Here is a 57,671-nt window from a genome sequence, read left to right on the forward strand (position 1 = left end):
AATAATTTACACCTACCGTATAATGGTTTGTAGTGGATATGTAAATATAAATAACAAGTTCTTTCCATATTCATAATAAGTTAATAGCCAGCAATATACACACCTTACAGTTCTGCGAAGACTTTGCGTGTTTCGTATGTTGGTATGCAGACACTGGAAGTAGCGATAAAGCCTCATTTAAAGATCACAATGAAGGCTGACAACGAGGTTTTAGAAGAAGTTGTTGTTACAGGTATGCAACGTATGGACAAACGCCTATTTACAGGAGCAGCGACAAAACTGTCAGCTGATAATGTAAAGTTGGACGGTATTGCAGAAATCAGTCGTGCATTGGAAGGACGTGCTGCCGGTGTATCAGTTCAGAATGTGTCCGGAACATTTGGTACAGCTCCCAAAATCCGTGTACGTGGTGCTACTTCAATTTATGGTAGTTCAAAACCACTATGGGTAGTTGATGGTGTTATCATGGAGGATGTCACAGAAGTTGGTGCAGACGATTTATCCTCGGGTGATGCAGTAACATTGATCAGTTCAGCCATCGCAGGACTAAATGCCGATGATATTGAAAGTTTTCAAATTCTGAAAGATGGTTCTGCGACCTCTATCTATGGTGCGCGTGCAATGGCTGGTGTAATTGTAGTAACAACCAAAAAAGGTAAGGCAGGTAGTAACAAGATTAACTATACGGGTGAATTTTCAATGCGTTTAAAACCTAGTTATAGAAATTTTAACATTATGAATTCTCAAGAACAAATGGATGTATACAAAACCATGGCTAGTAATGGATACCTGAATTTTTCGGATGTCTATCGCGCTTCCAATAGTGGAGTCTACGGTAAACTGTATCATTTGACCAACGACTACTCTAATGGTGGATTTGCCTTAGCTAATACCATTGAAGCAAGAAATGCATACTTGCAACAAGCCGAATATAGAAACACTGATTGGTTTGATATTTTGTTCAATAATAGTATTTCACAGAATCATGCCATCAGTATGTCCAGTGGTACAGATAAAGCCTCTTATTATACATCCCTCAGTGCAATGTCCGATCCGGGATGGACCAAACAAAGTTCCGTACAACGCTATACAGCTAATATTAATGCACTATATAACATCTCCCGACAACTTTCTTTGAACTTAATAGGCAATACCTCCTATCGTAAGCAAAAAGCTCCCGGAACATTAAGTTCCAGTATAGATGTAGTTAGTGGTGAAGTCAGACGTGACTTTGATATCAATCCATACTCATACGCCTTAAACACATCACGTGCCCTTGATCCCAATGAATATTATGTTCGCAATTATGCTCCGTTCAATATTCTCCATGAATTAGAAAATAACAATATGGAATTAAGCGTCATTGACCTGAAGTTCCAAGGTGAATTGAAATGGAAACCATTTAAGAAAGTAGAATTATCGGCATTAGGGGCTTATAAGCACTCTTCTACCACTCAATCTCATAGTATCACTGATTATTCCAATCAAGCATGGGCTTATCGTGCAATGGATGATGCGACTATGAGAGATGCTAACCCATGGTTATATACAGACCCGGATGTTGTGAACTCACTACCTCTATCAGTATTACCGGTAGGAGGTTTTTATAGAGAAACCAAGTATGGCATGAATAGTTACGATTTCCGTGGTACAATCAGTTACAACGATGTTTTCGCTGATGACCACGTTATCAACCTCTTTGGTGGCATGCAAGTGACCGCTACGGACAGAACAAAAACTTGGTTTAACGGCGTAGGTATGCAGTATGACATGGGTATGTTACCTTCTTATGAATATTTGTATTTTAAACAAGGAAAAGAAGAAAACACTCAATATTATACAGTTGAAGAGACCCATTCTCGCGAAGCCGCCTTCTTTGCAACAGGTACTTATTCATATAAAGGAAGATACACGGTAAATGGAACGGTACGTTATGAAGGATCCAATAAATTAGGTAAAAGCCGTTCTTCTCGTTGGTTACCGACATGGAATGTTTCAGGTGCATGGAATATGCACGAAGAGAACTTCTTTGAAGAACTAAAACCCGCTTTATCTAATTTGACACTTAGAGCATCTTACTCTCTTACAGCTGACCGTGGACCGGCCAACGTTACAAATTCACATGTAGTAATAGAGTCTTATAATCCTTATAGACCATTTGCCAGTGTTGGTGAATCCGGGTTAAGAATATCAGATTTAGAGAATAGCGAATTGACTTATGAAAAGAAACATGAATTAAATCTTGGTATCGACCTTGGTTTTCTGGATAATCGAATAAACCTAGTAGTTGACTGGTATAAACGAAACAATTACGATTTGATAGGCAAAATCAACACAATGGGTGTAGGAGGGCAAATATCCAAATATGCAAATGTTGCAAGTATGCGTTCACATGGTATTGAATTCACCCTTTCTACTCGTAATATTGTCACCAAAGATTTCAAATGGAATACTGATTTCATTTTCTCTCATGCGAAAAATACAGTTACAGAACTGGATTCACAGTCACGTGTAATTGATATGATTTCCGGTGCAGGATTTGCTCTGCAAGGATATCCGGTACGTTCTTTGTTCTCTATGGACTTCAAAGGCCTTAACGAAAATGGTGTACCTACTTTTATCAATGAAAAAGGCGAACTGACTACAAGTGATATTAATTTTCAGGATCGTATTAATAAAGATCATCTGATTTATGAAGGTCCCACTGATCCTACTATCACTGGAAGTTTTGGTAATATGTTTACTTACAAAGGTTTTAAGCTGAATGCTTTTATCACTTACTCGTTTGGTAATGTCGTTCGCCTGGACCCGGTATTCAGCAGTAAATATTCCGACTTGGATGCTATGCCTAAAGAATTCAAGAATCGTTGGACTGTTACCGGTGATGAGAACAGAACCAATGTTCCCGTTATTGCAGACCGACGTATGAATCAACAGGATACCAATCTAAAACGCGCCTATAACGCTTACAATTATTCTACTGTACGTACAGCAAAAGGAGATTTCATCAGAATGAAAGAGATTTCATTATCTTATGATTTCCCGAAAACATGGATTAGCCATTTAAAGTTGAATACACTCTCCTTAAAACTGCAAGCTACTAATTTATTCCTGATCTATTCTGATGACAAGCTAAACGGACAAGACCCCGAGTTTTTTAACACAGGTGGTGTCGCAGCTCCGGTACCTAAACAATTCACTTTAACAGTAAGAATTGGAATTTAATATTAAAAATCTTAGAAATATGAAAAAGATAAATATACTATATTCAGCAGCAGTAGCTGTCTTATTATTTTCATCATGCAGCGATTTTCTGGATACGATGCCGGATAATAGAGCAGAAATAAATACAGAATCTAAAATTACCTCCTTATTGGTTTCAGCCTATCCTAAAGCTTTTCCTGTCATGATGAACGAAATGGCATCGGACAATGCTATGGATAATGGTTCGCTGTACTCTGTAGAGTCTCAGTCTCAAGAAGATGCATACTTGTGGCAAGATATACTTACCGATACCGATGAAGATACTCCGCAAGGTCTTTGGGATGAATGCTATCTTGCCATAGCCTCGGCTAATCATGCTTTACAGGCAATTGAAGATATGGGAAATCCGACGAGCCTGGCCCCTCAAAGAGGAGAGGCTTTAATGTGCCGCGCTTATGCCCATTTTATTTTGGCAAATACATTTTGTGAAGCCTACAATTATGAAACAGCCGGGAAAAAACCAGGTATTCCGTATGCAACTACCCCTGAGAAAGAAGTCGCTCCTAATTATACCAGAGGTACGTTGGAAGAAACATACTCCAAAATAGCAGCTGACATTGAAGAAGGACTTCCATTAATTAACGACAACCTATATTCCGTACCTAAATATCATTTCAATAAGAAAGCCGCTAATGCCTTTGCCGCCCGGTTTTATCTGTTCTATTTGCAAGCTGACAAATCCAATTATGATAAGGTGATTAGTTATGCAAATGCTGCACTGGGAACAACTCCTAGCAAAGTATTGCGAACTTATGAAGCAGACTTTGGAACTTTGTCCTCTCCTACTAATGTTGCTGACGCTTTTATCTCTGCCAAATCAACGGCCAATTTACTTATTACTACGATTAATAGTTCATGGCCTTATATTTATGGTCCTTATTCAATGTCACAGCGTTACGGGCAAGCCAAGGAAATTTGTGAGAATGAAAATCTCCGTGCTAAAGGTATTTGGGGGACAGGAAAAAACTTGGTGGCTGCCAATACCATTTGGAACCCGCAAGAGAAAATGCCTTTCCCGAAATTGGGTATGTATTTTGAATACACCGATAAGGTTAATGGTATAGGATATCGACATGCAGTGATAGTACCTTTCACTACCAATGAGACTTTACTCTGCCGGGCAGAAGCATACATAATGAAAACGCAGCCTGACTATGCAAAAGCTGTAACTGATATAAATGATTGGTTGGTTTCCGTTTGCTATGCAGATGGTGTACCTACCGTTACGGAAGAGTTTATTAATGATTTCTACAAAGATATAGAATATATGCCTACTATCGTAGAAAGTGCAACACAGCGTACAGTCAAGAAACACTTGAACCCGATTATTCCTTTTGTTGACGGTAAACAAGAGAATTTCATTCATTGCATACTCCAACTGCGTAGAGTGGAAACCATTCACGAAGGCCTGCGCTGGCTGGATATTAAGCGCTATGGCATTGAAATCTCTCATAACAGAGAAGGGCAAAGTCCTGATATATTAACCAAAGACGATCCTAGACGTGCATTCCAATTACCACAAGACGTAATTGATGCAGGTATGGATGCTAATCCCAGAAACTAAAAAATAAAGAATATGAAGAAGTTGAAATCATTTATATTACTCGTATTAGCTTTAACTGCTATCTCATGCAGTGAAGATAATTTGGACTCCAAAAGCATTTTTAACCCTAGCACTCCGGAACGTAATGCTTTTGAAACGTGGATATTAGAGAACTATACTAAGTTATATAATATTGATCTAAAATATAAGTTTGAAGACGTAGAGTCAGACTTAAAGTATAATGTCACACCGGCAGATTACGATAAATCCGTAGCACTGGCTAAGTTAGTAAAGTATTTATGGATCGACGTATATGAAGAGTTGGTTGGCAGGGAGTTTATTGCCACTTATTGTCCTAAGATAATGCATCTTATCGGTTCTCCAGAATATGAAAAGTCAGGTGGTTCCATGGTATTAGGAACCGCTGAAGGCGGATTAAAAATTACCCTTTTCAATGTGAATGGTTTAGATCCCAAGAAGCCAGATGTTGAATCTTTAAACTATTGGTACTTCAAAACCATGCACCATGAGTTTGCGCATATCCTGCATCAGACTAAAAATTATTCAACTGATTTCAATACAATATCCGCAGGCAAATACACTGGTCCCGGCTGGATGAATATCACCAATCTGGAAGCCCAGAAAATGGGATTTGTATCCAATTATGCCAGTACTGAAACGCAAGAAGACTTTGTTGAGACGTTAGCTTTATATGTTACATATACTGATAAGCAATGGAATGATATTTTAAAAGCAGCCGGTACCAACGGTGCTGCCATTATTCTTCAGAAACTAGAAATGGTAAAAGAGTATTTAGCAGAATCATGGAGCATAGATATTGATAAATTACATGAGCTTGTCCAAGAACGGGAACAAAATATTGATAAGTTAGATTTAGGAACTCTTTAAACAGAAGACAATATGAAAAAATATATTTATCTTTTCTTTTTTACATTCTCTCTTCTTTTTGTAGCATGTTCACCAGAAGCAGAAGATATTTTTGGTGAAAATGCGGCAAATAGAATAGAAGAAAGGTTGGCAGCAGACAAAGCCGTATTAGTTGGAGCCCAGAATGGTTGGCTAATGGAATATTATCCGGCCAGCGGACAGATTTACGGAGGTTATAATGTATTAGCCCTTTTCAATGAAGATGGCAAGGTAACCGTATCTGCCGATATTACAGGAGATGCTACTGCCCAAGCTACCAGTACTTATAGAATGAAGGAACAGGCAGGTCCCGTATTGACCTTCGATACATATAATAGTATTTTTCATATATTCTCCGATCCGAAAAATGACCTAGGAATAGGTACAGACGGAAAAGGTATGGAAGGCGACTATGAATTTACAATTATGGAAGCAACAGCCGAAAAGGTTGTATTGAAAGGGAAAAAAACCGGGAATAAAATTATTATGACTCCGTTTACCGGTGATTGGGATGAATATTTAACGAATATCGTTGATATGGAACAAAAGATATCCGTACTTCCCAAATTTGATTATACAGATGGAGATTTTAATGCTTCAGTTACGCAGTCATATCATACTTTTGCCATTACCTATCAGGAAGATGGAAATACAAAAGATATTACGGTTCCGTATATATTGACTGCCACGGGATTGAAATTTATGGAGCCATTGGAAATAAATGGTAAAAATGTAGAAACCTTAGAATTTCAAGATGTAGGTGACAACGGACAACTAGCATCAGGAAGTATAGTTTTAACTCCTAAGTTCCCATTAAATTATTATTTATTGAATGGTGACTGGTATTTTTCATATAAGAATTTGGGAGCATTTGGGCAGACTTATTGGAATTACGTTAAGAAGAATGATTTAGAGCCTAATAACATGCACTTAGAGACAGCTCTGTTTACACCTTTCTCCGACACTGAAATAGCTTTTTATTGGATATGTGATGGTGCCCCTGGATATCTATTCTTTAAAACAGCAGCCATAGGTGACAATCAAGTTAAAATAACTTTTGCTTTAAGTGGAGGTGGAACAGGTGTAACATTCTACAATAATTATGATTGGGATTATATGATTTATCCATTCTCTAAAGGTACAACCGGACTGACATTTACTTTGACTGCCGATGATGAAAAAAATCCTTCTATCATAACAATGACAGACAATTCTAATAATAAGAATGTAATCAAAGTATTCAAAGATGAGATTTTAGATCCATTCAACAATTAAGATACTTTTTCTGTTTTAATTCTAACATTTACTTAAAAGGATATGCTCACATGCAGGCATATCCTTTTTTTGTACAACTATCCCAAAGCTCCCTCCTTTATAATATCTATCAATATCGGCTTCATCCCACTTACAAAACATTCCACAGCAATCACCATCAGGATAAGTCCCATCAGACGCATCATTACATTATTGCCGGTTTCACCCAATAAGTTAACTAAGCGGGTGGATGCCCTTAATATCAGGAACGTAAGAAAATAGATAAGTGCTATCGTCCCTATCAATACCCCCTTCATTTCATAAGAATGTGCATCTTGCATCAGTACGATAGCATTGGCGATGGCTCCCGGACCACATAGCATGGGAATTCCTAATGGAGTAATTGATATATCATCTGCATAAGTCTTTATTTCTTCATCCTTCAACTTCATCGGAGTATAACGGGCTTGCAACATATCGAAGCCAATCTTAAAGATAATAACTCCACCAGCTATACGAAAGCCATTCGTTGATATACCAAAAAACTTAAACAAAAACTGACCTGCAAAGGTAAAAACCATAATTGTGATAAAAGATACCAACGTAGCGCGACTAACGATAGAACGACGTTCTTTTTCTGTCATCCCTTGTGTCATTGTCAAAAATACAGGCATTGTACCTAATGGATTAGTCAACGTGAAAAAAGAAGTGAAACATAGCAATGCAAAAGGGAAGATAGTTTCCATAGTAGTAATTTTATATGTTCATCATTGGAGACAAAAATACTACTAATCTACCAAATGTCACAATAAATTCATTAATTCTTTCAGATCGGCAATTTGATAAGTAGGAGTAAATGGGAGTTTCGTTATACCTGCTATATTATAAAAGACTTGATGCATACCTACTCTTGCCGCCCCAGTTATATCATTTTCCCAACTATCACCAATCATCAAAGAATCTCGCAATTCAGACTGAGTAGCTGAAAGGGCGAAATGGAATATCTCCGGCCAGGGTTTTAAAATACCAATATCATCAGAAAGAACTATTTTTTTGAAATACCGATCAATATTTGATGAACGCATTTTATGAAACTGCATTTCCTGAAAGCCATTAGAAAGGATATATAAGTTGTATTTGGGAGCAAGATATTCCAGCACTTCACGAGCGTGTGGCATCAGTTTACTTTTAGTTGGAATTGTAGAAAGCGCGTCTTTTTCATACGCTTTCGCTAAAATAGCATTTCCCGCTCCCACTCTTTCCAAAGGATAAAGATAGCGCTGACGATTTAATTCCTGTTTAGTAACTTGTCCATTGGCATACTCCTTCCAGAGTTCCAGGTTACGACGATTATATAATTCGTAATAGTGTTCAAACGAGTCGAAAAAACGATCATACCCATACTTCTGATACATTTCCTCGTATGTATCACGAGCATTCAGAGAAAAGGCCCAAAGAGTGTCATCTAAATCAAAAAAAAGATTTTTATAAGGCATAAGGATAAAACTAAAAAACTGTTTCAAAAGCAGCTTGACCGACAAGTCCACTTTTGAAACAGTCTCCACATATTATATTACCATTTTCAAATTACTTCACCTGAATAACCAAATACTTGGATACGCTCCAGAATTCTTTAGGATTGGTAATCTTTAAAATAAGCTGGCTTTTATCATCTTTTTCCAAAGCATAGGAGCCTGCCGGATGGGTTGTCAGGATATCAGCATCTTTGGAATACAATTTGATTTCTTTTGTCGTACGAATATCTACCTGCGTAAAATAGTCCTTATTGACATCACCATCCTTCAGTACCTCACCCTTCTTGAAGAGACCTGAACCACTCAAAATCTTCTGATCTTTCAATTCCTTTTTTGTCCCAAATACAAACCAGGCTGTATTAAGCGCTTTATCCTGCTCTGCAACAGTCTTAGACTTTGCTTCATTCTCGGCAGTCAGCTCATCCTTAGTAGCTGTCAAACCGGTAACAGCAGCATCCAATTCCTGGATGCGGATGTTCTTGGAAGCCAATTCTGCTTGTAGTTCCTCAATGCGTTGAGTCTTTGCCGTCAACTCTTGAGTCAAAGCTTCTACCGCCTTTTTCAATTGCGCAGAATTTGTTTTACTATTCTTCAACATAGATTGTAATTTAGCAATCTGCTCCTTATTTTCTTCCATCTGTTTACGGATAAATTCAATATCAGAAGCAATCTGTTGTTTTGCATTCAAAGAACCTTCTGCCACAGCACCACGTTGCAAATCCACACGGCTTTCTGCAGCATTGATTTGACGGAAACCTTCAGAAATATCATTGAATGTACCCATCATTTCATCCAATTCAGCATTACGCTGAGTCAGTTCCATCAAAAGAGAATCATTTTCAGCTTTCAACTGGTCTTTACTTCCACCAGAGAAACTGTCACACGATGCCATTACGGCTGCGCATACAATTAAAACAGCTAACTTTTTCATACGTTTTTGTTTTACGTTTTGTTAATGAAGTTATTTAATCGTCTATTCCTTCTATTACAATCACTATTTCGCCACGCGGTTCATTGACAGTGAAATGCTCAATCAGTTCCGTAAGAGCACCTCGTACCGTTTCTTCATGTACCTTAGATATTTCACGAGAAACTGTTGCCTGACGTTCCGCACCAAAATACTCGGCAAACTGTGTTAATGTCTTAACCAGCCGATGAGGAGATTCATAAAATACCATAGTCCGGTGTTCTTCCGCTAATATTTTTAGCCGTGTCATACGACCTTTCTTCTGCGGTAGAAAACCCTCAAAACAAAATTTCTCATTCGGCAAACCTGATGCGACCAAAGCCGGAACAAAAGCCGTAGCACCTGGTAAACATTGCACTTCAATACCGTTACGAACACATTCGCGAACCACTAAAAAACCCGGATCTGAAATTCCCGGTGTGCCGGCATCGGAAATCAGTGCAACAGTTGCACCACCCTTTATTTTATTAACAACACTTTCCACCATTTTATGTTCATTAAATTTATGGTGAGATTGCATTGCATTCTTTATTTCAAAATGTTTCAATAGTATTCCTGAAGTACGTGTGTCTTCAGCCAAAATCAAATCTACTTCTTTCAAAATACGGATAGCACGAAATGTCATATCCTCCAGATTTCCTACCGGAGTAGGCACTACATAAAGTTTTCCCATACCTACTATCTATTTTAATTGAAATATTTCTTGAGAAGTTCTATAAAATCAGTCGTAGCTTCGTTCTCTTCATCCGGATGAACGGTTGAAATAAATATATCCAAAGCTTTCTCCAAAGAAGCAGCTTCACCTAATTGTTGCATCACTTCATTCATTCGTACGGCATCTCCATTAAAAAGTTCACGGGCAAAACGAAAAGAATCGTTCAAACTAATGGCATGACGTAAATCTGTAGCAGGTTTGATACGTTCTGCCAAAATCGGTGCAGCAGCAGTTACGACATTAGGGACAGGATCAGGAGAAACTTCAACTTTTGCCTGTTCTTCAGCAACAACTTTTTGCTCGGAAGCTGATACCGTTTCGGTGACAGAAACATCTGGCATTGCAAGAGTATCCGGAACTGCAGGAGTAATAACAAAAGTCTCATCAAGTTGCTTAACCAAAGCTTCCAACTTCTCCTGCATCTGATGGATATTTCGCTTGGCCACTATCCGCAATACAGGATTGGTATCAGTAGAAATAGCTTGCATCAAGCATTTCAACTCCTGAATGTCCAACTCAATATCATTCAATAACGTTTGCATATCCTTTACTCCGTCTGTGTTAACGGTACAAATGTAGAAATAAATATCGGGAAGTAAACAAAAGTATCAGATTTCTTTAACCGTTATACTACAAGAAAGAACAATTACAGATTACACAGGAGACAAACTGTTAAATATCATCAAAAGCCCAATTAAACACATCTGACATAGAATTAATTATTTATATTTATCAAAGATTATATCTCAATGCCTACACCGAATTCTCCAAGTTCGCTTTGGAATTTTACCGGTAATCCCAATCCTTTTCTCATAAGCAAGAATACCCCTCGAGAAACGGTATATTTCACTAATAATTTAAATGAATATTTACTATATCAAGACAGTGTGCAAATAACGACAGCTATAAAAGACAGCCTCAGTCCTATTTTGATTCTTCAATTCCTGAAAGAAGAATTGGCGATGCACGGTATCATAGCACAGTATCCTGTAAAGAACAAACAACCGGCTACTTATATCATAGAAATCAGCTCTTGCGAATGTCGTTATAAAATAAATTCACGTCTGATTCCCAAGGGCAAAAAAAAGCCCAGATATACCGGTAATTATCAAGTAGAATATGCCATAACGTGGAAAGAACGTAAAAATAACAAGGTAATACCTGTGGAAGACGAAACGAAAGATCGCATTGCATACGAGTGGGAGTATAAACCTAAAACCGACATGAAAGAACTACCCAATCTTTCTACTTCCATGACAAAACTCTGCTGGAGAATAGCCAAAACTAAAGCCGTACAAATAGTCAATGCCTTAAAGGAGAACAATGACAGTCTACAATGATAGTCTATAAAAAAACATTGTTTTCAAACAAAATGATTACTTTTGCGGTTAAATATAACATTTAAAAACATGGTATTATTTTCGGAAGATCACATACAAGAAACCAAACGTAGAGGAAGAATTGAAGTTATTTGTGGTTCTATGTTTTCAGGAAAAACTGAGGAACTGATACGTCGCCTGAAACGTGCAAAATTTGCCAAACAACGTGTAGAGATATATAAACCTGCCATAGATACTCGCTACTCAGATGCTGATGTAGTGTCTCATGACAGTCATTCCATAGCTTCTACTCCTATAGATTCATCAGCAAGTATTTTGTTATTTACTTCAGAGATAGATGTAGTAGGTATTGATGAAGCACAATTTTTTGACAATGGATTGATTGATGTATGTAACCAACTAGCCAATAACGGTATACGTGTTATCATAGCAGGCTTAGACATGGACTTCCGTGGTATGCCTTTCGGTCCAATGCCAGGATTGTGTGCTATTGCCGACGAAGTATCCAAGGTACATGCTATCTGTGTGAAATGTGGACAATTGGCCTCTTTCTCTCACCGTACTGTAAAAAATGACAAACAGGTATTACTGGGAGAGACTGCAGAATACGAACCACTGTGCAGGACATGTTATCAACAAGCAATTAAAGAAGACCGGAAAATGGTCAACAATTAGTAACAAATATCAAAGAAGGATGGAGCGAAAAAAGATTACATTCGACAGTTTTATCCGTGGTATCATCCTCGGTGTTATCATTATTGCTATATTGATGCTCCTGAAACGATTGAGCAGCGTCTTGTTACCTTTCTTCATAGCTTGGTTGATCGCTTATCTGATATATCCATTGGTCACTTTCTTCCAACATAAATTGCGATTAAAAAATAGAGCTATCTCTATATTTTGTGCTCTAGTCAGTCTTTTATCAGTAGGCACGGCTGTTTTTTATCTTTTAGTTCCTCCGATGATACAAGAGTTTGGTAAAGTAAAAGATTTATTAATACAATATTTTTCAAGTGGAACATATAACAGTAATGTGCCTCAAACCCTATCAGAGTTCTTACGGGAAAACATTGACGTACAATTCATTACTAATCTATTTAATAAAGAGAATTTATTAGATGCAATGAAAGAAGCCGTTCCTCGGTTATGGTCATTAATCTCTGATTCTATTGATTTAATGTTTAGTTTCTTCACCATATTCCTTATTTTATTATATATCATATTCATTTTGTTGGACTACGAAAGTATCTCCGAAGGTTGGACGCATCTTGTTCCATTGAAATACCGTTCTTTTGTTACAAATATTCTCAATGATATAAAAGTCGGTATGAACCGATATTTCCGTGGACAAGCTTTCGTGGCTCTATGCGTCGGCATTTTATTCAGTATCGGATTTTTAATTATAGATTTTCCCTTAGCAATAGGTTTAGGTTTGTTCATTGGCGCTTTAAACATGGTACCTTACCTACAAGTCATCGGACTTATTCCTACCGTTATGCTTGCTATCCTGAAAGCCGCTGATACAGGAGAAAACTTTTGGATAATCTTAGCCTCCGCTGCCGCCGTGTTTATCATCGTACAAATTATTCAGGATGGTTTCATTGTACCACGTGTCATGGGTAAGATTACAGGGTTAAATCCGGCCATTATTTTATTATCTCTGTCTATTTGGGGATCCCTTATGGGAATGTTAGGAATGATTATTGCATTACCACTGACTACCCTAATGCTCTCCTACTATCAACGCTTCATCATCAACCGAGAAAACATTCATAAAGTAGAATATACTGATAATCAATTAAAAACAAAAAACAAGGAAGAATAATATAAACTTTTTTACCCTTATCCCTTGCATTTTCAATAAAAGTATCTATCTTTGCACCCGCTTAACAGCAATAAGGTTTGATTCGCTAGCTCAGCAGGTAGAGCACAACACTTTTAATGTTGGGGTCTTGGGTTCGAGCCCCAAGCGGATCACTGAAAAATCAGAGAGTTACATAAAAGTAACTCTTTTTTTTATACCTAAATTACGCTGGTATACACAGTTCAATTAAACCGAGAGTTAAACCAAGAAGCCATACATATAGTTTCCCTCCAAAAAGAAGACTAAACACCTTTTGCAAATACAAATGTAAAATCTACCTTTGCAATTCGAAAAATCAACTACGAAAATAAAGTGTAAGTTTATGAATGTAAAAGTAAAAGGATATATATTGGGAGCCGTTGCAGCAGCTACTTACGGCATGAATCCGCTCTTCACATTACCGTTATATAAAGAAGGAATGGATCCGGACTCTGTTCTTTTTTTCAGATACCTGTTTGCCATACCTATTTTAGGCATCATGTTGAAAGTAAGAGGTAGAAATTTCAAATTAAAACAGAAGGAAGTATTACCGCTAATCATTCTGGGATGGTTGGTTGCTATATCATCTCTTACTTTATTTCAAAGTTATAATTATATGGAAGCAGGTATCGCGTCAACCATACTTTTTGTTTATCCTATTTTGGTAGCGTTAATTATGGCTGTGATTTTCAAAGAAAAGATCACACTACAAACGATATTATGCATCCTGCTGGCGCTAAGTGGCATCGGTCTGCTTTATAAAGGTGGGGATGGTGCAACGCTTAGTTTGATCGGTGTTGGATTGGTCATGGGCTCCGCACTCTCCTATGCCATTTATATTGTAGGGGTAAATCGACCGGTATTAAAAGATGTAGCAACCTTAAAAGTTACTTTCTATGTACTACTTTTCGGTCTGTCACTCTTTCTAGTCCGAGTAGATTTCGGACAAAGTCTGCATATTGTTGATAAGTGGTATCTGTGGGGTAACCTGCTTGCACTAGCGCTTTTTCCCACTGCAATATCTTTTCTCTGTACCACCCAAGCCATTCAAGACATAGGCTCTACTCCAACAGCTATTCTTGGAGCTCTAGAACCTGTAACAGCTGTTTTCTTCGGAGTAACCATCTTCGGTGAAAGTTTGACATTACGGCTGACTTGTGGAATAATATTAATTATTCTAGCAGTAACACTCATCATAGCTGGAGGTAATATTACGACCCATTTAGTGCGTTTCAGAAAGTTATTTCCACGATTACCATTAAAACATACTAGAAATAAATAACCCCATTTATAAGCCTTTCATCTTCCCCAGTATTTTAGGAAACTGCCAGAAGAACAGCAGTGTACAACAGATTGCCGCTGTAGCGTCTGATATCGTTTCTGCCGCATAGACTCCGGTTACTCCCATAAAATGGGGAAGTATCAAAGCCAACGGTATCAACAAGATAACCTTGCGAAGTAAAGCTATGAAAATGGATATCTTCGCCTGCCCCAATGCGACAAACATATTTTGACAGGCACGTTGCAAACCAAAAATAGTCATACCTCCCAAGAAAACCGGCATCGCCCAATGAACAGTCCCTATCAGATACTCATCACTCGTAAAGGCTGATGCAACCGTCGACGGAAATAGGATCATAAATAACATCAGGAACAGATTGAAAGAAAACATAGTAATCAATGCTATCCGGAAACACTCCTTTACGCGCCGCTTATCACCATGTCCGTAATTATAACTCGCAATTGGTACAAACCCCTGCGCAAATCCCGTTAATGGTACACTCACAAACTGCATCGAAGTCTGTAAAACCGTTAATGCACTAACGTAAATATCTCCAAATTCTTTCAAACTGCTATTCAGAACAAAACCGACCAAACTCTCAGTACTAGCCATAATAAATGGGGATATCCCCAACGCCAACATCGAAAGTAGAATTCCCTTGTCCAACCTCATATAACGCCTTTCCAACGGTAAAGAAGCATGCTTTGAAAAGAGAAAGCGTAATACCCACACAGCACTGCAAGCCTGAGATATCACCGTAGCTAAAGCAGCACCTTTTACTCCCATATCAAACCAGAAAATAAAAATAGGATCGAGAATAATATTCAAAAACGCCCCTATTAAAACCGAGCACATAGCAATAGTAGGTCGCCCCTGTGCATTGATGAAGGAATTTAGTCCTGTAGAAATTTCTACAAAAATAGTCCCCAATAAATAAATAGAAAGATAGTCAACCGCATATCCCAGTGTATTCTCCGAAGCACCTACAAGCAGTAGGATAGGTTCCATAAAGATATATGCAATACAAGAGGTCAATAAAGTGAAAATAATCAACAGACTGAAACCATTTCCTAATATTTTTCCAGCTCGCTGACGATCATCTTGCCCAAGTGCAATGGCTGCCAATGGAGCACCACCTCCTCCCACAATTGCAGAAAAAGAAGAAATCAACACCACGAGAGAGATAGTTACACCCACACCCGCCAACGCATCCGTCCCGATTCCCGGTATATGTCCGATATAAATGCGGTCCACAATGCCATACAACAAATTAACAAATTGTGCCGCTACCGCCGGAAGTGCCATCTTGAAAACCAATGGCAACATACGTTCGGTTCCTAGACGTTCTTCATATTTATTTATCATTTCTTTTGAGTTTACTCACCAACTATCTCCAGTGTGCCCGCTATTAAGCAAACTCTCTATTTTCTGTCTATATAGATTAGAAGCTTCAGCCGCATTTTTAGCAATATCTCCCGTACCCGTTCCATACACCACAATAGGAGTCTGCCATACCATGCCCGAATGAATGGCACTACTTTGATATGGACGTAACAACTCATCCACTGTGAAACAGTTCTTGCCACCACTGCGATAGGCTTCCGCGTTTGAACCCGTAGTTGTAACTACCAATAAAGGTTTACCAGCAACGGCAGGTGTCTGAGACAAATAGGTAAAAACCTCATCTTGCCATTTTTTCAATAGAGAAGGTGCCGATAACCAATAAAAAGGGAACTGATAAACAACCGCAGACGCATCCGAAATAGCCCGAGTCCATTCATCCACATTAAAAGGTAATTCCTCTTCATATAAATTGAACACAGACACTCCGTCTATATCCTTCACCGTATCTATCAACATTCTGTTGGCTCGCGAATCCTTCATTTTAGGATGCGCTAAAATAATTACTACTTTTCTCAAATCTTTATTCATGAGTACTAATCTATTGATGACAAAACAATATCTTCGTAAAGATATGAAATTTCAAGATTTGCGCCATATCCTATTTGTTAATTTTAAGTCATCAGGAAGTATACTTTAAATGATTATTAAAAACATCATTGACCTGTTAAAACGATTTTTTTTAGAAGAAGGACTCAAGAAACATTTTGCTATTTCCCAGAGAAAGTAGAAAAAGGCTATTACCGATATAAGGCTACAATCCCTTCGTGATTATAGGTAAGCCAAAAAATCCTTTTTGCAAAACCAAGTTTTTGGGCTTATCTTTACGCGCTTTATTATAAGTAGCAAGAGAAACTCTGCATGTTTCTCTTGCTCCATTCTCAAATGTTACCTCCAAATAATACTCCTTATGTATACTATCCGATACATAACGATGTTTTCCTATTTTACGTCTCTTTTCGTGTTGTTCCGTATACTTTCTAAGTACAGTCACTGTAATTTCCTTGGTCGAATTGGTATCCGCCATATAAAAATTACCTATAAGAAAAAGCCCATAGACAATAGAACTTACGCAAGCAAAATGACAAAACATATTAATCATCTTACTATCCATTTCTGTCATCCATATCCATTTTTTATAGAAAGGAGAAGTAATTACAACAAATACAACACATTACGTTCCACTATACCCCTTCATCTCCCTATGAACTAACTTACCCGACAGAATGTTATACCTAATAATAACTAAAAACGAAAGTATCATGGATAAAAGCTTAATTCATAGCAATGAATTACATTTCATCAATAAGAAACGTATTCACGAAGCAGTAGAGAAAATGGTAGATTCACTGGATATGGCGGCAGGTTCCACCATGGGATTTAACCTGTATGCAGTAGTAGAAACTTATTTTACAGATTTGGAAAAGCGAGAAGAAATTAACCGCTTATTGAATTTGGAGAAAAATACTTGTGAGAAGATAGAAGAAGAACTCCATATCTTCGAGATATAATATAAATAAAAAACACCACTGATTACACAGATAGAAACTTAATTAAATTTTTATCTGTGTAATCAGTGATGAAAAAATCTTTTCACATATCGATTTATTAATCTTTTGCCTGATGTACTGTCAACTGCGGGAACGGGAAACCAATACCTTCTTCATTGAATACAGCATAAATAGTCTTATTCATGTCGAAATAAACGCCCCAGTAATCAGCGCTGTTCACCCACACGCGGATAACAACATTCACACTGCTGGCATCCAAAGCATGAAGTGCTATAAAAGGCTCAGGAGTATTCAGTATACGCTTATCAGCAGCTAGAATACGGCGTACCGTACTTTCTACTTTATCATAATTCTCTCCATACTCCACACCGATTATCCAATCCACACGGCGGGTATTTTCGCGGCTGTAATTAGTCACCGTCCCACTACTCAAAGCACCGTTAGGGATATAAATCACTTTATTATCGGCTGTAGTCAGAATAGTATGAAAAATCTGGATCTCGCGTACCGTACCAGATACCCCCTGGCTCTCAATCCAATCACCTACTTTAAAAGGGCGGAACAGTAAAACGATGAGTCCACCGGCAAAATTCTGCAAGTTTCCTGACAATGCCATACCAATAGCCACACCGGCAGAAGCCAGTAAAGCGGCAAATGAAGTAGTTTCTACCCCCAACTTACCGATAACGGCAATAATCAATAAGATCGTCAGCAGAATATTGACCAAACTTTTCACGAAACTCTGAATACTCGGCTCAATTTGTCTTTTTGACAATATTTTGGCTAAAAGCTTCTTGATAAAAGAAATCAAGAACCTACCTACTACGAAAATAATGATAGCGCCAATGATGCGACCACCAGCACCAACGCCCCAGTCTATCAACTGTTGAATAAGAATTTGTACCTTGCTGAAACCTTCTTCAGCAGCTTGAACGGCAACCGCCGCCATTAACAAAGGTGATAACATAATGATTTTGTTTTAATAAATTAATGTGGCAAAATTAACAAATTAATTCAGTTTTCGTTCACAGAACTTGTAGATTTCGTCAGAAAGTAATACTTTTGCAACCGATTTCAACTAAGGGGTGCCCTAATATGACGGGCTGAGAACATACCCATTGACCTGATCCGGGTAGTGCCGGCGGAGGGAAAAGAAGAAAAATTCCCCTTTTCTGGTTTCATCACTGATTATACAGACTAACACAGCTTGTTCACCACAGAGAACAACAGAAGTCATAAAAGGATAAAAGCTTGTGTTAGTCCGCATGATTTGCGGTTAAAAAATCTTTGTGAACCCAGTATTCTCTGTGATGAAAGTAAAAACATCAAATAAAAGTATTGCAAATGAAAAGACGTGTAATGGCGACATGCCTTCTAATGGTAGCGTTGAGTGTCTGTGCGCAGCCCAAAGAAAAGGATAGCTTGCAAGTAGTGGATCTACAGGAAGTAGAAATTATTTCCACACGTGCCACAGGAACCACTCCGGTGGCATTTACCAATGTAAGTAAAGAACAACTGAAAAAACAGAATTTCGGAGTGGATATTCCATATTTACTGACATTTACCCCTTCTGTACTGACAACAAGCGATGCAGGAACCGGCATCGGCTATACCAGTATTCGTGTGCGCGGAACGGATGCTACGCGCATCAACGTCACTACCAACGGTATACCGATGAACGATGCCGAGAGCCATTCCATCTTCTGGGTAAACACGCCCGATTTTGCTTCATCCCTGCAAGATATGCAAATCCAACGTGGCGCGGGAACTTCAACAAACGGTGCAGGTGCTTTCGGCGCCAGTATCAACATGCAGACACAAGGTATTTCACCGAAACCATACGCTGAAATCTCCGGTTCTTACGGCTCGTTCAACACGCATAAAGAAACCGTAAAAGTGGGAACAGGTATCATCAATGAGCATTGGGGGTTTGACGCTCGTCTGTCTAATATCCAAAGTGACGGTTACAGAGACCGTGCCGACGCCGACCTGAAATCTTATTTTGTCCAGGGTGGTTATTACAATGAAAATACCACTATCAAGTTCATCACCTTTGGTGGAAAAGAAGAGACTTACCATGCTTGGGACGGGCTGGACAAAGAGATGCTACAAGCACATCGTAAATACAATCCAAACGGAGAAATAAAGGATGATGAAGGAAACGTGACAGGTTTCTATGACAACCAGATAGACTATTATCGCCAAACACATTACCAACTGTTACTGAACCAGATCCTATCGCCGTTTTGGGATCTAAACGTAGCCCTGCACTATACCGACGGAGATGGCTATTACGAAGAATATAAAAACGCACGTACCTTGATGGAATATGGTCTGCAGCCTTTCGAGGTGAATGGTCAGACTATCAAAAAGTCCAATCTCGTACGACGTAAATTAGTGAACAGCGGTTTTGGTGGTGGAGTGTTCTCCGTAAACTATAACAGTGATAAAATCGATGCATCCATAGGCGGAGGATTGAACTATTATAAGAATACGCACAACGGTAAGGTGATATGGGTAAAGGACTATATCGGTAACCTAAGCCCCGACCATGAATACTACCGTAACATCAGTCGCAAAACAGATGGTAATATCTATGCGAAAGCCAACTGGAAAGTAGGTGGTGGCGTTAATCTCTATGCCGACCTGCAATATCGTTACACCCGTTACAAGATAAATGGCAACAACGATAAATGGGACTGGACTGCTGATCCCGGTCATCTGCAACCGCTCAACATCGACGAAGAATTTAATTTCTTCAACCCGAAAACCGGTGTTTTCTGGAGTATCAACCCATATAATAAAGTATACGGTTCCTTCAGCGTTGCCCATAAAGAACCTACCCGTAATAATTATACCGATAATCTCTTCGCTGCTCGTCCCAAGGCAGAACGTCTTTTCGACTATGAACTGGGATACACTTTCCATAAAAACTGGTTCAACGCAGGAGTCAATCTTTACTATATGGACTATAAAGACCAATTGGTGCTGAATGGGCAGTTGAACGAAATCGGTGAAGCCGTAGCAGAAAACGTAAAAGACAGTTATCGCATGGGTATTGAACTGATGGCAGGTGTACAGATTGCCCAATGGGTGCGTTGGGACATCAACGCCACCTTGAGCCGTAACCGTATCAAAAATTATACGGAATACCTGAGTGACGTCAATGAAGACTGGAACGACATGTATAGTGAAAGTTGGGGTATCTCACAAACCACCCGTTATATAGGAACAACCCCTATATCATTTTCCCCGGATTTTATGGCAAACAGTTTGATTTCGTTCGACTATAAAGGTATCAATGCTTCTTTACAGACGCAATACGTCAGCAAACAGTACCTCAACAATGCCCATCAGGAAGATTGTACACTGAATGCATACTGGGTAAGTAACCTCAATGTAGGTTATACTTTCAAACTACACGGTATAAAGTCTGTCAATGTAGGAGTTACAGTGTATAACCTCTTTAATGAGCTCTACGAAAGCAATGGATATGCATCAGGAAGTGCCGTCTATGAAGGCCACGGCAAAGACCAGATAAAGACATCGGACAGTAAACTGCTTTATACCTCAAATTATGCAGCCTATTATCCGAATGCCGGTATCAATGCTTTGGCGCACATCACACTAAGTTTCTAACGTATGGAACAAATTCTTGAAATCATAGGTACACTTGTCGGACTTCTCTACCTTTGGTTAGAATACCGTGCCAGTATCTATCTTTGGATAGCGGGTATCGTTATGCCCGCCATCTACATTTTTGTTTACTACGATGCCGGTTTGTATGCCGATTTCGGTATCAATATCTATTATCTGGGGGCTGCCATTTATGGCTGGACGATGTGGAAATACGGAAGTTTCCTACGTCGTAAGTTTCTGCGTAAACAAATTTCAGGCAAGGAAAAACGACAAGTAGAGTTACCCATCACCCGCATGCCGTTACAGTATCTATTACCGCTTACCGCCGTATTCGTCCTTACCCTCGTGCCCATCGCCTGGATATTGATAAACTTCACAGATAGTAACGTACCTTGGTTGGATTCTTTCACTACTGCACTAAGTATCATCGGTATGTGGATGTTGGCTCGTAAATATGTGGAACAGTGGTGGGCATGGATTGCGGTGGATGCCGTTAGTTGCGGTTTGTATATCTACAAAGGGCTCGATTATACAGCCGCCTTATACGGTCTTTACACAATAATCGCTATTTTTGGTTACTTTAAATGGAAGAAAATGATGATTTAAATGAAAGAACTAAGAATGAAGAATTACCTTGCGGTATGTTTGCATAACACAGCCAAGTTCTACATTCTTCATTTTCCCAACGTAAAATCAGACAGAAAGATGGTAGAAGCAGTAATTTTAGCAAACGGGGAATACCCGACGCATCCCCAGCCTTTGAATATCCTAAAAAAAGCACCTTACGTAGTTTGCTGCGATGGTGGAGCCGATGAATATATCCGGCAGGGACATGTACCAGATATGATTATCGGTGACGGAGATTCTCTCAGTGAAAAGAACCGTACAAAATACGGACATGTTCTCCATCGTATCAACGATCAGGAAACAAACGACCAAACCAAAGCCGTTGACTATCTCCTTTCACAGGGCAAACACCGGATTGCCATCGTTGGAGCTACCGGGAAACGAGAAGACCATACTTTAGGAAATATCAGCTTACTTATGGATTATATGCATGCAGGTGCCGATGTACGTATGTTCACGAACTACGGTGTATTTATTCCCTGCCGGAATACACAGAGCTTCCCTTGTTCTCCCGGTCAACAGATATCCATCATCAACTTCACAGCCTGCGGACTATGCGGAAAAGGGTTGGTTTATCCACTCAGAAACTTCACCAATTGGTGGCAAGGTACACTCAATGAATGTACGGGAGAGGAATTCACAATTGAAGCAGAAGGGGAATATCTGATATTTATCAATTATACCAATCAATAATCACGTTTTCTTTCTCTCCGCCACTTCTACAAAGTATACACTGATACAAATCATGACAATCGCAACGGCTTGTGTCCAGCTAAAGCGATCTTGCCCCAATAAAAGGGAAGTAACGGTAGTGACCACCAAAATCAGATAGCTGTAAATGGAAACAACTGTTGTCTTTAGATATTTCAGTCCGATAGGAACAAGAAAATAACTTATGTAGGTAGGGAAAATGAGAACAAACGCCAAAACAGCCCATACCATCCAATGCCACCTTCCGTGCCAGGCGTCTACAAATAAAGGAGCATCCCAACCCACAATCGACGAAACAACCAGCCCCATTACCGCCGCACTGCCAAAGATATATTTCATCATCGTCACCACTCCCACTTTTTCCAATAATTTCTTGCTCACAATCAGATAGACGGCAAACACCAGCGAACTAATCATACAAAGTATATTTCCCGTAAAAGCATCATGGGCCAAATCATCACTACCTTGCGTAATGATACATAATAACGCACCTCCAAACCCCAAAGCAATGCCGATAATCTTCATCAATGTAGCCTTCTCTTGAAGAAAAAAGACAGAAATAAGAAATACCCAAATGGGCTGCATAGAGTTAAATATAGCACTGGAAACCGGAGTAGTCTTACTGATACCCAACAGATAGCAAAACATAAACCCATACAATCCAAAAGCTCCAAGGCAAAACAGTTTCATCTGCTGCCGCTTTGTAACAGGTGCTTCCTTTACAAACCAGCCTGTTATCCAAAACATCACTGCCGCAAATATACATCGCATAGTGACACCCGTCAACGCACCCAGCCACAAGGGGAGCAGAAATTTCAACGCATTCATATTCAATCCGGCCATGACGCGCGACGCAATCATGCTGAGATTGGCTTCCAGCTTCTTATCCTTCATAAGATTATATTTTGAGGGTACAACAATTTATTACTTTATTATGTTTTAAAGAAAAGATAGGAGATTATATTATGACAGAAAAAGAAGAAAATAACAAGACAAAGCCATCATCCAAACAACCTAAGTCCGTCCTTGCTTTCTATATCCGACTGCGGCTGGACATTAAAACCGCCTGCCAACAAATTGAAAACGGATTGGGACAAGAAGATATAACCATCAATGAGGAGGTAGAAAAATGGCTAAACAAGTAATCTGGTCTCCCCTTGCCAAAGAGGAACTAAAAAAAATCCTGTTATCCACTATAGACAAACAAGGAGATAAGCGAAGTTGTAAAACGCTATATGGTCTGTTTCAAAATGTTCTTCACCGTATCACCCTGAACCCCTTCATCGGAAAAGTCACCGAAATGGAGAATATACGTTACGTCACCCCACATCCCAACTATACTGTTTTCTATCGACATAGCTTGTTGAAAATAGAGATCCTTGTTATTTGGGATAATCATCACAAAGCAGGAAGAATGAAAATGATAACGGAGAAGTAAAATCCGTCAAGAGCAGATTTATATATCATTAACTGTAAGACAGAGGTTCTGTCTGCTTCAAATATATCATCTGTTCGAATGAGACGCATAGTCTGTTTGCTCACAACAGACTATACACTTTGCAAAGACACATCATGGGAATGACGCGATTCAATAACCAGGTTACCACACTTCAGCTCTTTAAATGCCACATGTTAACCCCGTAAATACCCGTCATTTCACCTGCTGAGGTGTGGCATTTAGGTTAACTAAGGTTGACATCCTCAAAACTGAAGTGTAGCATTTGCAATGAAGTTATGTAAGGACAAAATAAAAACGGAAGAGCAATGCCCTTCCGTTTCCCCAACTTAATATTAATAAATATCTATCATTGAACTTTACAAAGTTAAAACATAAAAAAGACAATATCAAGTATTTCCAGACTTTTTATAGCTTCATCAGATAATTCTTGAAGTCCACAAAATCTTTCGACATCAGCAAACTTTTCTTCTCTCCACGCATAAAGGTTTGAAGTTTCTCCGGTATCTGCACGGACTCACCGATAATACGTTCTACCGTATCCTTGAATTTTGCCGGATGGGCAGTTTCCAGGAACACACCTGTTTCACCAGACTGTAAACCCTCGACCAAGGCGCGATATCCGCAAGCACCGTGCGGGTCAAGAAGATAACGATCTTTCTTCCACACGTTTTTCATGGTCTCGGCAATCTGCTCGTCGGTATAAGTCGCCCCACTTATCTCGGCAGAGATAGCGGCATGGCTACCGCCGTAAAGGTCTAGTACGCGGGCAAAGTTACTAGGATCACCCACATCCATGGCATTGGCGATGGTGGCTATACTTGGACGCGGTGTATAAACACCTGTATTCAGGTATTGGAAGAAAATGTCGTTACGGTTGTTGGATGCGATGAAGCGTTTCACGGGAAGTCCCATACGTTTACCGAAGAGTCCGGCGGTGATATTACCGAAGTTGCCGCTGGGCACGCAAATAACGACATTATCACTCTTGCCGATACGCTTCAGTTGAGCGTAGGCATAGAAATAGTAGAATGCCTGTGGCAGGAAACGCGCCACGTTAATGGAATTGGCACTGGTGAGTTGCAAGTGCTCGTTGAGTTCCCGATCCATAAAAGCAGATTTAACCAAAGCCTGGCAGTCGTCGAACGTACCATCCACCTCGATAGCCGTGATATTCTGTCCCAAAGTAGTAAACTGTTTTTCCTGGATCTCACTGACTTTCCCTTTCGGATAGAGCACATACACATGAATACCCTCCACACCGAGAAAGCCATTGGCAACAGCACTACCCGTGTCACCGGAAGTGGCTACAAGAACATTAACCTGTTTTTTACCCTCTTTTTTGATAAAATAACCCAGTAAACGTGCCATGAAACGACCGCCTACATCCTTAAAGGCAAGCGTCGGTCCATGAAAAAGTTCGAGCGAATAAATATTCTCCGTAACCCCAACCAAAGGGACATCGAAACTGAGCGTATCATAAACAATCTGTTTCAAGATATCAGCAGGAACATCTTCGCCAAAGAATGCATCTGCCACACGATAAGCTATTTCCTGGAAACTCAGTGTATCAATGCTGTCATAAAACTCTTGCGGTAAGGATTTGATTACAAAGGGCATGAAAAGTCCTTTGTCTGCGGCAAGCCCCTTTACTACGGTTTCTTCAAGCGTAGCTTCGGGAGCTTGTTTGTTAGTGCTGTAATATTTCATAATATTTCTTTCATAAATTCATTAATAAACTCATCTTCTCTCATCAAACCGTAACTGCCGTTACAGGCCGCCACTTCGTCGAATGTCTGTACCTCGTCCGGCTCGATACCCGGATACCAGATAAAGAAAGGAACAGGCTCATTAGTATGGGTACGAAGCTCGCAAGGTGTAGGATGATCGGGCAATACGGCTATAGAGACGGGTTCGTCCCAGTTCTTCACAGCTTCGTAAACAGGACCTACTGCACGACTATCCAGGTTCTCGATCGTCAAAGTCTTCAAAGAAATGTCACCTTCATGACCCGCCTCATCACTGGCTTCGATATGCAAGTAAACAAAATCATCCGTTTTCAGCGCATCAAGGGCGGCAGCTACCTTGTTTTCGTAATTCGTATCATACAGCCCCGTTGCTCCTTCAACAATCAGGCGACGCAATCCGGCATAATAACCGATGCCGTTAATCAAATCAACAGCCGAAATCACAGCACCACACTTCACTTGCGGAAACTTGTCAGAAAGGCGTTCCATCTGCGGACGATACCCCGGGCTCCACGGCCAGATACTGTTTGCAGGGTCTTTCCCCCCGGCCATACGTTTTTGGTTGATAGGATGATTTTGCAAAAGTTCCCAAGAACGCATGATCAGGTCGTTTATCAGGTCGGCAGTTTGCTGAGGTGTCAAGTCTGCCTGCCCTTCAGGAGTAGTAATATTCTCCGTACCCGGCATCGGCTTCACCAGTAGAGGACGAAAAGGTTTTAAAGGAACATCATGCGGTGGGGTACAGTCAATACGCTTGTCGCCCCCTTTGATTACCAGCAGATGGCGATATTGAACACCTGTATAAAAGCGTACCCGTTCGTCACCCAGTTGTTCTTGCAAATATTTCACCAACACATCGGCTTCTTCAGTCGTGATGTGTCCGGCTGAATGGTTCTTTATATTATCACCTTCGATACAGATGATATTACAGCGCATCGCCATCTCACCGGGTTTCAACTCCACACCGATACTTGCAGCTTCCAAAGGTCCGCGACCTTCGTACACTTTCGGAAGATTATAACCCAAAACGGACATATTCGCCACTTCGCTGCCTGGATGGAAACCGTCGGCAACAGTCTTTAACCGCCCCACACGTCCCATTTGCGCCAGCTTATCCATATAAGGGATCTTGGCGCTTTGCAACAGCGTCTTGCCACCTAATGACTTCACAGGCCAGTCAGCCATTCCGTCACCTAATATGATAATATGTTTCATTTCCTTTATTGATTATACGTTTGCAATACTCATAATATCCGCAAATACTCCCGCAGCCGTCACACCTGCGCCAGCTCCATAACCTTGTATCATCATCGGATATTCTTTATAGCGTTCCGTAGTCAGCAAAATGATATTGTTACTGCCTTCCAAGCCATAGAACGGATGGTTGGCACCTACTTCCTGTAAGCCTACAGATGCTTTTCCGTTTTCCAACTTGGCAACGAAACGCCAATGTTTGTTTTCGGCCTCTAAAACCTTGCGACGTGCTTCAAAGTCAGCATCAAGACTCGGCACTTTCTTCCAGAAATCATCCAGAGAACCTTCAAAGAAGTCATCGGGTACAAAAAGATTTTTTTCAACATCACTTTGTTCCAAGCGATAACCGGCTTCACGCGCCAAAATCACCAGTTTACGAATAACGTCCTTACCACTCAGATCAATACGCGGATCAGGTTCGGAATAGCGTTCTTCCTGTGCCATCTTGATGGTCTTACTGAAAGGAATATCCGCACTGATCTTATTGAAGATATAATTCAGCGTACCACTCAGCACGGCTTCAATCTTTAATATCTTGTCGCCGCTATGGATGAGGTCGTTAATCGTATTGATAATTGGCAACCCCGCACCGACGTTAGTTTCAAACAAGTACTTCACACCGCGTTGACGAGCTATCTGCTTCAACTCACGGTAGTTCTCATATTCCGAAGAAGCGGCAATCTTATTGGCAGCCACCACGGAAACGTTGTGTTGCAGCAAATCTTTATAGAGTGACGCCACACCTGCACTGGCGGTACAGTCAACAAACACGGAATTGAAAATATTCATGCCGATAATCTCGTTACGCAACGTTTCGAGCGAACTTTCTTTACCTTTCACTTGCAATTCTTCACGAAAACGTCCCAGATCGAAGCCTTCGCGACTGAACATCGCTTTGTTGGCATCGGCGATACCCACTACATTCAGTTGTAAACCATTCTCCTGCATCAGCTTCTGACGTTGACTGTGGATTTGTTCTATCAGGCTGCCTCCCACCGTACCAATACCACAAATAAAGAGGTTGAGCACTTGATACTCCGAAAGGAAGAAAGAATCATGGATTACGTTCAAAGATTTACGCAACGACCTGTTGTCAACAACAAATGAAATATTCGTCTCCGAAGCCCCCTGCGCGCAAGCTATCACATTAATGCCATTACGTCCCAACGTACCAAATAATTTACCGGCTATACCCGGCGTATGCTTCATGTTTTCTCCGACAATGGCCACTGTAGCCAAGTTCTTTTCTGCCAAGATGGGTGAAATCTCTCCCATTTCAATCTCTTTGGCAAATTCTTCGGTCAGTACTTCGCAAGCGAGGTCGGCATCGGCATTGCGCACTCCGATAGATGTGGAATTCTCTGATGAAGCCTGTGAAACCAAGAACACACTGATACCGTTTTTTGCCAACGCTTTAAAAATACGGTAGTTTACACCAATTACACCTACCATACCCAAACCTTGCACGGTAATCAGGCTGGTGTCATTGATAGAAGAAATACCTTTAATGGCTTTACTCTGTGGATTGGAAACCTCTTGCTTGATAACCGTACCTATCCCTTCGGGGTTGAAGGTATTCTTCACCAAGATGGGTATATTCTTGTGGCAAACCGGATAAATCGTCGGTGGATATATCACTTTCGCACCAAAGTTACAAAGTTCCGTAGCCTCCACATAGCTGAGTTCGCTGATAGTATAAGCAGTAGAAATTACACGCGGGTCTGCTGTCATAAATCCGTCTACATCTGTCCATATCTCAAGGCTGTCCGCATTCAGTGCAGCAGCAATGATGGCAGCTGTATAATCAGAACCACCACGACCGAGGTTGGTTACATCTCCGGTAATTTTGTCGGTAGAGATAAATCCCGGAACCAATACACGCCGTGGAGCATCTTTGAATGTTTCACGCACCAGCGAATTGGTCAGTTCCGTATCAAGCACATGCTTGGAGTGTTTCTTTTCTGTTTTGATAAATTTACGGGAATCAAACCATTCCGCGCCTGTCAGTTGTGCGGTAATGATAGAAGAAAGACGTTCACCATAGCTGACAATCGTATCGGAAGTCTTTTGTGAAAGGTCTTTGATTAAATAAATACCCTGAAAAATATCTTTCAGTTCATTGAGCAGTTCACCTACCTGACGTTGCAAGGCAACTTGTGCTTCACCGGCAGGAATTACCTCCTTAATCATTTCTACATGGCGATAAACAATCTCACGAAATTCATTCTCATAAGAAGCATCACCCACAGAGGCCATCTTTGATGTATTTATCAGTTGGTCCGTAATGCCACCCAATGCAGAAACTACCACAATCACCGGTTCATTCACTGCTTCTACAATTCTCTTGACACTTAAAATACTATTTGCGGTTCCTACGGATGAACCGCCGAATTTCAATACTTTCATTATGTTGTTGTTTTCTGATTATCGATTTTTATACTTACATTACAATCGGTATCTATCGTACCAAAAACAATGAAAGTATATCTTTTTTCTGTTTTCATCATACTATTACTTCTAAGGGAAGAAATCCTTCGACAAGCTCAAGATTACAGATACCTCCGCCTGCAAAGCATGAATGAAAAATGATATTAAATAAAATAACTGCTGAAAAATGGTGTAACACGTAGAAACACAAATACTATCCCTTAACCCCTAAGGGTCATGGTGCACATGGATGTGACTGTATACTGATAGTACTTATTCATAGTCTCTTGTTTCTATCTTTTCTGATAAGTGTTGCAAAAGTAACAATAAAAACATTCAATCTATCACTTTTTACGACTTTTTTACGATAAAAATACAGGAAGCATATAAAAAGGCAAGAAATCTGCACATTTACTGACTAACATTTTCACACACCGTAGGTTATACCCTCATTATACAACCGGTTATTTTATATCATTTTGTCATAATTCTAAAGATATATCATTATCTTTGCATACAAACCTTGTTAGAATAGCGTATATGACCCCTGAAAATACTTCCGTTTTGTTAATATACACCGGCGGAACCATCGGAATGATAGAAAATACCGAGACCGGTGCTTTGGAGAACTTCAACTTTGAACAGTTACAGAAGCATGTGCCCGAACTACAGAAATTTACATTCAGCATCGATACTTATCAATTCGATCCTCCAATAGATTCTTCAGATATGGATCCTGATGCCTGGCGTAAACTTGTACATATCATAAGTGACAACTATGAGCAATATACCGGTTTTGTCATTCTTCACGGGACAGATACAATGGCCTATACGGCTTCCGCACTCAGCTTTATGCTCGAAGGTTTGGGTAAACCGGTTATCCTTACCGGATCACAGCTACCCATCAGTGTACTCCGTACAGACGGCAAGGAAAATCTGCTGACGAGTATAGAAATAGCCACCGCCTGCCATCCCAATGGACGTCCCGTCGTACCGGAAGTATGTATTTTCTTTGAGAACCACCTGATGCGCGGCAATCGTACAACCAAAATGAATGCCGAGAACTTCAATGCGTTCCGTTCGTTCAATTATCCGGTACTTGCTTCAGCGGGGATACATATAAAATATAATAATGTGCAAATTCATACAGATAATATCCAGCAAAAGTTAGTACCACATTATCTGCTTGACACGAATATTGCCGTTCTGAAACTCTTTCCGGGAATTCAGGAAAATATCGTAGCGGCTGTTCTTGCTGCCAAAGGTTTAAGGGCATTGGTACTTGAAACGTATGGTTCTGGAAACGCTCCCCGCAAGGAATGGTTCCTCCGCCAATTGAAAGATGCATGCGAACGGGGGATTATCATTGTAAATGTCACCCAATGCAGTGCGGGCACAGTAGAAATGGAACGTTACGAAACCGGTTACCGCCTGATGCAGGCCGGTGTGGTTTGCGGATACGACAGTACAACAGAATCTGCCGTCACCAAACTAATGTTCCTTTTAGGGCATAATTATTCGCTTGCCGAAGTGCGTAATCGAATGAGCCACCCCATTGCAGGCGAGATTACGGTGAGTTGATATAGGAAAGCCCTATATCAGTTTACTTGACAGCTGTCAAAGCTCCTGTAACGGAATCGATGATAAAACCGTGTACAGCAATATCCGAAGGTATCAACGGATGGTTAAGGATTGACTCTACCGTACTCCTCACCGACTTCTCCGTATCTTCAAATCCATATAACCAAGACTCAAAATCAACTCCGCAAAAACGAATCATATCGATGGTTTCCTGCTTGATTCCTCTGGCCTTCATATTCTCTATCATCTTGGCGCTGCTCATGTGGCAAGCACCGCAATCGGAATGTGCTATCACCATGACTTCCGTCACTCCCAATTCATAGATAGCGACCATCAAACTGCGGATAACGCTACCAAAAGGATGTGAAATAATGCCACCTGCATTTTTTATCATCTTTACATCACCATTCTTGATACCCAAAGCCGCCGGTAACAGTTCCGTCAAGCGGGTATCCATACAAGAAAGAATAGCTATTTTCTTATCGGGATATTTATTGGTTATGTACTTTTCATATCCCTTGTTTGTAACGAATTGCTTATTGTATTCAAGAATATCTTCTATCATAACTTCCTGAGGAATTAAAGTTCTATACTTACAAAAATAGAAAATCTCTGCGAGACTCTATCATCTTTACAATGAAAAGTCGGAAAAAAACAATGCGCTTCCTATGAAGTGAGCGCATTGTTCTTTTAAACCTTTTATTTAATTTCTATCCGGGTTCCATCCGCTTGTACAGCATAAAAACCTGCACCTTCCAAATCAATGCCATCAGGAACGGCAAAATTGAAGAAGTTAGAGAAATAAAGTATCTTGCCATTCTTGCGTAATTCAAAAGCTACTGCCTCATCTCCATTAGCCACCGTGAAAGCACGACCGGAACGGCTACAGGTAATAGTTTTCGTTATCTTCACATTATTCTGGAACTGTGTATAATAGCCAACATCCCCCACCCGATAATTATCAATTCCCACATCTCCATTCTTTCGGTCTTCCAAGTAATAGAAAGCATGTTTAGGAGCAGGGAACTTCGCCATGTAATTCTTGGCAGTTTCTATCATAGGCTCTGATACACGGTAAGTCCACGTACCATATTGTTCTATCGTTTCATCCACCGGCTCGAAGAAACCCCACATTTCAAAAAATTCCGTCAGGTTTTCGTTGGCAGCCTTACTTGCCATCATGGCAAACTTCAATTGCCCTTCACCCGGATCACTCTCTGAAATACGGTTTTCTCGCAACAGTTTGAATAAGGTCTGCCAGAAGTTTTTCTTATAACCACAACGATGATAGTAGTTCCACAACTGCCAGTTCATACGCATATGTACTTCCGTATCCTCATTTTGGTGAGTAGCCGAACCCATGTTCCACCACGCCTGCTTATTGACGAAACGTGCGGTTGCCAGTGCACTCAATTCACTACCACGAGAACAATACTTACCTAACTTATAAAGAATATAGTTGGAGAACAGGTTGTTTGATGATTCGGTAGAACCCGGCCAGTTGATGGCACGCTGATGAATATGCCCTATTTCGTGTGCAGGTCCCCATGCATTGTCTTTTGCTGCCATCACATTATCCTTCTGTAAAATATTATTCAAATAGGTATATACGAAAGCAATACGATAGCTCGATGCCCACATATAACTTCCCTCTGGAGAAATGGCAAACAAATGGTTATTCACCTGCGAAGGACGTACATCTTCAATTCCCATCAGTTCCTGTTGCCACCCCACAATATCATCCCACAGGTTGATGGCAGACAGCATATCATAAGGTACGGCTTGCTTCATCTGTTCGCGGTGGAAAAAGAATATAATCCGTTCACCCCTCACGCAAAAATATTTATAAGTAGCTTTATCTATTAATTCCTTATATTTATCATTAGTCTTGTGACGTGCCAGATCAAAATATCCGCTCACCTGTCCGCTACCAAGCGGAATATGTATCTTAATGGGTTCCGCAACCGGATTTGCCGTATACATCATAAACAACATGCCTTTCTGAGAAAAGCCCACCTTGTTCACACCTTCTGTGAGGAAGCGCGTTTCTCCGCTGGCAGCAGTCTGCACATAGTTCTTCTGGCCGTCACTGGTATTTTCTTCACCGATACATTGGATAGAAATAGTCTGTCCATGCGTGTCGCCCACCAGTACTATTACCGAGTCTCCCGCATTCACATAAATGCCTGTAGGGTTATCCAGATTACTATATTGCTTAGTCATAAGTGTTTCCGCCCATTCTTCGACATTACTATAAGGTTTATAGCTTTGTAAACGGAATTCTTTCTCCCATTCGTCATAAGTATTGTTCTTCAACTGTACGGCAATGTTGGCGAAATATCCCGGCAAGGCATTAATGGCATTGTCGGTAACATCGGTTCTCAGTTCACTGCAGGTAAGGTCAGTGAAGACCGTCAATAACTGTTTATCCAGCTTCTTATCGGTATTCTTTTGGTAAAATTCCATTTCACTGCAACTCACATAGTCGCCCAAACCGGATTTCACAGTAAACTTAATCTTGGTCACCTTCTGTAAAGTCTGCCCGAAATCCACACGGCTGGGCGCGTTCTGCATCTTGAAGTCAAATGAACCGAGAAGTTTGTAATCCGGTGCATCAGCTGTAGCAGTATAAATATCCAACTCTCCGAAATTACCGTTTCCGCTACGCGAATAATAAACAATATAATCTAAATCGGGGTTCTGATCGAAGAAATATTCCAATGTAACCGGGAAATTAGCACTAGTTCCCCAAGGAGAGTGATACATTATATGGTCCTCATTACCAATCTTTCCGTCAAAAGTATTCTCAATACCCTGTCCGTTCTGATGCTCACTGTCTTTGCCACCGGTAGGTACTATCTTCAAATCCCCCTCCAGTACCACATCATCCAAGCTCGAAGCCTTGGCATCCTGAGTCACCACACAAGTAGCCTTTATATTTTCGTCCTCGGAATAAGTATAGGTGAAAGTAGCTGTACGAGTAGTATAATCCGGATTGGCTTCTACCTGGTAAGTGTAATTTTTATCCGTCAAAGCACGTGTTATAGGCACTTCCTTTATCCATTCACTATTATCAGACTTATGTACAGTGTATTCTATGTTAGAAGTAATCGTGATAGAGAATGTACCACCTATAGCCGGTAGCTCGGCAGTCGGTGCGGTTTTGACCAATATAGCTGGTCCATAACCCAATTGACGTACCTTGATGGCATAGTTTCCCTCTACCGATGTCACGGTAACAGTAGCATTCCTTATATCCGGTTCCTCGCTTGCCTTCACAGCCAGCAAAATTTCCATATCACCCATATCAGAGGTACTTTTGGTCACAGGGCACCAGTCGGCATCGGACTTCACATCCCATAAACCACTTCCCAAATTGGTCTTTATGGGAATAACTACAGAAGAAGATTTCGCATCAAAATCCTGTTGGAGATACTCCTCGGCAATGGTAAAAAAAGGCTCTTCCCATTTTTCCGAATCACTGTTACTACACGCTGTAAGGGCAAATAGTACCCCGCAAAAGCAGAATATTGTTGAATAAAACAGCTTTATCATTATCAGGTATTAATTTAAAGTTAAAAAAAGAAAGAGAGAGGAATTATTTTCAAAATACTCCACTCTCCTCCACATGATTAATTTACTCCGGAATGCCTGTTTGAGGGGGACGGTACGTTACCTCCGTCCCCCGAAATAAAGGTTAGAAGATTTGTTTCAGTTATTAAGAGAGAGATAACATTCCGGTAAAGTTAGAGAACTCATCATTTTCCATAGATTTTCATTTCACCGCAGTTCCAGTAAGAACCAGTAAGGCAATTACCGGCTTTACTCTTCGTAACCGCAACACGAACATAAGTGAAAGATGTTCCTGAAGAGAATACTCCGGAAGCATACTCTTCGTCACCTTTCGTCAACGTTGAGGTCGCAGTACCTAATTTGGTCCATGTACTACCATCATTTCCTACATAAATATCGGTAGATACAGGTGCACCATTCGCATTTTCAAAGCGTGTCCAAAGGTTATAAGCAAAGTGATTGATGGCACTGTTCAGATGGAAGTCGATGTATTGTCCATAAACAGGATCAAAAACAGAACCAGAATAATTACCATGCCAATGTTTATTGGAAGCCCTACCATCGAACAAACCGGTCAAACCTGTACCGTCACCCTCGACTGTTGCATTAGAAGACAACATATCCAACGACAAGTTTATTTCATTCAATGAACTTCTCAGTACCGTATAATTTACACCTACAATGCATGTGGCACTTACGGCATCTATCTCAAAGTTTTCATTGGAAATACTCTTGATACGTAATGGTAACGCCTGACGTCCCCAGGACAATTTAGATTTATCAATAGAGATATTGACTGTTGCCGAATTTGTACCGGCGGTAAATGCAGCCGCTTCTATTTTATAAGCTCCTTGTGTCAACATATTCAGACTCTCGGCATTATCTGTATTATATTGCGTCAATACATCTTCGTCTACTTCAACTACAAAATCAAAGTTCCACTGATTATTTATTGGCATTACAACTTTCTGTTGAATCGTAACAGTACCACTATTATCGGTGATATCCTCAGTCGCAATATACCCAGTATTTTCAAAACCGATAGTCGGTGTCAAAACCTTCACAACATGGAGAAAAGCATATTTCTTTTCCGCATTTATCGAATCGGGACTATTCACCAGTTCAAAAGGGATTACAAAGGTACTATTTTCATCCAGATAGTTTTCTACACTTTCCGGTGAAATAGACACATCTACCGTCTTATACAAGTCGGATGTACCAAAGTTCAAATCGGATGTATCAATTGTATAACAATCTGCCGGAATCATCTTATAGTTAGTGCCTTCCGCAGCATTATAAGCGACCAATTCTGCATCGTCCATTACTTTGGCACTCACACTGGTAGTAGCTCCCAATTCGGAACCCGCTTTAACGACTGCCAACCGGTAATTTGTTTCTTCCCCTGTCTTATATAGAGTCATACTTATGGCACCACTATCCCTAAAGTAAAGAATTGTACTGAAATCACTCAGAAATTCATCTTTTCCATCCTCGCAGGCACTCTGTGTAAACAATAAAGACACAGCCAAGAGGAGATAATAACATATATATTTTTTCATATAAACTATTCGTTTATCGTTTGATTTAAATTCTTAAAATACCACTCCTATTACCATCCATAGTTTTGCGTAAGCAACTTATTACGGTCCAACTCTCTTTGTGAGAACGGATAGAGGTAATGATTCTTCTTGAACACACGGGTTTCAAAAACAGTACGTTCCCAGTAACCGTCCGGAGTTACAGAAGTATCACCTGCCGGCTGAGGAAAACTTGTATTCATGCCATACATAGGACCACCATCTGTTTCCTCGGCAATCATCCACGTACGAGTATCAAAGTAGCGATGGCTTTCAAAAGCAAGTTCCACACGGCGTTCCTTACGGCAAAGCTCTATCAATTCGTCAGCAGTGGCGTTGGGATAAATATCGGTAATAGGATCCAATCCGACACGGTCACGTAAGTCGGCCCATACTTCCAGTGCTTTGGCGCGATATCCATCGGGTAAGGCAACTCCTCTCTTCTCGCATTCAAACACGGCTTCTATGAAATTCAGATACATTTCCGCCAAACGGAATACAGGGAAAGTAACATTACCCCAAGTTCCGGAAGTAGAATTCAGTTTATGATCATAGAAACGGTTAATCAAATATCCACTCTTTGTAAAGTCGTGGCTCTTGTTTCCATTTCCACCTTTAGCAAAAGAAGTAACTGCCCAACCATCGGGATATGCCCATCCGGTACCACCAAAAAATACTGATACATAAAAGCGCGGCTCACGATCTTTATACATATTAGGCGCATTGATAGCAAAATCACCGTAAGCACTCCATCCATGCAAAGGATATGTCCAATCGCTTTTTTGTAATTCCGTTTCCGCATTGTACCCCGATTGCGGATCAACGATAGGAGTACCGTCCGCCTCATACCCTGTGATGGGATAACGTCCGTTACTCATGGCGTAAGCATCCACTTGTTGTTGCGTAGGTCCAACTGCACCATAAGCGGTTCCCGGTACACTGGTCGGTGTTACATTTACCGCCAGATAGAAACGATTTTTATATCCATCCGTCCAAATCAGTTCATCATTCCAAAGCTCACCCAGTATACCGTTATAATTTTCATAAGGATCATTGTTTTTAGACCGGTACAGTTTATAGTTAGGCATATCTATCACCTTTTTAGCAGCTTTAGCCGCTTCGAGCCACTTGTTGGCATCATAAGTTTGCGGGAAAAGGTTGACACCTGACAATTCCGGAAAATCGGCAGTCACCGGATTTTTCACACCGCTGTAAAGTGTGTTACCATTGAACAAATCACGGGCAGAATAAAGTAACAGACGGGAAATCACCGCATAACAAGTTCCTTTCGTAGCCAATCCATATTCAGCAGCTTCAAACTGTGTTTTCACAGCATCGCTCTCGGCACAAGCCGTCATTTCGCTTACTACATAATCCACACATTCATCCCAAGTGTTACGCGGGCGATATAAATCTTCCGTACTAGCCGTAAAGTCAAGCAATTCATCACCCAGCAAGAATACAGGTCCATAATCACGCATCATACAGAAATAATAGAAAGCGCGGGCAAATTTCGCCTGATAATAATACATGTCCAAATCCGCCTTGTTTGCCAAAGGATCGGAACAAGAATATACATTCTGCATGAAGATATTACATTCACGAATACCTTTATAATAACTGGCCATTTTATAATAAGGAACATTAGAAGCATTCCATGATCCAAAATTAATGTAACGATACTGGCGGTCATAAGCGATGGTACACTCATCCGAAGCTCCTAAATAAGGATCGTAGTCACCACAATACGTACTACGGGGTTGAGGTAAGAACGACATAGCGTTCAACCAATATTGCTTAACCGTATTTCTTGACTGCCATATCTTCTCAAAAGTCATTTTCTCATCTTCCTGCCTATCCAGAAAATCATCGCAAGAAGAAAGTATGAAGCTTCCGGCAGCGAAACATAAAAGCAAAAGGGATTTTATTTGAGTTTTCATAAAATTCTTATTTAATTAAAGTTTAGAAATTAGCATTGAACCCTACGGAGAATACACGATTGAGCGGATATCCCGAACCATCGGCATAATTTTTATTCTTTTCAGGATCCCACAGTTTGAACGGGCTGAATTCCAACAGATTGTTACCTGCCACATAAAAACGGAGTGCCTTAATGAAAGACTTTCCAAGTATACTCTTGGGCAAAGAATAACCTATTTCCAGACTCTTCAGACGCATGAACGAGCCGTCGCGTAACCACCAAGAAGAATCCTGGGAGTTATTGGAAGCACCCGGACCGCCACTACCGCCGCTAAGCCGTGGATAAATGGCATTGGCATTCTGTTCCGCCGTATTGGTAGACATCCATACTTTACCATATATATCTGAGTTCAAAGCCCCACGTTCAGCATTACCTGACGAGAACGGACTACGGATAGACGAACCGTTCAAATAGAAGCTGGTACGAGCCACTCCCTGGAAGAACACATTAAAGTCCCAGCCTTTCCACTGGGCTGTTGCACCAAAGCCATAAGTAATTTCCGGTAAATTAGTATACCCCAAAGCTACTTTATCCAAATCATCGATTTTACCGTCACCATTTGTATCCTGATACTTAATATCACCCACGCGATATTCACCGTAATTCTGAACAGGGCTGTTGGCAATTTCTTCTTCACTTTCAAATAATCCAAGAGCTACCAAACCGAAAGGTTGAAGATAACCGTCTGAACCGAAAGGCTTACCTATTTTATTTTGGTATTTATATTCCCAATCGGGCTCGTCATTATTCTTTAATTTGTTACGATTGTAGGTAAAGTTTCCGCGGGCGGTAACCAATACGTCCTTAATCTGATGGGTATACTCAATGCTGGCATCAAATCCTTGATTTAATGTCTCTCCCACATTAACGTAAGGAACAGTAGATATACCTACAATGGCAGGTAATCCGGCACGTTGCAAGAAGATACCGACACGTTCTTCACGGAAATAATCGGCCTGTACTTTCACCTTGTTAAATAAGGAAAATTCAACACCGGCATTCAGTTTCTTGGCTTCTTCCCAAGAGACTGTCAGATTTTCCACCTCACCGGTAATAAGGCTGCTACCACCATTACCACCGGTATTACCATAGTTCCAACTACCTCCGGCCACAATACTCGACTCATAAGCCCATCTTCTGTTACCCCCGATATTATCGTTACCTACCTTTCCGTAAGAACCTTTCAGCTTCAACATATCCACTACCTTAGTGACGGGTTCAAACCATTTTTCATTGGAAACCATCCACCCCAAAGCAAATGCCGGGAAAAAGCCGAAACGATGACCACGGGCAAAGTTTTCAGAACCATTGTAACCCATATTCACTTCTGCAAAATAAGTATCGCGGAAGGCATAAGTAAGACGGCCAGCTATACCTTGGTTCTTATAAGGTAATGCGGCATCGCTACTACCGGCCTGAGTTTTTGTATGGATTTTATGATTGTAAAGAAACAAAGCTCCCACACGGTGCACGTCATTGAACAGACGGTTATAGTTCAACGAACCCTCTACGTAACGTGTCATGGTTCCATCACGTCCTATACCGAAAGCCAGATTTTCGCTACCGGTGTGTACAGGCACCTTAATACCATCCAGTTCATCATACCTCAAGGTACCGTCTTCATTACGTCCACGGGCATGATAGTAAGAGGAAGTCTTTGAGCGACGTTGTATTGTTGTATTCCAAGCATCCCAAGAAAACTTGATATTGGCGGTCAATCCCTCCAACGGTTTCCACAACGCACCCAGATCCTGGGTAACACCGATAAGAGACTGTGCAGAGTTCCAGAACTGTTCGCGATATCCGGAATGCACCAACAGATTCCAAGGATTAAAACCGGAGTCGGTAGAAGGTCCCGAAAGCGTACCGTCAGAATATTCCACCGGATAAGCATTGGGTGAAGTCAGGAATGTGTATGACCAAATATCATTGTCATTGTCGCCGGCACCGGGGCCGAATGACTTCTCGTAAATATTCGCCAGATTGAAGTTCACCACCGTACTCTTAGTCAGGTTCAAGTCCACATTCGCACGGAAGTTGAATTTATTATAACGGATAGAAGAATCGTAACCATAAATATTTCCGGCATTCTTGAAAATAGAACTTTCGTTGTAGAACGAACCGGAGATATAATACTTCACAATGTCGCTACCACCTGTAATATTCAATTTTACATTCTGATTGGCAGCCGTATTCTTGAACAAAGCATCAAACCAGTCTACATTAGGATAGAGATCCGGATCACTTCCATCACGATATTTCTGTATTTCAGCCTGGGTATAATACTCTTTTCCGTAAGCCTCGTTATAAAGTTCAGCCCATTCTGCGGAACCCATCATTTGAGGTTTCTTGGTAGGCTGGGTAAAGCCGAATTCAGTACGCACATTAATCTGCGGTTTACCTACGGTACCTTTTTTGGTAGTAATCAATATAACGCCATTAGCACCGCGTACACCATATACAGCCGAAGCCGAAGCATCTTTCAGAATGGAGAAAGCAGCGATATCATCGGTATCCACCAAGTCAAGGTCACGTTCAATACCGTCTACCAGAACCAGAGGAGTGGTGGTTCCCGTGAAGGAAGATACACCTCGGATATAGAAATCGGCAGCACTGTTCTTGCCCGGTTCTCCCGAACGGCTCATAGAAACAATACCCGAAAGCTGTCCCGCCAGCGCATTTGAAATAGACGACCCCGGCACAGTCAACTTACTAACATCCAAAGTAGAGATAGCACCTACCACACTCTCTTTCTTTTGGCTACCATAACCAACGACCACAACTTCATCCAGCACTTCCGTATCAGGCATCAGCGTAATGTTTATTTGCTTTTGATTATTAACAGCCACTTCTTGCTTCTTATATCCGATATAAGAAAACTCCAATACGCCTCCTATACCTTCTATAGTAATACTATACTTACCGTTTATATCCGTAATAGCACCTGTAGTACTATTTTTCAGATAAACAGTTGCTCCAATAGCCGGTTCATTAGTGTCACCAGTAATTACCGTACCGGTAATGGTCTGTTTCTTTTGCTGTTGCACTACTTCCACAGCATCCTTATCTGTCACATTAGCAAGGACAGTGACAGGCGTAAAGAAAGAAAGGAGTAAAAATGTCATCAAAGCCTTTGGCCTTGAGCATCGTTGTCCACAAACAATTCGTAAATTCATTTTAGGTCTGTTACATTAAATTAAACACATGTTTTAAGAAAAGATTTATTTTTCACAGTAAGAAAGCTCTTCATTCCATAAAATAATCATCTCAAGGAAAGAGAAGACATTTAAGTTCTCTTGGAACTTATAAACTTATTTTATCTTTTCTATCAGATATTCATGCATTCTTCCTCTTACATACGATGATACATTGAATATAGTTACTTCACAAGAATACTTTATTTATGATATTACATTCGGGTATAAATCGAGTATCCGATTGGACTTTATAAAGGAGAACGGTAATTCAGTCAATATAGGTTCGTAGTGAAGAAATACAGGCTATAATGTATCAACTATATAATTATCATCTCAATGAAAATATATGCTAAAATAATTAATATTCTATAAGACTGATACTACTGTCCATCGGCATATGTATTTCTATAACAAAGAATATATCTACGGACTATTTATTAAATATTTCATATATAAAAGATATATTTATCGACAAACAAGAGATATATACCGATATTTTTGTATATTTCATAGATATATTACAAGAAAAATAAAGTATATATATTTATATCCAAATCTTTTTAAATAGTTAAATAATATAAATACAGTAAGAATATGTTTATTTTCCTTTCATTATTTAACTGATCTTAATATATTTGTACCGCCTTAAAGTTCTAAATGCATTAGATATTTGAATAAATCAAAAGCCTATGAAGAATAATCTTAAAGAAAAACATTATCGGCATATTCCTTATGCCAAGTTTCCAACCCTTAAGCTCATAAGTTCCAAGAGAACTTTGTTACATTTCCCCGCATGAGCTTCTTTTCAAAAAGTTTCTTTCCATTCTTCGTACCCTCTGCTATGAAAAATCGTACCTTTGGCAATCATTATTCAATGGATACTCAACTATGGCTAAAGAAAAGACGGTTTATGTGTGCAGTAATTGCGGACAAGAATCTCCCAAATGGATAGGCAAATGCCCGTCATGTGGAGAGTGGAACACATATGTAGAAGAGATTGTACGAAAAGAGATAGTAACCAAACGCCCCATATCGGGTATAGAAACAGTTAAACCAAAGCCTGTAACATTCAATGAAATCATAGCTGATGAAGAACCGCGTATCAATCTGCATGACGCTGAACTGAACCGCGTACTGGGTGGCGGATTGGTACAAGGTTCTTTGGTACTGATTGGTGGTGAACCGGGTATTGGAAAGTCGACTTTAGTACTACAAACCGTACTTCATATTCCTGAAAAACGTATTCTCTATATATCCGGTGAAGAAAGTGCCCGCCAGCTTAAATTGCGCGCCGATCGCCTGACAAACACCTCCAGTGACTGTCTCATTGTCTGTGAAACATCCCTCGAACAGATTTATGTGCATATCAAAAATACACATCCAGACTTGGTTATCATTGACTCCATCCAGACTATTTCCACTGAAACGCTCGAATCTTCTCCGGGCAGTATTGCCCAGGTCAGGGAATGCTCCGCCTCTATTCTCCGTTTTGCCAAAGAGACGCATATACCGGTCATTTTAATCGGACATATCAATAAAGAAGGTAGTATTGCCGGCCCTAAAGTACTGGAACATATTGTCGATACTGTTCTTCAGTTCGAAGGCGACCAACATTACATGTACCGCATTCTGCGCAGTATCAAGAACCGCTTTGGAAGTACTGCGGAACTGGGTATTTATGAAATGCGACAAGACGGATTGCGACAAGTAAGTAATCCATCCGAACTTCTATTAAGTCAAGACCATGAAGGTATGAGCGGCGTAGCTATAGCTTCCGCTATTGAAGGCATCCGCCCATTCCTCATCGAAACGCAGGCACTGGTCAGCAGTGCAGTATACGGCAACCCGCAACGTTCTGCCACCGGTTTCGATATCCGTCGAATGAACATGTTACTGGCTGTACTGGAAAAGCGTGTAGGTTTTAAGCTTGCACAAAAAGACGTATTTCTCAATATTGCCGGAGGATTGAAAGTAAATGATCCCGCCATCGACCTTGCCGTCATCAGTGCTATCTTATCGAGTAATATGGATGCGGCAATAGAACCGGAAATATGTATGGCAGGAGAAATCGGCCTTTCAGGAGAAATCCGTCCGGTAAACCGCATTGAACAACGTATCGGTGAAGCGGAAAAACTCGGCTTCAAGCGGTTTATATTACCGAAGTATAATTTACAAGGGCTGAATAGCGCAAAATTAAAAATAGAGTTAGTACCGGTGCGGAAAGTAGAAGAAGCATTCAGAACACTATTCGGATGATTTTTATCTCTAAAGACAAAGAACTATGATACAAGAATACCAACTCCGTGTATTGCCCGAAATAGCGGCAAACGAACAACGCCTGAAAGAATATCTCGTTTTGGAAAAAGGATTAAATTTACAGGCTATTACCGCAACACGTATACTGAAGCGGAGTATCGATGCACGCCAACGAACCATCTTCGTTAATCTTAGCGTACGTGCTTACATCAATGAACTGCCGAAAGAAAACGAATACCAACCTATTATATATAATAATGTGGAAAGAAAACCACAAGTCATAATAGTAGGTGCCGGTCCCGGAGGACTGTTTGCCGCATTGCGGCTTATCGAACTTGGCCTGCGTCCTGTCATCGTGGAGCGGGGTAAGAATGTGCGTGACCGTAAAAAAGACCTTGCCCTGATCGGACGAGAACAAACCGTGAACCCGGAATCCAACTACAGTTTCGGAGAAGGTGGCGCCGGAGCCTATTCAGACGGAAAGCTTTATACCCGCAGCAAAAAGCGCGGAAATGTGGACAAGATACTGAACGTATTCTGCCAACATGGCGCCTCAACTGCCATACTCGTAGACGCCCATCCACATATAGGTACAGATAAATTGCCGCGTGTCATTGAAAACATGCGGAATACAATCATCGAATGTGGCGGAGAGGTACACTTCGAGACCCGTATGGATGCTTTGATCATTGAAGGCGACGAAGTGAAAGGCATCGAAACCAATACCGGAAAAACCATCCTTGGCCCCGTTGTCCTGGCAACCGGCCATTCTGCCAGAGACGTTTATCGCTGGTTGGCCACCAACCAAGTAGAGATTGAAGCCAAAGGGATTGCCGTGGGGGTCCGTTTGGAACATCCCGCCGATCTGATAGACCGGATACAATATCACAATCGCAACGGACGGGGCAAATACCTGCCTGCCGCTGAATACAGTTTCGTAAACCAAGTAGACGGACGAGGTGTATACAGCTTCTGTATGTGTCCGGGTGGTTTCGTAGTTCCTGCCGCCAGCGGTCCACAGCAAATTGTAGTCAACGGCATGAGTCCCAGTAGCCGCGGTTCCCGTTGGAGTAACTCAGGAATGGTAGTGGAACTCCGTCCGGAGGACTTAAATGACCAAGAATTAAAAATTGACAACAAGGAATTAACTATGCAGCATGAAAGCACAGTACATTCCCAATCTTCCATTCTCAATGCCCAATTAAACATGATGTTCTTCCAGGAGGCCCTGGAACGTCTTTGTTGGCAGCAAGGCAATATGAAACAAACGGCACCCGCACAACGAATGACTGATTTCACCCAAAAAAAACTTAGTTACGATCTCCCTGAGAGTTCATACGCACCGGGGCTGGTTTCTTCTCCCTTGCACTTCTGGATGCCGTCATTCATAGCTAACCGGTTAAGTAAAGGTTTCCAGCAATTCGGAAAGTACAGTCACGGTTTTCTGACAAACGAGGCAATCCTGATAGGAGTAGAGACAAGGACTTCCGCCCCAGTCCGCATACTGCGAGATAAAGAAACCTTGCAACACATCCGGCTGAAAGGTCTGTTCCCTTGTGGAGAGGGAGCAGGATACGCCGGAGGTATTGTATCAGCAGGTATCGATGGAGAACGATGTGCGGAAGCTGTTAAAGCTTACATGATTTAGAACTCTTTCTTTAATAGTACGCACCACTCCTTAATACGTCTATCAGTCATCTTCGACTGGTTCTCGATATCAATCACCAGTCCGCACCATTTGCCGTCGCGCAGAGCCCTGGACTGATTGAAAGAATAATCATCCGTAGGAGTAAAGCCTACGAGAACAGCCCCCGCTTTCTCGAAGGCTTCTCCCAAGATACCTAAACCATCAGCAAAATTATCGGGATAATTCACCTGATCGCCCAATCCGAACAGAGCGACCTTCTTTCCTTTCAAGTCCAGCGCCTCCAGTTCGGGTATCAACTCGTCCCAATAAGTCGGCAATTCACCGTCAAACCAAGTAGATACACCGATTATCAAGTCTTCATACGCTTCGAAGTCGTTTCCCCACGCTTTCTCTACCGGAATTATATCCATATTCTCCGCACCGAACGTCTCGCGGATTTTTTTCGCTATCTGTGAAGTTTTCACGGCATTAGCCGAATAAAACAATCCTATCTTCTTCATACTGTTTACTTTTTTATAGTTATTAGAATTCCAATAACTTTTTAGCAGCTTCATAAATCTTGTCTCCATCCGGCAGAATGGCACGTTCCAATACCGGGTGGAAACCCACCGGGGTAAAGGTAGCCCCAACCCGCTGAACCGGCGCATCCAGATACTTGAACAAATCGGAACCGATACTTGCAGCAATCTCGCCGCCAAAACCGGCAAACACCTTATCCTCGTGTACCACCAACGCCTTACTTGTCTTTTTCACCGACTCGTAAATTGTCTCCTTATCCAGCGGTATCAAAGAACGTATATCGATGACTTCCACACTCCATCTGCCCTCTTTCTCCAAGCGTTCCGCCACATTCAGGCAGAAATGGGTAGTATTACCATAAGTAATGATACTCAAGTCGGAACCTTCCCGGCGGATGCGTGCCTTTCCAAAGGGGACTTCAAAGTCTTCGGGAACGACGGTTGCCGCATCTACCGAGTTATACAATGCCTTCGGCTCAAGGAACAAAGTAAATCCACGCGAGCGCATACTTGTACGTAACAATCCCGCAGCATCATCGGCAAAAGACGGACACACAATCCTTGCACCGGGCAAAGTGGCCAAAGCTCCCTCGATATTTTGCGAGTGATACAAACCGCCACCGATATACCCACCGGAAGCCAGGCGCAAAGTCACATTCGGAACGAACTTACCATTACTGCGCCAATACTCATGCGTACACTCCACATATTGCTCCACAGCAGGCCAAAAGTAATCGGCAAACTCCGCGCCCTCTATCACTACACGTATTTTGGGGTCGTAACGGCTCATGCCGTTTGCTGTTCCCACGATATAATCCTCAGCGATAGGCGCACTGAACACACGGGCTTCCCCAAACTCCTGTTGCATGCCTTTCGTCACATTGAACACGCCCCCCTTATCCTTATTGGCAACATCCTGCCCCCAGATAAAGGTATCCGGATTATGACGGAACTCCGCTTTCAACGTCTCATTGATAGCGTTCACCAAGAACTTCTTCTCACCCTCCGTCTCGTTGTGCGTTCCATCCTTATACTTCCTGGGCTCATACGGTTCGGGAAGTACATAGTCAAAAATGGTTTTCGGGTCAGGATCCGGCGCAGCAAGCGCTTTACGGTTTGCAGCAGACAAGTCTTTTCTGGCTTTTTCTTCTATCGTTTTCAATTCCTCTTCAGTAAGACGTTTGTAGCGCAACAACATCCGGCGAAACTTCATCAATGGATCAGCTGCCTTCACGTATGCCAATTCTCCCTCATCCCGGTACAAGGTATGTTTGTCCGAATTAGAGTGCGAACCGATACGGACACAGTTGGCATGTACAATGACCGGATTGCGATTGAGCAACGCATACTCTTTGGCTTCTGTCATGGCATTCATCGAATCGAACACATCCTTGCCGTTGCAGTGAATGATTTTCAAATTCTTGAAGCCCGAGAAATTGTCGGCAACCTTACGTGCAGCCGTCTGATCTTTCTTCGGGACAGAAATGCCGTAACCATTATCTTGCCAGACAAAGATTACCGGTAGTCGTTCCAGACTGGCACCATTGACCGCTTCATACACAAATCCTTCGGAAGAAGCCGACTCGCCGTGCGAAGTAATAACCACCCCCTTGTGACCATAGTAAACCATGGCACGTGCCACACCGGCCGCATGCAGATCGTGTGTCCCCGTAGCCGAAGATATGTTCTCGATATGCCATTCGGGTTTCGCAAAATGGTTGGACATATGCCGTCCACCACTACCTGGGTCAGTAGCCTTAGAAATACCGTTCAATATCAGTTCTTCCACAGTCATTCCGGCAGAAAGAGCCGTCAGCATATCACGGTAATAAGGGAAGAGGAAATCTTCGCCTTTAGTAAATATCTGCCCCATAGCCAGCTGGATACCATCGTGTCCGGCATAAGGAGCATGATAAGACCAGCCCAGGGATTGTAACAAATAAGATGGGGCCTTTTCGTCCAGTGCACGCCCCAAAGTCATCAGGTAATACCACTTCTTCAGGGTTTCCACATCCGTGGTCTTTATATCATATTTCTTCATGATGTGATTGTTTTAATGTTTATTCTTTCCAGTTTTCAAGGTACTCTTTAATGAAGTAGAGGAATTTTCCTCCCAACGAACCATCCACCACCCGGTGGTCGTAAGACAAAGACAGATACATCTTGTGGCGGATAGCTATCACATCCCCCTCGGGAGTCTCGATAACCGCCGGTTTTTTCTCAATCACCCCTACTCCCAAAATCGCCACTTGCGGCTGGTTGATGATAGGCGTACCGAACAAAGACTTGAACGTACCGAAGTTGGTGATCGTAAACGTACCTCCGGAGATATCGTCCGGCATCAATTTGTTGATACGGGCTTTGCCGGCAAGCCCGTCAATGGAGATTGCCAATCCGTTCAGGTTCAGCCGGTCTGCATCATGTACCACCGGAACTATCAGGTTACCGTCATTCTGCGTCACGGCAATACCGATGTTGACATGCTTCTTATAAAGGATATTATACCCTTCTACCGACACATTCACCTGCGGATAAGCAACCAGCGCTTTCGCCGTAGCTTCGGTGATGGCAGGCATGTAGGTCAGCTTCACCCCTTCGCGTTTCCGGAAAGCTTCTTTATGCTCTTCGCGCCATTTCACCAGTCTGGTCATATCCACCTCAACCAGCGTAGTAACGTGTGGAGAGGTATGTTTGGACATCACCATGTGGTCGGCAATCATCCGGCGAACACGATCCATTTCTTTCACCTCTACCGACGGATCATTAGGAGCTACGGGACTTTGCTGTGCAGCAGATGATGATACGGTTTCTGAAACAGGTTGAGGAGCAGATTGCGGTTTCGAAGCAGAAGCACCGGCAGTACCTTGCTGTTTTTGCACGATATACCGTTTGATGTCTTTCTTGCTCAACCGCCCCTGATATCCCGTTCCGGGAACAGTATCCAGTTCTTCTTTCTGAATTTTTGCCTCGCGAGCCAACTGAAGGACAACAGGAGAATACCAGCGTTCATCATCAGACTTCACAGCCTTAGCCACCGGTTGCCCGGAAACAGAAGCGGAAACGGATCCAACAGCAGATGTAGATGTAACCGTATCCGCAGCAGATACCCCGGCAGATACTTCTTCCGCAATTTCCTCTTCTTCCCCGCCAATATCCACCACAGCAACCACCGTACCGACAGCTACCGTATCACCTTCCTTAAACAGGATTTCCACCATCTTTCCAGCTACCGGGGACGGTATCTCGGCGCTGACTTTGGCAGTATTTACTTCAAACAGCACATCATCCTCTTTGATGACGTCTCCCACTTGTACCGACCAGGAAATAATAGTCCCTTCGGTTATACTTTCGCCCAACTTGGGCATCTTTATTTCAAATCTTGACATATCGTTAAGTTTTAGGTTTCAGTCCCACTCTCATATAAACAAACATTTAATAAATAAGGTTTTAACTTAAGTAAAACTTAATATCACCTTATTGAATATCCACTCCTCGCCGGCATACTTCTGCTGCCTTAAACACTCTATCGCCTTTAAATCTTCACCGGTAAAGCGATATATCGAATTTCCCGCTTCCTCCAGAAACGAATGGAGCAACAACCGCATGAAACGCTTGATGGACATGGCAGGAGACAGTAGTCCGCTGAGATTAGTCACCTCGCTCGGCACGGAAGGCACGGCATGTACCTTCTTCCGAGAACCCGGCAACCAGTTTTCCTCCTCCGAGTTTCCACGCAAGGCAGCATTCAGTTTATTCAAGTCTGTGGAATACAGCAAAGTACAATGATACATTACACGGTTCTTATGGATGCACTGAGCACTGCCCGATATCTTCCGTCCACCCACATAAATCCCCATCCGCTTATCGGCATAAGCATCAATCCCCATCGTTTCAAGGAAATCGACTGTCCGTTGCAGGTAATATTCAAAGTCTGGACGCTCCACGGTTTCGATAAAGCTGAGATTGATATTCCCTTCATCATGATAGACCGCACCACCACCCGAGAAACGACGAGCCAACGCAATACCATTCTGCCGGAGATACTCTTCATCGACCTCTGCCTGTACACTTTGATGTTTCCCTATCACCACCGAAGGCGCAGATTGCCAAAGCATGAAAAAGTTATCCCGTTTCTGTTTCAAAAGATATTCCTCTGCTGCCAGATGAAAATGGACATCCGTACAACGGTTGTCTATGCAGAACATTACGCAAAGAGTGTTTCGTGGAAAATCTCGCCCACCGTGGGATGCGGGAATACGCTCTTCTGGAATTCCTCTACCGTATAACCATGCTGCACGGCAATGCCCGCTATCACAATGAGTTCCGACGCCGGATTGCCCAGCAGATGACAACCTATGATATGGTCACCGTCATCCAGTATCAATTTACAAAGACCATTCGCTCCTTCATTCTCGGCAACGAAACGCCCGGAATATACCATCGGCAGTTTCTGCACATGATAGCTGACACCGGCGGCTTTCAGTTCCTCCTCCGTCTTGCCCACACCGGCAACTTCAGGATTGGTATAGACCACACCCGGGACACAATCGTAGTTCATCCGGTCTTCCACATTCAAAATATGGTTAATGGCAACTTCGCTCTCGCGGATAGCCGTATGTGCCAGCATAGAGCGCCCGGTTATATCTCCACAGGCATATACCCCGGGATGGGAAGTGAGCATATGCTCGTCCACCTTCACGCCGTTATGCAGCAGTTCGATGTTCAGCCTGTCCAGCCCCACTTGTCCCAGATTGGCCTTTCGCCCTACACTTATCAACGTCTTTTCGGCTTCTATCCGAGAAGTCTTACCCTCCCTTTCAATAGTAACCCCCGTATTGGAGACTGCGGTCACTTTGGTATTCAGGTAGAAGTCAACACCCCGTTTCAAGTAGTCCGAGCGAAGCATTCCACTGGTTTCCTTATCCATTGCCCCCAGAATTTCGGGCATCATCTCGATGACACTGACCTTTACTCCCATACTATTAAAGAAAGAAGCAAACTCCATCCCGATGACCCCTCCGCCGACAATGGCGAGCGACCGAGGAAGTACTTTACTTTCGAGCGCTTCCTTTGAAGTCCAGTAATCGGTTTCGGCCAGTCCCGGGATGGGCGGAATGACGGTATCGGAGCCGGTACATATCAACAGATAAGTCACTTCATACCTCTCCCCTCCTGCCGAGATGCGGAACAGCCCGTTTTCCTCGCCCTCAATCACGGCTTCCTGTTCCACAACGGCAGTACCGTATGAGGTGACCGTCATCTTTACACCTCCCGTCAGCATCTTCACGACTTTATCTTTCCGGCCTATAATCTTCTCCATATCAAAGGCAGGAGCATCGGGTAGAGATATTCCATATTTGGAAGTCCCCTTCATGCTGTCCCACAACTTGGCAGAATAGAGTAATGTTTTAGTGGGAATACACCCTTCATTCAGGCAAACGCCACCTATGGTCTTCTTTTCAAACAGAACAGTCTTCAAGCCGCCTGCCGCCGCACGTTCGGCCGCTGTATAACCGGCAGGCCCCCCGCCGATTATGGCTATATCATATTTCATAACGTTAAGGTTTTAAGTTAATTATAAACTGAATAACAAACAAAAGACGGTCAGAGTTCTATGTTTATATAAAAATCGTTCAATAAGACTATCTGTGGTATTCGATATAAAGAGAAAACTTTCGCTACTTTCATAAAAAACTTCTTCGTTATGGCTTACAAAATCTCTCATCATCCATAAAATTCTATATTCGCAGACTAAGAATATAAAATCTTAAGTTGCGAATAATAATTCTAAGCTTAAGTTTATATATTCTTAATCAGCGTATAAAAATTATCATAAATAAAATGGAACTTTATACTTAACAAAGAGGAATTTAAAAATAAAGAATGAATAACTTTTCTCTTTATATCAATACCACTGTATCATAACACAAAAATTATCCGTACTTTTGTAGCAAACAAATTATCCTTATGACAGCTCCCGAAATAGCAATCGTCGCTCCCAATACATTGACTTGTATAGGTTTGCAGAACCTTCTGGAAGAAATTATCCCGATGGCTACTATTCGTGTGTTCCACTCTTTCAGCGAGCTGATGGACGATACACCCGACATGTACGCCCATTATTTTATTTCTTCTCAAATCTATTTTGAACATACCGTGTTCTTTCTACCCCGCAAGCCAAAAACAATTGTATTGGCAAGAGGTAATAATCAGCCTCAACTGTCGGGAGTGCCCACACTGAATATTTATCAGGACGAAAAAGGTTTGGTGAAGGATATCCTCCAATTGCATCAGTACGGGCATCATCATGGACATCCGGGCACGCAACCGGATGGTAACCACCCGGGCATGTCTCCTCATGCCCACACCAATGCAGCCAGTGAGCACGACCTGTCCGCACGCGAAATAGAAGTACTGGTGTTATTGACCAAAGGTTTCATCAACAAGGAAATAGCCGACAAACTGAACATCAGCCTAACCACCGTTATCTCACACCGTAAGAATATTGTAGAAAAACTGGGCATCAAATCCGTATCGGGCTTGACTATTTATGCCGTGATGCACGGATATGTGGAGGCAGACCGGATATAAATTGTAATATCCTCATAAATTAGGATTGCATAGACTGAAGATTTCGCTTTCCTTTGCAAACGAAATAAAACCAGTTTATGAACACATATAAAATCATTACCCTAATTCTGACTGTCCTGTTTGCCGGTAACGTATTGGCGGAAGACCTGGATACGCTGAAAGTAGTAGACGTGGAAGAAGTTCTCGTCATTGCAGCACCCAAAGAAAACAGGAAATTACGTGAACAGCCTACTGCCGTGACTCTACTGTCGCAAAAAGACATGCGAGCCACGCAGGTCGGTTCCATCAAGAACCTGACGGGACTTGTGCCGAATATGTTTATCCCCGATTATGGTTCACGGCTGACTTCGGCGGTTTACATCCGTGGTATCGGTTCACGTATCAACACGCCTTCGATCGGACTGTATGTAGACAATATCCCCTACATTGACAAGTCTGCTTTCGATTTCAATTATTCCGATATCGAACGTATCGATGTATTGCGTGGCCCGCAAGGTACACTGTACGGACGCAACGCAATGGGAGGGCTGATAAAAATTCATACTAAATCGCCATTCAGTTATCAAGGTACGGACTTACGTATGGGAGCAGCCACGCATAATGCTTACAATGCATCGGTGACACACTATCATCGTACCTCTGAACGGTTCGCTTTCTCCACAGGAGGTTTTTATGACTATACGGGAGGTTTTTTCCGTAATGCCTTTCTGAACAATAAGAAGGTAGACAAAGGACAATCTGCCGGCGGACGCTTCCGTGGTATCTACCTGCCGGCGGAAAACTGGAAAGCGGATCTTAATATCAGTTACGAATATAGCGACCAAGGGGGATATCCTTATATCTACACAGGTAGCGTAAATCCTGCCGTTCAAAAGGAGGAGTTGAAACCCTATATCGGTACCATCTCCAACAATCAGGAAAGCAGTTATTACCGGAACTTGATGAATGCGGGGTTAAACCTGGAATATCAGGCATGCAACTTTACGCTGAGTGCCGTAACGGGTTATCAGTTTCTGAAAGACCGCATGTTCATTGACCAGGACTTCACGGCAGAAGATATTTATACGCTGGAACAGAAACAGCGTATCCACACACTGAGTGAAGAAATTGTCATGAAAAGTAAAGGTAACCGTCGCTGGCAATGGGCAACGGGTGTTTTCGGTTTCTATCAATGGCTGAACACAAGTGCTCCCGTAACCTTCAGAGAAGGTGGAATGAACATGCTGGACCGTATGCTGGGCAGCGTGATACCTTCTAAGATAGAAGTTCCCATGGGACCGGGAATGAACATGAACATTTTGCCGTCTTTACAGATTAATGGGGACAATCTGCCTATCAACGGCGATTTCGATACGCCGTTGATGAACGGTGCATTATTCCATCAGTCTACTTTCAGGGATTTGTTCAGATTGAAAGGCTTGTCGTTCACAGCCGGGTTGCGTCTGGATTATGAGAAGATGAGGATGGATTATAATTCGGGAACGGCAATGGGATATACGGTAGGTATTAAAGGTGAAATGGTGCAAAACGGTCAGGTTATCAGAGAGATACCAATGATGCCCGAAACCGCCCTGACCGTACAGTCACGTTATCAGGGTTCTATCGAAAAAGATTACCTGCAATTGTTGCCGAAATTCGCCTTGCAATATGATTTCAAAAATAATTTGGGAAATGTGTATGCTACGGTCAGTAAGGGCTACCGCTCAGGAGGATATAATATCCAGATGTTCTCTGACTTGTTACAATCGAGTTTGAAGAATGACATGATGAAACAGTCTAAAGATGAAATCATGCCTCATGTACCGGACCGGTTCAAAGAACTGGTTGACGGATATTTTCCCGATGCAGGAGAAAATCCGGATGCACGCTCGGCAACGGAATACAAACCTGAGCAAACCTGGAACTACGAAATAGGAACTCACCTGAACCTTTTTAATAACCGTTTGCGTACTGATGCCGCTCTCTTCTGGTTGGAGACACGCGACCAGCAAATTTCGCGCTTTGCCGGAGAAAGCGGATTGGGGCGTGAAACGGTAAATGCAGGAAAGAGCCGTAGCCTGGGAGCCGAGATTTCTCTTGCCATTGCCGTAACCACAGATTTCACGGTAAACGCCAACTACGGATATACGTATGCCACCTTCAAAGACTATGTAACCAATGCCCGTGTAAACGGAAAACTTCAGGAAATCAGCTACAATGATAATTATGTACCTTTTGTTCCCAAACACACATTGACTGTGGGAGGACAGTATATCTTCCGTATCAATCCGGGACATTGGTTAGACCGTATCCAGCTGAATGCCAACTATACAGGTGCAGGGCGCATCTACTGGACAGAAGGAAATACCGTCAGCCAGTCTTTCTATGGAACATTGAACGGAAGAGTATCTTTTGAAAAAGGCAATGGCGCCATCGCTCTTTGGGTGAAAAATATGCTGGATAAAGATTACGCCGCTTTCTATTTTGAAAGTATGAGTAATGGGTTCTTGCAGAAAGGACGTCCGGTACAGGCAGGAATAGAGTTGAGGTGTAAATTCTGAAAGATTATTTATTGATAGCCCCGCAATGCGGACACACTCCTTTCGCTTTCAATTTCTGCCCACAGTTGCCACAACGATAGCGGGAGGTGGATAATGAAATCCGAAATCTTCTGTAAAATACGTATATAAAAACAGCCAAGAACAAGTAACCGATGTATATGTGGGTGGTCAAAATAAAGAAGAAGTAACAGAAGATACAGCAAGAGGCGAGACCTAAAAGATAGAATACTGCCGCTGCGGGAGTGAGCTGGCGAAAAAGGTCATCGAGCACCGCTAATAATACCACAATGAAAAGCCATAGGCTTAATAAGAAAGCTGACAAGATGAATGGGACTTTGAAAGGTGACAAAGTGGGATTGAAATAAAAGTGCTGCCACGTATCGGGTACAAAGACTTGGATAGATTCATAAATCGTGGCGCTAAATGCCATAAGCAGGCATAGCAACAAGGGGTATACGCTATCGATATCATTGAAATAGACCATTCTCAATTGTTTGCGACGGAATGCACGGAATAACCAAACCGCCACGAACAATGCAAAGACAACAATGAAGTAGGAAGCGTGGGTATCACTGAACAGATAGATGGATTGCGATATGCTATCTGTAGGCACAAAAGAGTGGATCATATCTGTTTCACGGATCCAACCTTGTATGTCTTGTGTATGGGCAAGTTTTACCCAAACACTATCTACACTGTCCTGAGGATGAATGGCAAATTCGGCCACTACTACACGATCGCCTTTATAGAGCATGTTATAGCAGTCTTTCACCGGCAAACAAGCCAGACTTACGGAGTCGTTCCGAACTTCAAGGTTGGTATTCCAGGTGTAGTGGCGTTCATACAGATAAGTCAGAGAATCGCGGGTCTTGGCACTCAGAGTTTCATCCTCAAGATTAGGGCGAGGATAATGGCAGGAAGAAAACATAAATAAGAATCCTATCATCCAGAAGAAAGGAAACAAAAGAGTATGTAGCCGTAAAAATTTCATCCTTATTTATTTTTCTTTTTTATTACCATTATTCTGTCACCACTTTCATCTGGCAGTGCTTACAATCAAAATCCAAACGGAAACGCTTACCATCGGCCGCTACAAGATAATAGGGTTCACGATAGGGAGATCGTAGCTTTTGATGTGTAGGACACCAACCCATGCTATAGCGTAGACAATGTTTGCAAAACATAAGTACCGCATTCTGAACCGGTTGCTTTTCGTAGGCAGGTTCTACAGACAATACACCATGCGACAAATAAAAGCTCTTGGCAGCCGTGTTCATTACATTACCCAAATAAGTCAACGAAGTCATAGGAAATGCATGTCGGGTAGGTTTCCAAACGGTCAATTCCCTACGATAGGTAATGCGACGGACAGCTATCAGCTTCTCTATGACTCGACGACGCCAATCAGCTATTACGGATGCCGGAATAAACCAGTTCTGTGACAATTTGAGTACAAGACCGGAAGCTTCATCTGAAACGTTGTTTACGACTTCGAACGGAGTATTTCCCAATTTGCTCAATTGGGTACGTAGATTTTCTGCTTGCGGAGTACGTGCCAATTCCTTTGAATAAGGGAATGACAGCGTTACACGGTTATCATCCTCGTCTGTAGCAGTTAAAGCAAAGCCCCAAGAGGTGTCTGATAGTTCCCAGTTGACTGCAAGTTTTCGTTCGGAAGACTTACGGACAAGAATACGTTCGAAATCCTGATCGAAATTACGATAAAGACGGGTACGAGGTTTGATATGCGGCACTTCTCCTGCCGGATAAAGCTTATTACCATCTACCCGATTAATACGAAATCCTTGCAGACCATTTTGTTCATCCAAAAAACATACTCCATCACCATTATGGAAAGGTTTCACACCGGCAACAGTAAGATAATTACCACGTTGTTCCTTCAACGTTCCCATTTCTTCGCCCAAGGACTTAGGGGTATCAAAGGAAGCAATATCCTGCCGACGACCTTGCAGAAAATAGTTCGTGAAGCCACGGCTGAAGCTTTTATCCAACTGAGGTTTAAAATCAAAATGGCAAGCTCCGGAAGAAGCACGAACATATTCTTTACGACGAGCAAAGATGGCATCCAACTTTTGGCGGTAGGCGGCAGTAACATTCTTCACATATGAAACATCCTTCAGACGCCCCTCTATCTTCAGAGAAGTGGCTCCAGCATCAAGCAAGTCTTCCAACACTTCACTTTGATTGAGGTCTTTCAAAGAAAGCAGGTGTTTGTCACGTACAATCGTTTTTCCATCAGCATCTATCAGATTGAAGGGTAAACGGCAGAATTGTGCACATTCCCCCCGGTTGGCACTACGGCCAAAGCATGCCTGGCTTACATAACATTGTCCGCTATAACTGACACAAAGCGCACCATGTACAAAGACTTCAAGTTGAGTCTCAGGACAAGCTTCATGGATCGTGCGAATTTCCTGCAACGAAAGTTCACGGGCCAATACTATTTGCCGGAAACCGGCGTCTGATAGGAAACGCACTTTTTCCGGTGTACGGTTATCCATTTGAGTACTGGCATGCAAAGGAATAGGTGGCAGGTTCAGACGTGTTATTCCCATATCCTGTACTATCAGCGCATCTACACCGACACGATATAATTCATTGATCATCCGTTCGGTCTCGACCAACTCCTCTTCTTTCAAAATGGTATTGACAGTTACATAGATACGTACATTATACAGATGGGCATATTTTACTAAAGCGGCAATATCTTCCAAAGAATTGATAGCGGCGGCACGCGCACCAAA

General features: G+C 41.8%; 44 protein-coding genes, 1 tRNA gene and 1 riboswitch (1 of these 46 running past the window's edge). Of the genes, 20 read left to right on the forward strand and 25 right to left on the reverse strand.

What is annotated here, in order from left to right; all coding sequences use genetic code 11:
- The first annotated feature begins 93 nt into the window (after positions 1-93).
- From C1A09_RS15170 to C1A09_RS15185, 4 genes are read left to right on the forward strand one after another with little or no spacing between them, the layout of a single operon-like run.
- Complete coding sequence (locus C1A09_RS15170) at positions 94-3,225, forward strand: SusC/RagA family TonB-linked outer membrane protein (protein WP_281258253.1); 3,132 nt, start codon at positions 94-96, stop codon at positions 3,223-3,225.
- Positions 3,226-3,244: 19 nt separating this feature from the next.
- Entirely contained in the window at positions 3,245-4,828 is a 1,584-nt protein-coding gene (locus C1A09_RS15175) for a RagB/SusD family nutrient uptake outer membrane protein (protein ID WP_101545930.1), read from the forward strand.
- Between the two features lie 12 nt (positions 4,829-4,840).
- On the forward strand, positions 4,841-5,716 hold the full coding sequence (locus C1A09_RS15180; RefSeq protein WP_101545932.1) for a zinc-binding metallopeptidase: 876 nt from the start codon (positions 4,841-4,843) through the stop codon (positions 5,714-5,716).
- 12 nt (positions 5,717-5,728) lie between these two features.
- Positions 5,729-7,009, forward strand: a complete 1,281-nt coding sequence (locus C1A09_RS15185) for a DUF4302 domain-containing protein (protein ID WP_101545934.1) — start codon at positions 5,729-5,731, stop codon at positions 7,007-7,009.
- A 77-nt stretch (positions 7,010-7,086) separates the two neighbouring features.
- Here the strand turns inward: C1A09_RS15185 and C1A09_RS15190 are convergent, their stop codons facing one another.
- From C1A09_RS15190 to C1A09_RS15210, 5 genes are all read right to left on the reverse strand, one after another.
- Positions 7,087-7,734 carry a MarC family protein gene (locus tag C1A09_RS15190; protein WP_101545936.1) on the reverse strand — a complete coding sequence of 216 codons (648 nt, stop codon included), beginning with the start codon at positions 7,732-7,734 and terminating at the stop codon, positions 7,087-7,089.
- 57 nt (positions 7,735-7,791) lie between these two features.
- Positions 7,792-8,484 carry a YjjG family noncanonical pyrimidine nucleotidase gene (locus C1A09_RS15195; protein ID WP_101545938.1) on the reverse strand — a complete coding sequence of 231 codons (693 nt, stop codon included), beginning with the start codon at positions 8,482-8,484 and terminating at the stop codon, positions 7,792-7,794.
- Between the two features lie 91 nt (positions 8,485-8,575).
- A complete protein-coding gene (locus C1A09_RS15200) occupies positions 8,576-9,454 on the reverse strand; it encodes a Cbp1 family collagen-binding glycoprotein adhesin (protein ID WP_101545940.1) in 879 nt (292 codons plus the stop codon).
- Positions 9,455-9,488: 34 nt separating this feature from the next.
- Entirely contained in the window at positions 9,489-10,163 is a 675-nt protein-coding gene (gene rsmI, locus C1A09_RS15205) for a 16S rRNA (cytidine(1402)-2'-O)-methyltransferase (protein WP_101545942.1), read from the reverse strand.
- A gap of 14 nt (positions 10,164-10,177) precedes the next feature.
- Positions 10,178-10,747: a DUF8457 domain-containing protein gene (locus tag C1A09_RS15210; protein WP_101545944.1), complete on the reverse strand. Its 570-nt coding sequence runs from the start codon at positions 10,745-10,747 to the stop codon at positions 10,178-10,180.
- Positions 10,748-10,954: 207 nt separating this feature from the next.
- On the opposite strand from C1A09_RS15210, the gene C1A09_RS15215 reads away from it, so the two are divergent.
- From C1A09_RS15215 to C1A09_RS15235, 5 genes are all read left to right on the forward strand, one after another.
- Entirely contained in the window at positions 10,955-11,545 is a 591-nt protein-coding gene (locus C1A09_RS15215; protein WP_101545946.1) for a hypothetical protein, read from the forward strand.
- A gap of 69 nt (positions 11,546-11,614) precedes the next feature.
- Positions 11,615-12,220, forward strand: a complete 606-nt coding sequence (locus C1A09_RS15220) for a thymidine kinase (RefSeq protein ID WP_101545948.1) — start codon at positions 11,615-11,617, stop codon at positions 12,218-12,220.
- 19 nt (positions 12,221-12,239) lie between these two features.
- Positions 12,240-13,370 carry an AI-2E family transporter gene (locus tag C1A09_RS15225; RefSeq protein WP_101545951.1) on the forward strand — a complete coding sequence of 377 codons (1,131 nt, stop codon included), beginning with the start codon at positions 12,240-12,242 and terminating at the stop codon, positions 13,368-13,370.
- Positions 13,371-13,449: 79 nt separating this feature from the next.
- Positions 13,450-13,522 (forward strand) — tRNA-Lys (locus tag C1A09_RS15230).
- A 209-nt stretch (positions 13,523-13,731) separates the two neighbouring features.
- Positions 13,732-14,670, forward strand: a complete 939-nt coding sequence (locus tag C1A09_RS15235; protein WP_101546077.1) for a DMT family transporter — start codon at positions 13,732-13,734, stop codon at positions 14,668-14,670.
- A 6-nt stretch (positions 14,671-14,676) separates the two neighbouring features.
- On the opposite strand, the gene C1A09_RS15240 is transcribed toward C1A09_RS15235, so the two are convergent.
- The 3 genes from C1A09_RS15240 to C1A09_RS15250 all read right to left on the reverse strand — a co-directional run bounded on the left by C1A09_RS15240 (position 14,677) and on the right by C1A09_RS15250 (position 17,194).
- Positions 14,677-16,035 carry an MATE family efflux transporter gene (locus tag C1A09_RS15240; protein ID WP_101545954.1) on the reverse strand — a complete coding sequence of 453 codons (1,359 nt, stop codon included), beginning with the start codon at positions 16,033-16,035 and terminating at the stop codon, positions 14,677-14,679.
- A 15-nt stretch (positions 16,036-16,050) separates the two neighbouring features.
- Positions 16,051-16,602 (reverse strand): NAD(P)H-dependent oxidoreductase, encoded by a 552-nt coding sequence (locus tag C1A09_RS15245; RefSeq protein ID WP_101545956.1) that lies wholly within the window; start codon positions 16,600-16,602, stop codon positions 16,051-16,053.
- A gap of 223 nt (positions 16,603-16,825) precedes the next feature.
- On the reverse strand, positions 16,826-17,194 hold the full coding sequence (locus tag C1A09_RS15250; protein ID WP_101545958.1) for a hypothetical protein: 369 nt from the start codon (positions 17,192-17,194) through the stop codon (positions 16,826-16,828).
- A gap of 139 nt (positions 17,195-17,333) precedes the next feature.
- Here C1A09_RS15250 and C1A09_RS15255 point away from each other — a divergent pair, with 139 nt between their 5' ends.
- A complete protein-coding gene (locus C1A09_RS15255; protein WP_101546079.1) occupies positions 17,334-17,582 on the forward strand; it encodes a hypothetical protein in 249 nt (82 codons plus the stop codon).
- A gap of 97 nt (positions 17,583-17,679) precedes the next feature.
- Here the strand turns inward: C1A09_RS15255 and C1A09_RS15260 are convergent, their stop codons facing one another.
- A complete protein-coding gene (locus C1A09_RS15260) occupies positions 17,680-18,531 on the reverse strand; it encodes a mechanosensitive ion channel family protein (RefSeq protein ID WP_101545961.1) in 852 nt (283 codons plus the stop codon).
- Between the two features lie 122 nt (positions 18,532-18,653).
- A riboswitch (TPP riboswitch) is annotated at positions 18,654-18,750 on the forward strand.
- Positions 18,751-18,926: 176 nt separating this feature from the next.
- Between C1A09_RS15260 and C1A09_RS15265 the strand changes: the two genes are divergently transcribed.
- The 3 genes from C1A09_RS15265 to C1A09_RS15275 all read left to right on the forward strand — a co-directional run bounded on the left by C1A09_RS15265 (position 18,927) and on the right by C1A09_RS15275 (position 22,541).
- Complete coding sequence (locus C1A09_RS15265) at positions 18,927-21,221, forward strand: TonB-dependent receptor (protein WP_101545964.1); 2,295 nt, start codon at positions 18,927-18,929, stop codon at positions 21,219-21,221.
- A gap of 3 nt (positions 21,222-21,224) precedes the next feature.
- Complete coding sequence (pnuC, locus tag C1A09_RS15270) at positions 21,225-21,827, forward strand: nicotinamide riboside transporter PnuC (protein WP_101545966.1); 603 nt, start codon at positions 21,225-21,227, stop codon at positions 21,825-21,827.
- Positions 21,828-21,926: 99 nt separating this feature from the next.
- Positions 21,927-22,541, forward strand: coding sequence for a thiamine diphosphokinase (locus C1A09_RS15275; protein ID WP_101546081.1), 615 nt, complete (start codon positions 21,927-21,929; stop codon positions 22,539-22,541).
- Here the strand turns inward: C1A09_RS15275 and C1A09_RS15280 are convergent, their stop codons facing one another.
- Positions 22,542-23,453 carry a DMT family transporter gene (locus C1A09_RS15280; protein ID WP_101545968.1) on the reverse strand — a complete coding sequence of 304 codons (912 nt, stop codon included), beginning with the start codon at positions 23,451-23,453 and terminating at the stop codon, positions 22,542-22,544. It lies immediately after the preceding gene.
- Positions 23,454-23,524: 71 nt separating this feature from the next.
- Between C1A09_RS15280 and C1A09_RS15285 the strand changes: the two genes are divergently transcribed.
- Positions 23,525-23,704: a hypothetical protein gene (locus tag C1A09_RS15285; protein ID WP_101545970.1), complete on the forward strand. Its 180-nt coding sequence runs from the start codon at positions 23,525-23,527 to the stop codon at positions 23,702-23,704.
- Positions 23,689-23,997, forward strand: coding sequence for a type II toxin-antitoxin system RelE/ParE family toxin (locus C1A09_RS15290; protein ID WP_101545972.1), 309 nt, complete (start codon positions 23,689-23,691; stop codon positions 23,995-23,997). Before C1A09_RS15285 ends, C1A09_RS15290 begins: the two co-directional genes overlap by 16 nt.
- 426 nt (positions 23,998-24,423) lie before the next feature.
- Here C1A09_RS15290 and thrC read toward each other — a convergent pair whose 3' ends face one another.
- From thrC to thrA, 3 genes are read right to left on the reverse strand one after another with little or no spacing between them, the layout of a single operon-like run.
- Positions 24,424-25,725 carry a threonine synthase gene (gene thrC, locus C1A09_RS15295; protein WP_101545974.1) on the reverse strand — a complete coding sequence of 434 codons (1,302 nt, stop codon included), beginning with the start codon at positions 25,723-25,725 and terminating at the stop codon, positions 24,424-24,426.
- Positions 25,722-26,978 carry a cofactor-independent phosphoglycerate mutase gene (locus C1A09_RS15300; RefSeq protein WP_101545976.1) on the reverse strand — a complete coding sequence of 419 codons (1,257 nt, stop codon included), beginning with the start codon at positions 26,976-26,978 and terminating at the stop codon, positions 25,722-25,724. Before C1A09_RS15300 ends, thrC begins: the two co-directional genes overlap by 4 nt.
- 12 nt (positions 26,979-26,990) lie before the next feature.
- Positions 26,991-29,423 (reverse strand): bifunctional aspartate kinase/homoserine dehydrogenase I, encoded by a 2,433-nt coding sequence (gene thrA / locus C1A09_RS15305; protein ID WP_101545978.1) that lies wholly within the window; start codon positions 29,421-29,423, stop codon positions 26,991-26,993.
- Between the two features lie 561 nt (positions 29,424-29,984).
- Here thrA and C1A09_RS15310 point away from each other — a divergent pair.
- Positions 29,985-31,025 carry an asparaginase gene (locus C1A09_RS15310; RefSeq protein WP_101545980.1) on the forward strand — a complete coding sequence of 347 codons (1,041 nt, stop codon included), beginning with the start codon at positions 29,985-29,987 and terminating at the stop codon, positions 31,023-31,025.
- A gap of 22 nt (positions 31,026-31,047) precedes the next feature.
- Here the strand turns inward: C1A09_RS15310 and C1A09_RS15315 are convergent, their stop codons facing one another.
- The 5 genes from C1A09_RS15315 to C1A09_RS15335 all read right to left on the reverse strand — a co-directional run bounded on the left by C1A09_RS15315 (position 31,048) and on the right by C1A09_RS15335 (position 41,281).
- Positions 31,048-31,590, reverse strand: coding sequence for a beta-class carbonic anhydrase (locus C1A09_RS15315; RefSeq protein WP_101545982.1), 543 nt, complete (start codon positions 31,588-31,590; stop codon positions 31,048-31,050).
- Positions 31,591-31,724: 134 nt separating this feature from the next.
- Positions 31,725-34,580: a M60 family metallopeptidase gene (locus tag C1A09_RS15320; RefSeq protein WP_101545984.1), complete on the reverse strand. Its 2,856-nt coding sequence runs from the start codon at positions 34,578-34,580 to the stop codon at positions 31,725-31,727.
- Between the two features lie 203 nt (positions 34,581-34,783).
- Positions 34,784-36,157: a BT_3987 domain-containing protein gene (locus C1A09_RS15325; protein WP_101545986.1), complete on the reverse strand. Its 1,374-nt coding sequence runs from the start codon at positions 36,155-36,157 to the stop codon at positions 34,784-34,786.
- A gap of 50 nt (positions 36,158-36,207) precedes the next feature.
- The gene (locus tag C1A09_RS15330; RefSeq protein WP_101545989.1) at positions 36,208-38,115 is read right to left on the reverse strand and encodes a RagB/SusD family nutrient uptake outer membrane protein; all 1,908 of its coding nucleotides are present in this window, start codon (positions 38,113-38,115) and stop codon (positions 36,208-36,210) included.
- 22 nt (positions 38,116-38,137) lie between these two features.
- A complete protein-coding gene (locus C1A09_RS15335) occupies positions 38,138-41,281 on the reverse strand; it encodes a SusC/RagA family TonB-linked outer membrane protein (RefSeq protein ID WP_245875059.1) in 3,144 nt (1,047 codons plus the stop codon).
- A gap of 960 nt (positions 41,282-42,241) precedes the next feature.
- Here C1A09_RS15335 and radA point away from each other — a divergent pair.
- Together radA and C1A09_RS15345 are read left to right on the forward strand one after the other, a co-directional pair.
- The gene (gene radA / locus C1A09_RS15340; RefSeq protein ID WP_101545993.1) at positions 42,242-43,609 is read left to right on the forward strand and encodes a DNA repair protein RadA; all 1,368 of its coding nucleotides are present in this window, start codon (positions 42,242-42,244) and stop codon (positions 43,607-43,609) included.
- A 25-nt stretch (positions 43,610-43,634) separates the two neighbouring features.
- Complete coding sequence (locus C1A09_RS15345) at positions 43,635-45,257, forward strand: NAD(P)/FAD-dependent oxidoreductase (protein ID WP_101545995.1); 1,623 nt, start codon at positions 43,635-43,637, stop codon at positions 45,255-45,257.
- Here C1A09_RS15345 and C1A09_RS15350 read toward each other — a convergent pair.
- From C1A09_RS15350 to lpdA, 5 genes are all read right to left on the reverse strand, one after another.
- Entirely contained in the window at positions 45,254-45,757 is a 504-nt protein-coding gene (locus C1A09_RS15350) for a flavodoxin (protein ID WP_101546083.1), read from the reverse strand. The genes C1A09_RS15345 and C1A09_RS15350 overlap by 4 nt on opposite strands.
- A gap of 22 nt (positions 45,758-45,779) precedes the next feature.
- Complete coding sequence (locus tag C1A09_RS15355) at positions 45,780-47,816, reverse strand: alpha-ketoacid dehydrogenase subunit alpha/beta (RefSeq protein ID WP_101545997.1); 2,037 nt, start codon at positions 47,814-47,816, stop codon at positions 45,780-45,782.
- 19 nt (positions 47,817-47,835) lie between these two features.
- A complete protein-coding gene (locus C1A09_RS15360) occupies positions 47,836-49,161 on the reverse strand; it encodes a dihydrolipoamide acetyltransferase family protein (protein ID WP_101545999.1) in 1,326 nt (441 codons plus the stop codon).
- Positions 49,162-49,227: 66 nt separating this feature from the next.
- The gene (locus tag C1A09_RS15365; protein ID WP_101546001.1) at positions 49,228-49,980 is read right to left on the reverse strand and encodes a lipoate--protein ligase family protein; all 753 of its coding nucleotides are present in this window, start codon (positions 49,978-49,980) and stop codon (positions 49,228-49,230) included.
- Positions 49,980-51,329: a dihydrolipoyl dehydrogenase gene (gene lpdA / locus C1A09_RS15370; RefSeq protein ID WP_101546003.1), complete on the reverse strand. Its 1,350-nt coding sequence runs from the start codon at positions 51,327-51,329 to the stop codon at positions 49,980-49,982. The genes C1A09_RS15365 and lpdA overlap by 1 nt, the downstream gene beginning before the upstream one ends.
- A 413-nt stretch (positions 51,330-51,742) precedes the next feature.
- Here lpdA and C1A09_RS15375 point away from each other — a divergent pair, with 413 nt between their 5' ends.
- On the forward strand, positions 51,743-52,366 hold the full coding sequence (locus tag C1A09_RS15375) for a response regulator transcription factor (RefSeq protein WP_101546006.1): 624 nt from the start codon (positions 51,743-51,745) through the stop codon (positions 52,364-52,366).
- A gap of 77 nt (positions 52,367-52,443) precedes the next feature.
- Positions 52,444-54,906, forward strand: coding sequence for a TonB-dependent receptor (locus C1A09_RS15380; protein WP_101546008.1), 2,463 nt, complete (start codon positions 52,444-52,446; stop codon positions 54,904-54,906).
- Between the two features lie 4 nt (positions 54,907-54,910).
- Here C1A09_RS15380 and C1A09_RS15385 read toward each other — a convergent pair whose 3' ends face one another.
- Together C1A09_RS15385 and C1A09_RS15390 are read right to left on the reverse strand one after the other, a co-directional pair.
- Positions 54,911-55,834: a hypothetical protein gene (locus C1A09_RS15385; RefSeq protein ID WP_101546010.1), complete on the reverse strand. Its 924-nt coding sequence runs from the start codon at positions 55,832-55,834 to the stop codon at positions 54,911-54,913.
- A 91-nt stretch (positions 55,835-55,925) separates the two neighbouring features.
- Positions 55,926-57,671 carry the 3' portion of a peptidase U32 family protein gene (locus tag C1A09_RS15390; protein ID WP_101546012.1) on the reverse strand. 108 nt of this gene lie beyond the right edge of the window, so 1,746 of the gene's 1,854 nt are visible here — the last part of the coding sequence; its start codon lies beyond the right edge, outside the window — the gene reads right to left on this strand; the stop codon is at positions 55,926-55,928.

The sequence above is a fragment of the Bacteroides cutis genome (assembly GCF_900241005.1).
GTDB classification, from domain to species: domain Bacteria; phylum Bacteroidota; class Bacteroidia; order Bacteroidales; family Bacteroidaceae; genus Bacteroides; species Bacteroides cutis.

Coding starts and splice junctions, on each gene's coding strand:
- C1A09_RS15175 (WP_101545930.1), top strand. CDS start 3,245: ATGAAAAAGATAAATATACTATATTCAGCAGCAGTAGCTGTCTTATTA.
- C1A09_RS15180 (WP_101545932.1), top strand. CDS start 4,841: ATGAAGAAGTTGAAATCATTTATATTACTCGTATTAGCTTTAACTGCT.
- C1A09_RS15185 (WP_101545934.1), top strand. CDS start 5,729: ATGAAAAAATATATTTATCTTTTCTTTTTTACATTCTCTCTTCTTTTT.
- C1A09_RS15190 (WP_101545936.1), bottom strand. CDS start 7,734: ATGGAAACTATCTTCCCTTTTGCATTGCTATGTTTCACTTCTTTTTTC.
- C1A09_RS15195 (WP_101545938.1), bottom strand. CDS start 8,484: ATGCCTTATAAAAATCTTTTTTTTGATTTAGATGACACTCTTTGGGCC.
- C1A09_RS15200 (WP_101545940.1), bottom strand. CDS start 9,454: ATGAAAAAGTTAGCTGTTTTAATTGTATGCGCAGCCGTAATGGCATCG.
- rsmI (WP_101545942.1), bottom strand. CDS start 10,163: ATGGGAAAACTTTATGTAGTGCCTACTCCGGTAGGAAATCTGGAGGAT.
- C1A09_RS15210 (WP_101545944.1), bottom strand. CDS start 10,747: ATGCAAACGTTATTGAATGATATTGAGTTGGACATTCAGGAGTTGAAA.
- C1A09_RS15215 (WP_101545946.1), top strand. CDS start 10,955: ATGCCTACACCGAATTCTCCAAGTTCGCTTTGGAATTTTACCGGTAAT.
- C1A09_RS15220 (WP_101545948.1), top strand. CDS start 11,615: ATGGTATTATTTTCGGAAGATCACATACAAGAAACCAAACGTAGAGGA.
- C1A09_RS15225 (WP_101545951.1), top strand. CDS start 12,240: ATGGAGCGAAAAAAGATTACATTCGACAGTTTTATCCGTGGTATCATC.
- C1A09_RS15235 (WP_101546077.1), top strand. CDS start 13,732: ATGAATGTAAAAGTAAAAGGATATATATTGGGAGCCGTTGCAGCAGCT.
- C1A09_RS15240 (WP_101545954.1), bottom strand. CDS start 16,035: ATGATAAATAAATATGAAGAACGTCTAGGAACCGAACGTATGTTGCCA.
- C1A09_RS15245 (WP_101545956.1), bottom strand. CDS start 16,602: ATGAATAAAGATTTGAGAAAAGTAGTAATTATTTTAGCGCATCCTAAA.
- C1A09_RS15250 (WP_101545958.1), bottom strand. CDS start 17,194: ATGACAGAAATGGATAGTAAGATGATTAATATGTTTTGTCATTTTGCT.
- C1A09_RS15255 (WP_101546079.1), top strand. CDS start 17,334: ATGGATAAAAGCTTAATTCATAGCAATGAATTACATTTCATCAATAAG.
- C1A09_RS15260 (WP_101545961.1), bottom strand. CDS start 18,531: ATGGCGGCGGTTGCCGTTCAAGCTGCTGAAGAAGGTTTCAGCAAGGTA.
- C1A09_RS15265 (WP_101545964.1), top strand. CDS start 18,927: ATGAAAAGACGTGTAATGGCGACATGCCTTCTAATGGTAGCGTTGAGT.
- pnuC (WP_101545966.1), top strand. CDS start 21,225: ATGGAACAAATTCTTGAAATCATAGGTACACTTGTCGGACTTCTCTAC.
- C1A09_RS15275 (WP_101546081.1), top strand. CDS start 21,927: ATGGTAGAAGCAGTAATTTTAGCAAACGGGGAATACCCGACGCATCCC.
- C1A09_RS15280 (WP_101545968.1), bottom strand. CDS start 23,453: ATGAAGGATAAGAAGCTGGAAGCCAATCTCAGCATGATTGCGTCGCGC.
- C1A09_RS15285 (WP_101545970.1), top strand. CDS start 23,525: ATGACAGAAAAAGAAGAAAATAACAAGACAAAGCCATCATCCAAACAA.
- C1A09_RS15290 (WP_101545972.1), top strand. CDS start 23,689: ATGGCTAAACAAGTAATCTGGTCTCCCCTTGCCAAAGAGGAACTAAAA.
- thrC (WP_101545974.1), bottom strand. CDS start 25,725: ATGAAATATTACAGCACTAACAAACAAGCTCCCGAAGCTACGCTTGAA.
- C1A09_RS15300 (WP_101545976.1), bottom strand. CDS start 26,978: ATGAAACATATTATCATATTAGGTGACGGAATGGCTGACTGGCCTGTG.
- thrA (WP_101545978.1), bottom strand. CDS start 29,423: ATGAAAGTATTGAAATTCGGCGGTTCATCCGTAGGAACCGCAAATAGT.
- C1A09_RS15310 (WP_101545980.1), top strand. CDS start 29,985: ATGACCCCTGAAAATACTTCCGTTTTGTTAATATACACCGGCGGAACC.
- C1A09_RS15315 (WP_101545982.1), bottom strand. CDS start 31,590: ATGATAGAAGATATTCTTGAATACAATAAGCAATTCGTTACAAACAAG.
- C1A09_RS15320 (WP_101545984.1), bottom strand. CDS start 34,580: ATGATAAAGCTGTTTTATTCAACAATATTCTGCTTTTGCGGGGTACTA.
- C1A09_RS15325 (WP_101545986.1), bottom strand. CDS start 36,157: ATGAAAAAATATATATGTTATTATCTCCTCTTGGCTGTGTCTTTATTG.
- C1A09_RS15330 (WP_101545989.1), bottom strand. CDS start 38,115: ATGAAAACTCAAATAAAATCCCTTTTGCTTTTATGTTTCGCTGCCGGA.
- C1A09_RS15335 (WP_245875059.1), bottom strand. CDS start 41,281: ATGACATTTTTACTCCTTTCTTTCTTTACGCCTGTCACTGTCCTTGCT.
- radA (WP_101545993.1), top strand. CDS start 42,242: ATGGCTAAAGAAAAGACGGTTTATGTGTGCAGTAATTGCGGACAAGAA.
- C1A09_RS15345 (WP_101545995.1), top strand. CDS start 43,635: ATGATACAAGAATACCAACTCCGTGTATTGCCCGAAATAGCGGCAAAC.
- C1A09_RS15350 (WP_101546083.1), bottom strand. CDS start 45,757: ATGAAGAAGATAGGATTGTTTTATTCGGCTAATGCCGTGAAAACTTCA.
- C1A09_RS15355 (WP_101545997.1), bottom strand. CDS start 47,816: ATGAAGAAATATGATATAAAGACCACGGATGTGGAAACCCTGAAGAAG.
- C1A09_RS15360 (WP_101545999.1), bottom strand. CDS start 49,161: ATGTCAAGATTTGAAATAAAGATGCCCAAGTTGGGCGAAAGTATAACC.
- C1A09_RS15365 (WP_101546001.1), bottom strand. CDS start 49,980: ATGTTCTGCATAGACAACCGTTGTACGGATGTCCATTTTCATCTGGCA.
- lpdA (WP_101546003.1), bottom strand. CDS start 51,329: ATGAAATATGATATAGCCATAATCGGCGGGGGGCCTGCCGGTTATACA.
- C1A09_RS15375 (WP_101546006.1), top strand. CDS start 51,743: ATGACAGCTCCCGAAATAGCAATCGTCGCTCCCAATACATTGACTTGT.
- C1A09_RS15380 (WP_101546008.1), top strand. CDS start 52,444: ATGAACACATATAAAATCATTACCCTAATTCTGACTGTCCTGTTTGCC.
- C1A09_RS15385 (WP_101546010.1), bottom strand. CDS start 55,834: ATGTTTTCTTCCTGCCATTATCCTCGCCCTAATCTTGAGGATGAAACT.